Raw genomic sequence first — 57,671 nt, 5'->3', positions numbered from 1 at the left:
GGATGGGCCGGGGCCCTCACCCTCCCGCGCGCGCTGCACCTGCGCGGGGACGTGCTCGTCTCCTCCGTCCCCGAGGAGCTGCGCGCGCTGCGGGCGGGCGAGGTCCCCGTCCCGGGTGACGGGGCGGGCCTCGACCTCCCGGCCCCGGCCCGGGCCGAGGCCCGCGCGGCCGCGGGCCTGCGCCTCGAGCGGGTCCGCGCCGACGGCACCGCCGAGACGCTGCTCGGACCCGTGGAGGGGGACGCGACCCTCCTGGCCGATGCCGGCATCCTCGAGCTCCTCCCGGCCGATGCCCCGGCCTCGACCCTCCGGGTCCGCGTCGAGGACGGCGAGCACCTGCGCGTGCACGGCGAGGACCTGCAGGTCTGGGAGCTGGCGGTGCCGAGCGCGGACCGAGAGCGGCGGTCGATGCTCGCGTGAGTTCTGAGCCGGCTCAGATTTCCAGCCCTCGCCGGAAGCCGGCGGTGTACGCCGCCAGCAGGTCTTCGGCGGGGCAGCTGCGGCGACCGGTCAGATCGATCATCGCGCGATCCCGAAGAGGCTGGAGGCGATCTCCGCGAGTCGAGGATCGTCCTCGAGGAGCAGGTCCGCTCGAAGCAGCGGGCGCGGAGCCGTCCGGCGGTCGGCGAGGAGGTCCACGGACCATGGTGCCGTGCGCAGCCGGATCCATCCTCCGTCCTGCGGTCGCAGCCTTCCGAGGCGGATGACGTCGCTGCGCACCTCGTCGGGCACGTGGACGAGTGCAGAGCCGGCGCGGATCGGTGCGCCGCCCTCCTCCGCAGCGAGTTCGGATCCGAGGACCGCACCTCGAGGAAGGGGAGCATCGAGAAGGTCCTGCGGAGAATTCCAGACGGAGCTCGTGTACGACTCCTCGGCGGGTCGGGTCGACGCATACGCACGGATCCATGCGTCCTCGAGCTCACCGGGGAGCCGGAGCGTCCCGTCCACCTCGATCATCGGAGGCCTCTGCTCGCGCAGGGCGCGAATGACGCGATTCACCGTGCCCAGCGATGCGCCGCTCAGGTGCATGAGCTCGCGCTGGGTGGGATTCTTCTTCGTCTCCCCGTGGGTGACGAGCAGGGCGAACGTGACAGGCTGTCCGGCTCGGGTCAGCGCGGCCATCGACCTCGGCGGAGTCCGGCTCGGTGTGCTGCGTCTTCCGCTCACCTGGAGCAGGAGTCCCGGAGCGCGGACATGCGCGTTTCCCGCGGAATCCACGTAGCCGCCCCACCCGCGGGCCGCGATCTTCTCCGCTCGTGCAGGCGGCACATGCTCGGTGATGAGGATCGTCTGCTCGTCATGGGGCAGCAGGGTGAGGTCCGCAATGCTCGCTCCGGTGCTGGCCACCGCGGGAAAGGTATGTCGGACGTCTCCGGTCTCGATGGTCAAGGTGCCCGTGCTGACGCGAGGATCCTGTGCTTCCCTGCGCGGTCGCTCCCAGCGGGCCGTGACGCCCAGATCCTCAAGGCTCTTCCGGGCGCGGTCGACCAAGGCTTCCGCCGGATCTGGGTGTTCAAAACGAGCCATGTGTTCAACATACTGGAACACGGGCGGATTTTGAACAACCGGGCGCCGAGCGATCGACCGGGATCCAGTCGGTCCGGCCCGGCGGCGTGCGCGGCACTTCGCGGCGCGCGACGACGGGCGGGTCGGCGCCGCAGGGCGACAGGCGGGTCAGCGCCGCAGCGCCGACGGCCGGGGCAGCCCCAGGTCCTCGAGCAGGTCGCCGAGCGCGCGGTCCAGCTCGGCGCCGCCCTGGGTGATCTTGTTCGTCCCGAAGGAGCGCAGCTGGGCGCTCGGCACGTCGAGGGTGAGGACGGTGCCCGGCTGCGCGGTGGTGTGCGCCTGGATCCGCAAGTGGGTGTCGCGGATCGTGGCCGGTTCGATGCGGTGCAGGCGCGCGGCGATCGCGTGGTGCACGATCGTCCAGACCACGCTGCGGGACCGGCTGCCCGCGTGCTGCAGCAGGTCGCTGGGCCGCCACGTCGCCGTCCGCACGAAGCCGCTGGGCGACTCCCATTCCAGGCCGCGCACGAACGCCGCCCAGTCCGGGGTGAGCTGCGTGAGGGCCTCCTCGTCGCTCAGCGCCGGCACCGTGGTCTCGAACGTCGCGACCAGGGAGTCGAAGTGCGCGGTCGTGGCCAGGCGCAGGCGCAGCGCGCGATGCTCGGTGACGGTCTCTTCGACGTCGTAGCTCATGGGGCCATTGTCCCGGTCCGCGCCGGCGCCGGGGTGCTCGGCGCGGCGGGGGTCCCGGGGCCGTTGCGCGGCGGGGTGTAAGCGCTTATATTGGACGGAAGCTGTAAGCGCTTCCACTCCGGGGGCGCCCGCACCCGCCGGGGACCGGCGCTCGAGGACGAGAAGGGTGGTGCCGATGACGAGCAGCGGACCGCGGTCCTCCGGCGTCACGATCTACGAGGTCGCGCAGCGCGCCGGCGTCTCGATCGCGACGGTCAGCCGCGCCTTCTCCGACGGGGCGAAGGTCGCCCCCGCCACCCGCGACGCCGTGCATGCCGCGGCCCGCGAGCTCCGATACGTGCCCGCGGCGGCGGCCCGCGCGCTCGCCGTGCGCCGCAGCCGGGCGCTCGGCGTGGTGCTGCCCCACATCGACGGCCCGTACTTCGCCGAGCTCCTGGTCGGCTTCGAGCTCGCCGCCTCCGAGCTGGGGTTCTCCGTCGTGCTCGCCCTGGACACCCCGCACACCGGGCGCCCCAGCACGGTGCTCGACATGCTGGGGCGGGTCGACGGCATCGCCTTCATGGCCCGCAGCGCCGCCGAGGACGACACCGTCCGCGAGGTCGCCGCGCTGCGGCCCACGGTCAGCGTCGCCCGCGCGCACGTGGAGGGGGCCGATGCGTTCTACGCCGAGAACCGCGAGAGCGCCCGCCGCCTGACCGCGCACCTCATCGACCACGGCCGCACCCGCATCGGCTTCGCCGGGACGCCGGAGCCCGGCTCCGACATCGGCCGCCGCTACCGGGGCTACCTCGACGCGATGACCGCCGCGGGCCTGTGCCCGGGCCGCCACCACGAGATCACCCCCGTCGAGGCCTCGGGCACCGCCCTCGCCGAGCAGATCCTCGCCGAGCCCGGCGACCTCGACGCCCTGGTCTGCGGCAACGACGAGATCGCGCTCGCCGTCGTCGCCCGGCTCACCCGCGGCGGCATGTCCGTGCCCGAGGACCTGGCCGTCACCGGCTGGGACGACACCATCACCGCCCGCTACCTGACCCCCGGGCTGACGACCGTCCGCCAGGAGGTCGCGCAGCTCGGCGGCCTCGCGGCGCGGCGCCTCGCCGCCCGCATCGACGGGGAGCCGGCGCAGGAGCCGGTGACCGTCGCCTCCACCATCGTGCGCCGCCGCTCCTGCGGCTGCCCCGACCCGGCACCACCCACCGCATCACCGACGAAGGAGTCATCATGACCAGCACCCGCATCACCCGACGCTCCCTGGCCGGACTCGGCGCGCTCACCGCCGCCGGGGCGCTCGCCGCCTGCGGCCGGCCCGAGGGCGGGGACACCGGCTCCGCCGCCCCCGCGGAGCCGATCGCCGAAGGACCCGCGACGGGGAAGCTCACCGTCTGGGCGATGGGCGCCGAGGGCGAGGCCCTGCCCGAGCTCCTCGACGGCTTCCACGAGGAGAACCCCGACGCCACCGTCGACGTGACCCCCGTGCCGTGGGACTCCGCGCACGACAAGTTCACCTCGGCGATCGCCGCCGGGACCGCCCCCGACGTCGCCCAGGTCGGCTCGACCTGGATGTCCGAGTTCGTGAGCCTGAACGCCCTGGAGCCCACCCCCGACAGCTTCGACCTCCAGGACTTCTTCCCCGGCGCCGTCGAGAGCGTCACCGTGGACGGCGCCGTCTACGGGGTGCCGTGGTACGTCGAGACGCGCCTGGTGTTCTACCGCACCGACATCGCCGAGGCCGCCGGCATCACCGAGCCGCCGACGGACTGGGAGGGCCTGTTCTCCATGGCCCGCGCCATGCAGCAGCAGCCCGGCGGCAGCTGGGGCCTGGCCCTGCAGCCCGGCGGGCAGGGCTCCCACCAGAGCGTCCTGCCGTTCATCTGGTCCGCCGGCGGCGAGGTCGTGTCCGAGGACGGGAGCGAGTTCACCTTCTCCTCGCCGCAGAACGAGGAGGCGCTGGCCTACTACCAGTCCTACTTCACCGAGGGCGTCGCGAACCCCACGCCCGCCGAGGGCACCACCGAGCAGGACTTCGTCTCCGGGGCGGTGCCGATGTTCATCTCCGGGCCGTGGATGATGGCCGCCGTCGAAGGGCTCGGCGGGGACGGATTCGCCGACAAGTACGGGGTGTTCGTCATGCCCGAGAAGGAGATCAGCGCCAGCTACCTCGGCGGGGCGAACGTCGGCGTGTTCCAGGGCAGCGAGAACCGCGACTCCGCCTGGAAGCTCGTGGAGTACCTGACCCGGCCCGAGGTGCAGGTGCGCTGGTTCGAGATCGTCTCGGCCCTGCCCAGCCAGCAGAGCGCCTGGCAGGACGAGACCGTCGCGTCCAACGCGAAGTTCGAGGCCTTCCACACCCAGCTGGAGACGGCCCGCGCCGTCCCCACCATCGCGACCTGGGAGGAGGTCGCCGCCCGCTTCGACGCCCAGATCGAGCAGGTGTGCAAGCAGGACCTGGACCCGGCGCAGGCCCTGGCCACCACGCAGTCCGAGGCGCAGTCCATCGGCACCGGGGCCTGAGATGACCTCGACCACCACGCTCCCCGCAGGCGCCCCGCGGCCCCTCGGCCGCCGGGGCGCCGGCGGGACCTCCCGGCGCCGCCGGCGGCGCTCCGCCGCGGAGGCCCGGGCCGGGCTGCTGCTCTCGCTCCCGTTCGTCCTGCTGTTCTCCGTCTTCATCGCCTGGCCGGTGGTGCAGTCGATGTTCATGTCCTTCACCGACATGCGCATCAGCGACATCCGCTCGCCGTTCGCGGTGGACTTCGTCGGGCTGGACAACTACCTCACCGCCTTCCGCGACCCCGTCTTCCGGCGGGCCGCCGCGAACACCGGGGTGTTCGTGCTGATCGGCGTGCCGCTGACGATCACCGCCGGCCTCGCCGCCGCGGTGGCCCTGGACCGGGGCATCGGGCGCCTGCGCGGCGTGTTCCGCATGGGCTTCTACACCCCCGTCATCACCTCGATCGTCGCCGTCGCCGTGGTGTGGCGCTTCCTGCTGCAGGCCGAGAACGGGCTGGTGAACACCGCTCTGGGCTGGGTGGGGATCGACGGGCCGAACTGGCTGGGCGACGAGCGCACGGCGCTGCTCTCGCTGATCGTGATGGCGGTCTGGCGCAACTTCGGCACCTCCATGGTCATCTTCCTCGCCGGGCTGCAGGCCGTGGACCGCGGACTGCACGAGGCCGCCGCCCTCGACGGCGCCGGCCCGTGGCAGCGGTTCCGCCACATCACCATCCCCTCGATCCGCCCGACCATGCTGTTCGTCCTGGTCACCACCTCCATCGGATACCTGCAGTTCTTCGAGGAGCCGTTCGTGATGACCAGCGGCGGGCCGCTGAACGCGACCATCTCCGCGTCGATGTACACCTACAACCAGTTCGGGTTCGGCAACTACGGCGTCGCCGGGGCGATGGCCTACCTGACCTTCGTCGTCATCGGCATCGTCACCCTCGCGCAGTTCCGACTCATGAGGGAGAAGTGATGCTGGACCGTCGCCGCCCCGTCCTGACGTACATCGTCCTGACCGTCTTCCTGCTGCTGGTGATCACCCCGTTCGTGTGGATGATCCTCGGCAGCCTGAAGACCCAGGGCGAGCTGCTGCGCGTCCCGCCCACCTGGCTCCCCGAGGAGCCGACGTGGGACAACTTCCGCCGCCTGTTCGAGCGCCCCTTCGGCCTCTACTTCCGCAACTCGACGGTCGTGGCCCTCGCCGTGACCCTCGGGAACCTGTTCTTCAGCTCCATGTTCGGGTACGCGCTCGCCCACCTGGACTTCCCGCTGAAGCGGATCCTGTTCGTGCTGGTGCTGGTGTGCCTGATGATCCCGGGCCTGGTCACCTTCATCCCGCAGTATGTGCTGGTGGTGAACCTGGGGCTGGCCAACACCATCCCCGCCCTGATCCTGCCGTTCCTGGTGCAGCCGTTCAGCGTGTTCCTCATGCGGCAGTTCTTCCTGGGCCTGCCGCGGGAGCTGCTCGAGGCCGGCCGCATCGACGGGGTGGGGGAGATCGCGATCTTCTTCCGGATCTACCTGCCGCTGGCCGGCCCCGCCTTCGCGACCCTCGGGATCCTCACCTTCCTCGGATCCTGGAACAACTTCCTATGGCCCCTGGTCGTCTCCTCCGACGAATCGACCTACACCCTCCCGGTGGCCCTGGCGCTCATCTCCACCGGGCAGAACCAGACGGACTACGGGCTGCTGCTGGCGGGCGCCACCCTCATCGTCCTGCCGATCCTCGTGGTGTTCCTGTTCTTCCAGCGGCACTTCATCCAGGGCATCGCGACGTCCGGGATCAAGTGACCGCCGCGTGCCGCAGCGCCGCCGGCGAGGATGCGGCGCTGCGGCACGCGGTTCAGCGCTTGTCGTCCACCGCACGCCGCCAGCCCGTCTGCCGGACCCACCTCGCAGGCGGCTCGAACCGCGCATCCCACGGCATCGGCTCGTAGGAGCGGCAGGCCGCGCTGCCCGGGCCTGGCCAGGCGGTGCCGAAGGAACGCCGGCACGGGCAGACCTGCTCGGTGCCGGGGTTGCGCAGCACCCGGAACCGTGGCGGGCGGATCCGGGCCGAGAAGTCGAGGGTGGCGCCGGAAAGCACCTCCAGAGCATCCGGCGCGACGAGCAGCCACGCCCCCGGGCAGCCGAATCGGGAGCCTTCGACCGCCTCGGCGCGGTCCTCGAACGCGGAGAAGTCGTAGACGGTCCCACAGCAGCCCCCAGAGACCAGGTCGATGTGCACTGCCCCGCCGAGCTCCGCGATCTGCGCGATCGCGGCCGGGGTGACGGTGAACGGCGGGAGCACGGGATCAGTCATGGCCCTGGTCTATCGGCGTGAAGGGACCGATCGTGTCCGCGAACCGCAGATTCCCTCGTGTCGGGTCCCGCCCAGCATCTCCCCATCTCCTCCCCGACTCGCCCCCAGGACCTCCTCCCTGACCTGCATAGGCTCCAGGTCATGAGCCAGCAGCGCCCCGACTTCACCCCGCTCGAGGAGCGGATCGACGCCTGGGCGCATCGACGCTCCGCGGCGATCGCCGCCGATGCCGGGCCGCTGCGCCGCGGCCTCATCGAGCTGGTCGTGTTCACCCTCAAGCAGGCGTGGGCCTGCGTGTTCGGGGCGGCGATGCTCGCCCTGCTGGTCGCGGCGCGGCTGCTGTACCCGGACGACGCCCTGCTGGTGCGCAGCGACGCCCTGGTGATCGCGGCCGTCGCCCTGCAGGCGGCGATGGTCGCCTTCCGCCTCGAGAGCGGGAGGGAGCTGTGGGTGATCATCCTGTTCCACGTCGTCGGCACGATCATGGAGATCTTCAAGACCTCCGTCGGCTCCTGGAGCTACGAGACCGACGGCCTGCTGCGCCTCGGGGGAGTGCCGCTGTACACCGGGTTCATGTACGCGGCCGTCGGCTCGTACATGGTGCGCGTGTTCCGCCTGTTCGACCTGCGCTTCGCCCGGTACCCGCCGCTGTGGGCGACCGGCCTGCTGGCCGCGGCGATCTACGCCAACTTCTTCACCCACCACTACCTGCCCGATGCCCGCTGGGTGCTGCTCGCGCTGGTCGCCCTGCTGTACGGCCGATGCGTCATGTCCTTCCGCAACCAGCGCACCGGCCCCTGGCGGCGCATGCCCGTGCTGCTCGCCTTCGTGGGCGTCGCCTTCTTCCTGTGGGTCGCCGAGAACGTCGGCACCGGCGCGGGCGCCTGGATCTACCCCCACCAGCAGGCGGGCTGGGAGATGGTGCCGCTGAGCAAGATGGTCTCCTGGCTGCTGCTCATGATGATCTCGGTGGTGCTGGTGACGGTGGTGTACCGGCCGCGGGCGGTGGCGGGCGCTGGATAGTCGCGAAGCTCGCCGCGAGGTCCGCTGCGCCTCGTGCAGTCCGGATCCCGCGGTGATTGGGCGGTAGGGTGATCGCCGGGTGGGGGCCCGCACAGACAAGGGGGAAGAATGCAGATCGTGGTGCCGCACATGGACGAGGTGCTCTGGGCCGCCGTGTACGTCCTGGTGATCGGGGTGGTGATCTTCTGGCTCGCGAAGCGCTCCCAGAAGAACGGGAGGCGCTCTGACGACGGTGACCAGTCGCGAAGGTCGCGGCACCTGTGAACGAAGAGACGGATCTCGCCGGTACTGCAGCAGCCTTCCGTGCCCCGGACCGCCTGACCTCTCTCGCGGACGTCGGGGCTGTGCCGAATTCCCCGGGTGTGTACGGATGGTGGTTTCGCCGAGCTTCTCTCGACGTGCCCGCACGCGACTACCGCTCGGTCGATGGGTTTGACCTTCTCTATGTCGGGATCAGTCCGAGCCGGGAAGCGAGCTCGGGGAACCTCAGGAAGCGAGTCCGGCAGCACGTCGGCGGCGACGCGTCACGCAGCACGTTGCGCAGGACGTTGGGGACGCTTCTCGACGAGAGGCTAGGCCTGGTGCTGGCCCTCAATCATGGCCGCGCGACCTACGGGCGAGCTGGCGAAGCTGCCCTCACTGAGTGGATGCTGGAGAATGCCGCTCTGACCTGGGTCGAGAACTCCGCACCCTGGTTGGTGGAGCGCGAGCTGCTCCACACCGAGACGCTGGCACTGAACATCGACGGTCGAAACGATGAGTTCGTCCGTGCGCTGGCGGATCGTCGGCGCGAAGCGTTGCGACGCGCGCGGCTATCCGCGCTGGCCTGAGGCTGACACCTGCAACCTGGCGTGGCGACGAACTCCGAGCACGAGTCGCTGACTGTCTTACCGCCGCCGGAACAACTGGGCCGGTTTGCCCACGCTCCCTCGCTGCAGCTGTCCGGTGGGCTCGAGCCAGGGCAGCATCGCCCGGCGGAAGGTATCCGGCTGCAGGGCCTCGCCGCGCACCGCCTCGTGCACGCGCCGCAGGTCGCGCAGGGTGAGCTCGGCGCCCAGCAGGTGCTCCGGGTCCGGCTGTTCGGCGTAGCGGTCGCGCATCCACGCCACCGCCTGCTGCACGATCTGGTCGTGGTCGAAATCCAGCCCTCTCGCGGCCGATGTCGGGACCAGCTCGAGGGTGCCGGCGGCATCGGCCGGGACGACGACCACGTGCGCGACCGACACCACCCAGCCGCGGGAGTCGCGGTCCAGCGCATCGAACACATGCAGCTGCGCGGGCGCGACGCTCTCGAGCCCGGCCTTCTGCGCGAGGGAGCGGCGCACGGCATCGGCGAGCGTTTCGCCCTCGTGGAGGAAGGTGCCCGGCAGTCGGGGCCTGCCGGGGACCAGGCCCACGCACAGCTCCTCCCCGGGCACGGTGAGCACCGCCGTGTCCACGGCGAGCGAGGGGCGCGGGTAGTCGGTCAGCGGGCGGTCGATCGGAACCATGGGAACATTCAAGCAAGAACGCGCTAAGCTCGGAACCAGACTTATCGCAGATCTGCGCTAACAAGGGAGGGCTCATGCGCCCCAGCAGCATCCAGCAGGACCGGGCGATCGGCGCGATCCTCGGCTCCGCCGCCGGGGACGCCCTCGGTGCGCCCTACGAGTTCCATCCCTCCATCGGCCCCGACGCTCCCGTCCGCATGCATGCCGGCGGCCCCTGGGAGCTGGGCGAATGGACCGACGACACCTCGATGGCCCTGCCCATCCTGTGGGCGCTCGCCGAGGGCCGCAGCCTCGAGGACGAGCAGACCCTGGACCGCATCGTCACCACCTGGGCGGACTGGACGCGCGACGCCAAGGACGTCGGCATCCAGACCCGGCAGATCCTCGCGACCGCCCGCACCGCGGCCGATGCCCGCGCGGCGACCCGTGCCCTCCACGAGGCCACCGGCCGCACCGCCGGCAACGGCAGCCTCATGCGCACCGGGCCCGTGGCCCTCGGCTGCCTCGCTGCGAGCGACCAGGTCCTCGCCGATGCCGCCCGCCGCCTCAGCGACCTCACCCACGCCGACCCCGAGGCCGGCGACGCCTGCGTGCTGTGGTCCCTCGCGATCCGCCGCGCGATCCTCGACGGCCAGCTGGACCTGCGCGCAGGCCTGACGCAGCTGCCTGCCCGGCGCCTGGACCTGTGGGCCGGGCGCATCGCCGAGGCCGAGGCGCACTTGCCCTGGGAGTTCGCGAACAACGGCTGGGTGGTCGCCGCGATGCAGGCGGCGTGGTCCGCGATCGTGCACGCCGAAGGGCTCCAGCAGCGGCTGGAGATGGCCGTGCGGGCAGGGGACGACACGGACACGGTCGCGGCGATCGCGGGGTCGCTGGCCGGAGCCGTCGACGGCGCCTCGGCGGTGCCGGAGGAGTGGCGCCGGCACCTGCACGGGTGGGCGGGGGAGCGAGTCGGGACGGCAGTCGACGCGGTGCGATGGGCAGAGGGCGCGCTTGCGTGATCGATCAGGAGCGAACGCCGGCTGACGGGACGCTGTTCGACGTGACGTCGCGACGATCGTGACGACGCGCCAGCGCGGTTCCCTGCGAGTGCTGAGCCGCGCCGGTCGGCGCGACGTCATGAGGAATGCGCCCCGCGAGCACATTGCTCGCGGGGCGCATGAGGCCCTGGATCGTTCCTGGACTACCGACGTCGTCGAGACCGGATCGCGGCGATGGCCGCCCCGACAAGGCTGATCACGCCAGCCACCAGGGAGACGACCCCGAAGAAGCTGCTCTGATCGATCACGAGCGCCCCGAACGTCACCCCTCCCGTCAGGAGCCAGATCCCGACGATGATCATCACGATGCCCAGGAGGAATGCGCTCGGCGCGCCGTATGCCGACCCGCGTTCTCGATCAGTACGGGAGCTCATGCACGCCTCCAGCTTCGCTCGTTCGGGACCTGGGGGACGAGGCGGTCATCAGATCCCGCAGGCCGCGAGGGCGGCCACCCCCGACAGCTCCTTCGCCAGGTCGATGAGTTCCCGTTCCACGGTCCTCCCCGCGATACCGCGAGCGCCTCCGAAGATCCGGGCGACGAGCTTCGGGCCGTACTTCGCGGTCAGCTTCCCGAGCCTCCAGGCGAGCTTTGCCATGCGGGCCGCAGGGAAGACTGTCAGTGCGACGAAACCCGCGATCGCGGCAGCACATGCAGCGATGCTCGTGATCCCGCCAGCGGCTTGTGCCTGGACCTGCAGACTGCCATCGAGCGAGTCCTCCTTCGCCAGCGCAGAACTGGCCACGGACATCTCCCGGAGCTTCTCGTCTGCGAGCGTATAGCCGACGACCGTTCCCTCCGAGTCGAGCACCTCGTAGATCTCGGTGCCGTCGCTGTCCGTGTCCACGACGGCCCCGCGTCTCTTCCCTGCGGGAAGCGCCGACCCGATCGGATCCGCTGACGCGACGCCCCCGGTCACCGCCACAGCTGGCGCAGCCACGCACGCGGCGATCAGAGCTCGGCGTCCCAACAGATTCTTTCTCGTCATGATTTCCCCTCGTCATGTGTGGTGCGGACGCGTTCCCCCGCGCCCACAGCCACGGTATTTCCGGGGGATGGACGGATGCCACGTACGCAGGTCCCGGCTGTGAACCTCCAGCTGGCACGCTGAAACACACTGGCACCAGAGTCCTACGACCTTCGTCGAGGGGCGCAACCACGAACGAGGGATGCCCGGAGTCGGACGCGCAGTTATCGCGGCCGCCGCTCCTCCCGGGTGCCGATCTGCCCGTCCACCCCGATGGGCCGGTCGAGGTACCAGTACGCCACGCCGGCCAGGTCGTCGTTGCGCTCGAAGAGCCCGTTGTCCCAGTCGCCGATCATCTGCTGGGTGACGCGCAGGTCCTCGGCGAAGTGGATCGGATCCAGCATGAAGGGCGATCGGGTGGTCAGCGCTGGCCCGGAGCGCCCCGTTCGAGTCGATGCAGCAGCTGATCCTCGAGACCGACCAATTGCGCCGGATTGTCGACGTGGCAATGGGGAATCGATGGATGGCGGTGGTGAGCTGATCAGGGCTGGACCAGTGTCTGTGGCCGAGCGTCGGGAATCAGCGACGAAGGCCGACGGGCTGCGGCGTGCCAGGACAGCCTCGAGGTGTCGACGGCAATCGTCGGAGCATGCTTCGAGTCGGTGCGTGCAGGTCGCTGACCTCCCGTCGGGTGCGGCGGGAGGGCAGTGCATCTGGTCACGGCGTCGTTCGCGCGTGGCGGGATTTGTCGAGGTTCCGCCGCAGCACCCCCACCATCTCCTCGTGGTGGGCGCGGATGTCCTGATCACTCCACCCGCTGGCCTTGGCGCGCCGCGCCATGAGCTCGAGCTTCAGACTCTGGCGACGTGCGGCAGCGTTGTTCGCCTTCTCCTGCGGTTGGTAGTTGGAGAACTTCGAGTTCGCGCTCACCGTCACCAGCGCGAGGTTCCCGAGCGTGTCGAGGAGCTCGCGGTCCTCGACGCGGTACGCGCTCGAGGCGTGCTCGGAGTCCTCCGTGCGCGGGGAGAAGTGCTCGATCGACGTCCGGTAGCTGAACGTGAAGTCCCAGCTGTTCATCGTCTCCACGAGCAGGTAGTCGAGGTAGGTGAAGACGATGCGTGGCACTCCGAACCCGAGCGGCGTGCCGTCCGCTGCGACCTCATCTGGTGCCGACACGGGGAAGAGCGCCTGCGCGACCCGCTCACGGGTGAACGCCTCGAGGTGCTCGAGCAGGCCCGCCCCGTCGACGCGGGCGCCGCGAGCCGCACAGTCGGTGGCGTATCGCAGCACCTCGGTCATCCAGTGCATCGATCGTGGGGACGTGTAGGTGACCCGCAGCGCTGACTGCAGCAGCAGTAGCCTGCGGTGCACGCTGCGGGGGCCGGCACCGAACTCATCGGAGGCGAACGCCGGCTGGTAACGCGGTGAGGTCTTGCCATTGGACGTGCCCCGTACGACGCGTGACAGCGACCAGCTTCCTGGCTCCTCGTCGCTCGAGGACTCGTGGGTGCTGGTCAGCGTCGCATCGCGTTTGAGGACGCACCGGTCGAACAGGAAGCGGGTCCGCAGGAGGTCGGTCGTGAACGAGCGGACCCACGCCTCCTGGGCGCCGGCGTCCTTGCCTCCCAGCTCGTCAGTGAATCGACGGATCAGCAGCTTGTCGTCGAGATCCCGTTCGTTCGTGACGGTGCCTGTATCGGGGCGCCGGACGGCCAGCACATGGAGCAACAATGTGGCGAAGGAGATCTGCGAGCTGAACCGTTCGCTGTCGTCGGATCCCGTCTCGGTCCGTGCCTCAGGAGCCTGGGCGTAGGCGGTGATCGCGTCCTCGAAGGCAAGAGAGCCCGTGACGAGGGCCGATGCGGTCCCGACGGCCTTGTCGGCGCCTGGGGAACGGTCTACCAGCTGCGTTCGCAGCATGGTGAAGTCGGCGGTCGGTGCGTCGTCCCAGTCCGGTCCGAACACCTGGCCGCGCCACTCGGTGCTGTCCGAGGTGACGGTCATAGAGACGTAGTGGTCCATGTCGGAGCAGGCGGTCCACACCTTGTTCAGCAGCGCCCTGTCGGCGTCCCCTGTGAGGCAGCGCAGCAGTCGAGCTTTGACGATGTCGACGGGGCTGAGCTGTAGCCCGCGCGTGTTCATGACCTCGAAGTACCGGTTGAGGTCCTTGGAGTGGACGGGCATGCGGATCAGCTTCACCCGGGTGAGCAGGTAGTCCACGAAGTCGGACTCCTCGAGCCGACGCGTCAGCTCGTTGTCGTGGAGCCGCAGCTCGATCCGTCGCCGCGCGCGGAGGATGCCCGCGTCCTCATGCTCGCGGTCCTCGTTCTCGTGCTGCGGGGCGAGAATCCCGCGGAGCGCGAGTGTCGACTTCTCCCGGGACTCGTAGGTCAGCGGATGCAGCTCGCCGATCGGATGCTGGTGCTCGCTCAGCTTCATCAGCAGGATGTACAGGGTGGTCAGGCGCTGCTGACCGTCGATGACGTCGAAGGGGTCGTCCACACGCACCGGCGGCGCGACGACGAGGTTCCCGAGGAAGTAGTCCTTCCAGACCGGGCGCTCGGCCTCGTCGAGGACGTCGTCGATCAGCCGGTCGATCTGCTCCTCGCCCCAGGTGTAGTTTCGCTGGTACAGGGGGATCTGGTACTTCACGGAGCTCGAGCTGAAGAGCTCGCCGATGGGCACGGCGATCGCGGCGTCGGCCGCGGCGGTCGTGGACATGTCAGATCCCCTCGTTCAGCAGGCGACGGAGCGTGACGTCGTCCTTGTGGTCGTTCCTGGTGGACAGCGGGACCTCGAGGTCCGTGAGCCCCAGGTCCGAGGGATCCAGCGCATCGCGCATCTTGGCGAAGAGGTTCACGTGGACGAGACCGTCGAGGTCGGGTGCCTTGCCGAGGGCGTACTTGTCGGTGGACCGCCAGGTGAGCCGGTCGTAGCTGAGACGCGGAGCGTAGGCCCAGCGGAAGAGCTGCCGGCGGACGAGCGGAAAGTTCTGCTCCCCGTACTTGTTCGTGTAGTACAGCGCCGCGGCGAGGAACAGCTCGCGCGAGAACCGGTAGCGGCGCCCGTCGCGGAGATTCTCGAGGGCGGGATCCTGCTCGGCGCCGGGCAGGTCTCGCCGGTAGAGAAGGGTCGAGAGCCGCCGGGACTCCTCGAGCATGAACGCCGCATAGTCGAAGAACGGGCGCCCGGCGGCGACGGGCGTGTCAAGCTGGTGCCTGGCTCGCTTCAGATCGCGGGCCTGATCGGGTGCGGCGTCGAGATGCGACCACTGCTGAAGGCCCGGGAGGATCGCCTTTGCCGCACGGTGGTACTCGGCGCCGGGAAGCCGGCGGGTGGAGCGGCTGACTCCCTTGAACAGGCCGATGTCCTCCGCCGTGAAGGCATGAGCGGAGCGATTCCGACTCCACCAGTGGATGCGAGCCAGGTAAGTGCTGAATAGCTGGTCCAGCTCGTTCTCGTCGGCGGCCTCCCATTGCTCGACGACGGCGCGCTGCTCGGCGGCGCTCGAACCGGACATCTCGCGAAGGTGGTAGGCCTTCAGCAGGTCGTGCGGTCGCAGCGCCTTGCCGCGGAAGTTCTGCGAGTCGAAGAACTGGAACGCCTCGTCCTCGTCGTCCGTGACGATCCGCAGCACCGTGGCACCGTGCTCGACGAAGTCGCGGAAGCAGTCGCGCTTCACCTGGTCCTCGAACTGTTGGGTGAGCCGCTCAAGCTCCCGGTACACCCGGTGCAGCGCAGTCTCCCCGCTGCGCAGCGCCGGGATCTCGCCGCCGCGGAGCAGGGTGCGCAGCAGGTGGAGGGTGATCAGCCGCTGCTGACCATCGACCACGTCGTCGTGCCCGTAGTCGTCGCGCCGAAGGAGGATGACGGTGCCCATGATGTAGGGGTGCCCGGAGTGCTCGTCGCGGGAGTGGCCCTCGGGTAGCTCTCGGTGCGCATGCAGGAGGTCGTTGACGAGGTCGGCGGCGTTGCTGGGCGTCCACGAGTACGGCCGCTGGAAGTCCGGGATTCGCAGGGGCTGGGCCCCGGCTCCGAACAGGTCGTCGACCGTCAGGAACCCGAGTTCGTCGGCGAGGATCGTCATGAAACCGGACGATACCGAAGGGGAGCGACATCGTGGGCGGGGCGCCGGTGAGTCGATGAGTCACGAGGGCACGGCATCCACGTCTGTCAGAGGCCTGCCGTACGGTGCCTACAGGACGAAGCGGAAATAGTTGGAGCAGCACATCGCGGTGTCGAGCGGGAACTGATACGCAAAGCTCGCCCTCGTCGGTCCAGTGCTCGGAGATATCGGTCAGCCACAGCTCGTTGACGTCATCGGCAGCGAAGTCCCGTTCCACGAGGTCGTCATCTACGGGCCGACCCGGGCGCTTTCCGTTCTTGACGAGCTTCTTCCCGAACACTGACCACCGCTGATGGTCTCGCGGGCGCGCCGCGTCACCGCAGGGGACGGGAAGACCTTCAACCCAGGGTTCTACCGGGACGGCGACACGAGATTCGAGGTGAGTGCGCGCATCGACACGCTGCGCGCCACCGGGCCGGACGTCGTGGCTCAGCTCGGGCATGCCCTGCGCCATCTTGTGGGTGCGGCCCAGTCAGCCACCACGACGCCGGGTTGACTGCAGGCGGCCACGGCGGGGCGGCGCCACGCGACCTGAGGCTGGGCTCGTGCGCTCTGCGGTTGGACCGAAACCGCCGGGAAGGTCCATGAACTCGAGGCATCAGAACCTCTGGCAGTTGACCGCGGGAAAGCAGGGATCTCGCGGGGTCGAGACGATGACGTGGCATCGGTGGCCGACGGCGATGTACGTCGGCGGAAGCGCCTATCCTGCCCGCAGGCCCGGCAACACCTGGCGGGCACAGGGGCGAAGAGGGGAAGGCCATGCCAGAGGACGACATGCTCCAGTCAGGGACGGACGACGTGGAGCTCCGGGAAGACCAGTTCTCGGTCGAGGTCGAGGAACTCCCCGAGTCGCAGCGGATGGAGGCAGAGAAGTTCGCGCTCGAGTTCCTCGGCAAAGTCATCCGCCTGAGGGGCGTCCGGATCGATCGCGAGCACTTCCTGGCAGCCGAACTCCATCGTCGGGGCCTCGGAACGACGGCCATCGAGCGGGCGCTTGCGGAAAGTCCTGCTGCTGCCGGGATCCCCCTGGAGGAGCTCGACCGCATCGCCGCTTCCGTCGTGGAGTTCGAGACCCGGAAATCCACGGCGATGTCGTTCGCGGCGGGGATACCCGGAGGGTTCGCGATGATCGGCACCATCCCCGGTGACGTCACGCAGTTCTACGTCCACGCCTTCCGCATCATGCAGAAGGTCGCGTACGTGTACGGGTGGAAGGACCTTCTCACCGACGTCGACGCCGTCGACGACGAGACCTTGGGCAAGCTGGCGGCCTTCCTCGGCGTGATGATGGGAGTCGGTGGTGCGTCGGCCACGGTCACCAACTTCGCTTCGAGCGTGGCCCGCCCCGCCGTGCAGAAGCAGATCGCCGGGGTCGCCCTCACGAAGACGACCTGGTTTGGCCCGATGAAGAACGTGCTGCGAGTCATCGGGGTGAAGCTCACGAAAGACAGCTTCGCGAAGGCCACCTCGAAAGTGGTGCCCGTCGCCGGAGGGGTGATCTCCGGAGGTCTCACCTACACCACGCTGCGCCTGCAATCTCGACGGCTCATCAAGCACCTGCGGCAGTTGCCGCCGCCAGGCGTCGATGCCGAACAGTACTTGGCACTGCTCCACGCCGTCGACGAAACAGAGGCCGAGCGAGCCGGAGCGTCCTTGCAGGGCAGGATCACCACGGCGGCGGGTGCTCTGAGAGACCGCCTGCCCTCACCGCGAGCCGAGGAGAACGCGGGTGGCCGTGCCCGCGCGGCGGCGAAGGAGGCCGGCGCGAGAGCGGAACGAGCCGTCGGCTCGGTGAAGGGACGCGTTGACGCGTTGTTCACCAGGAAGACGCGGGGCGGGGAAGCCGGAGCTGACGAAGTCGAGTAGGACGAGGAGCCAGCCTCGCTCAGTCTTCCGTTCCCGAGCCCCGCCTGGTCCGATCCCTCTGCTCATCCACCAGTTTCCGGTACTCGTTCTTCAGTGCGTTGAGCCGCTGGCCGTCGGGCAGCTGCCAGAAGGTCCAGCCGTTCGCGGAGCCGCCGCGCACATGTGCGGCGGAGCCCGATGGCGAGTCGAAGGGGACGCCGTCGACCTCGATCCGGCCGTCGGCCAGGACTACGGCGACCACGTCCCGGTCGCCCCGCGGTCGCAACCGCGTGCCCGGGGCGACGAGGCCGGCGGCGACGATGCGACGAAAATCGATCCAGGCCGCATCGCTCTGGCCCTTGCGTGCCTCGGGCACGATGGAGTGCCCGTCGGGAGCCGGCCAGGTACGGATGAGGGCGTCGATGCTCGCACCGGTCCGTCGATCGATGCTCTCCTCGTCCCAGCCATCGGCGTCGCGCAGCGGGCGGTTGACCAGGAGCACGTCGTGCCGGGTGAGGACCTCTCGCTTCCCGCCGGCTCCGGACCACGCTCGGTTCGAGAGCGACGAGTTCAGCGGTGTGGTCAGCAGCGTGAGGTTCCCGAGCCGGTGGATGCGCGAGTCGCGCTCGATCTCCTCCTGCTCCGAGGCGACCGGCCAATTCTGCCGCCACCGTCGCGGAAGGATGTGCTCGATGTTCATCGTGTCCCGGGGGACGCGGCTTCCGCTCCACGCGCCCTGCCCCGAGGTGTAGCCCCGGGCATCGTCCTCGATCGCCTCGAGGACCATCCGCAGTCGCGAACGGGACAGCTTGCGGTAGATCGGCACCTCGTGCAGCTCCCTGCGCAGCTCATCGTCGGACGGCCAATAGGTGGCGGGGCTGTCCAGGCGCTGCAGATGGTCTCTCACCGTCAGTGCGACGGCGTCCGGGGCCGAACGCTTGAGCTCTGTGATCAGGTGCGCGACGGTGCGGGAGACGTCTGCGGAGGGGAGCCCGAGGATGGCGCGTCGGATCACCCAGCTCTCGAACCAGGTGAGCGCTGCTTCGGCCTCGCGAGGGGGAACGCTGTTGGCCGGATCGAACAGCCATAGAGCGAACGGGGCGACTGTGCGCATATCGGCCGCAAGGGTGCGGTAGAAGAAGAGCTCGACAGTGCTGACGGGCCCCTCTTTCGCCTGCGCCGCGCGGATCCACCGCTGATACTCGACCGCGCGATCGTGAAGGTCCTGGACGATGTCGAGGACCGTTCCCGTGTTCTCGTACGTCAGCCAGTGCTTGAACCGGGTGAAGGTCGCCGGGGTGCGCACCTCCTCGCCGGTGCGGGCGACGAGCCAGTGGTTGAGGAACAGGGAGACGTGCGAGATGGTGAACCGGCCGAGGCGGACCTCCGAGGTCCAGAAGGTCTCGTCGAACAGGCTCCAGTTCTGCTCATAGGCTCGGCGGATGTCGGAACCTTCCGCCTCGAGCCTCTGGAAGACCAGGTTCTTGGCGAGGTCGGCCTGCGTCAGGGGCGTGCCCCGCGCGTTGAGGGTCTCGAAGATGGACTGGGAGTCCTCCGTCGCGTCGAGGCTGATGACGACGATCTCCAAGCCCTGCATGAGAGTGGTGGCGAGTGCCCAGGAGCGCTGAAAGGAGTCCTCCGGGGTGCCCTCCGCCAGCCACGCGGAGGCTCTGCCGTAGAAGAACAGGTAGGCCGACGTGATCAGGTGCGGCGAATCGGAGGCGTCGATCTCGGCCGGGGAGCTGGCGAGCATGACCTCTTGGAAGGGCACCCCATCGCTGTTGGTGTGGCGCACCTTGAGCCGGTCCACTCCCTCTATTCCGAGGCCCTCGTCGTGGAGCGTCAGCTTGCGGAGGTTGTTCGCGGGCGCGGCGTGCCCCAGGTCGCGCATCGCTGCGCTGCACGCATTCAGCAACAGCTGGAGAGTCGTCAAGCGCTGCTGCCCGTCGATCAGGGCGTACTCGCTGACGAAACCCATCGCTCGGAGGTGCCTTTGCATCACTACGGCACCCAGGAAGTGGGTTGCCGAGGGAGCCTGAGTCATCCGCAGGTCGACGAGGCGCTCGACGTCCTCCCACAGCGGTGTCCACTGCCGCTCCTCGGTCCACACGTACGGGCGCTGGAAGAGGGGGATGACGAGCGTCTGCGGCAGATGGAACAGCTTGCCCGGATCCTGTACGTGCGTCTCCATGGTCCGACTCTATGCAGAGCGGCGACATTCAGGGGCGAGTCCCGAGAGCCGGCACCCGTCGTGCTCGCAGGCGGGACGTGCTCGACACCGTCTAAGAAGAGCGATCGCGCGTCGCAACGGTGCTGAGCGGATGCCGTTCGGCCGGAGCTGCAGAACGCTCGCTTGGAACGTTCAGTCCCATCGGGGCCGAGAAGCGACGTGCTCTTGAACGTTGAACGTCCAACGAACTTCGATCTTCCCTGGACCCTCACGATCCTCTTCCGTGCTCTCGTCGTAGGAGATGAGCCAAGGTTTGAAAAATTCTTCGGGTGGCGCCGAGTACCTTCGAGCGTCTCTCTCGTCGTGCTCCCAGATCATTGGGGTCCCGGATCCTGCGGGGGTAATGCGAAGCGGACCATCGCCCGGCCAGTCCATCGCCTGCAGCCACACGGAAACGCTCCCACCAGATATCAAAAGTGAGCTGAAATCGACCCATAGGTCGGCCCCGTTCGGCCGGTATGTGTGCTCTAGGTAGTCGGGCTCCAGTGTCGAGGCAATAAACTTGCAGAAGTCCACAAATCGGTTGGATGGATTGTGGAGTGCATATACCGCATCCCACTCGCTCGAGTCGCGCTCGACTGCCGCAGAACGTCTCTCGGCGAGAATCAAATGGATCGCGGGGTTTCGCTCCAGGTAGTTCGAGACTCCGATCGGGTGCACCGTCGAAGCTCCTACAGGGGTGCGAGGCACTTGGAAGGGGCCGATGGTCCGAGCGAGGCCGAGTCGGCTCATCCCGGATTCGAGTCGGCGGAACCACGGTGGGCGCTGGATGGATTCAGCGAGATAGATGGCGATGAGCGGTTCCGGTGGGATGCTCAGCTCGAGGCATTGAGCCTCGATCCTGGACAGGTCTTCCCGCGAACGTCGCAACGCCTTCTTCACCACCTCGTCCATCTGGTTGCTGTTGAGCTCCAGCGAGCGTCCGATAAGTGCCAGGGCGGCGACGAACAGTGCAGTGATGATCGCTTCAGAGATACTCGACGCGTCGGGGAGGACCTTGTCGGCGAGTGGAATCAGCAGTACTCCCGCGGGCACCGATAGTGTCACGATGAGGGCAGAGGCTGTGAGCCATCCGAGATCAGACGGTGAGAGCTTGCGGTTATATGTTCGTCGGTTGCCGATCTTGAGTGCTGAAGATATAGCAATGTAACTGAGGGTCAGTACGACTGCAAATGTCCAGATATTCGATCCCGGCCAGCGGGACGCATAGGTTCCGAAGAAGACGGTCGTCACGATGACGGGTATCGCCCTGAACGTGACATAGAACCAGATCGAGCTTGAGATGAGGGCGCCGAAGGCGTCTTCGGGTCCGAAGTATAGTCGTGGCCACGAAGTTCGAATCAGCTGGTACAGTCCCACGACCGCAAGGGCGGCAACGAATCCGATAATCGCGCTCGACATGGCCACTTCCTTCTTGGTCGCGCCGCGACCCGGTCTGGTGAGGCAACGGGCGGGATGGCACGGACGGATCCCCAGGTCCGTGCCGCCGTAGTCCTTGGAAGATACCCCTGAGCTGCGCAGCTGTCAGCCGTATCGCCGGCGTCTCGCTGGGTCCGTCCCTTGCCCTGACCAGCACCTGTCCCCGCCGTGCCTTAAGGTCAGAGGGACGACGAAGCCAGGGGAAGGGGCGCAGTGGACGCACAGGTTGTCGAGAGCGGGGTGGGCGTGATCTCGCCGGGATCCCTGGTCGTGGTGCGTGACGAGACCTGGTTGGTCACCGCTGTGGAGGACACGGCGGATGGTCCCCTGTACTCCGTCCGCGGCGTCAGCGACTTCGTGAAGGATCAGTCGGCCGCGTTCTACGCCAGTATCGACACGGTTCGTGCGCTGAACCCGGAGGACGCCCGCGTCGTCGCCGACACCTCCCCGCGCTACCGCCGCACTCGCCTGTGGATCGAGGCGACGCTGCGCAAGAGCCCTGTCCCGGTGGACCACCCGGGTCTGACGGTCGCCGCCGACATGCTCGCCGATGACCTCCCGTACCAGTGCGAAGCCGTGGAGCTGGCACTGGACCCCGAGCGTGTGCGCCCCCGTGTGCTGATCGCCGATGCAGTGGGCCTCGGAAAGACTCTCGAGATCGGCATGATCCTGGCGGAGCTGATCCGCCGCGGGAAGGGGCGGCGCATCCTCATCGTGTGCCCGCGTCACGTGCTCGAGCAGATGCAGCACGAGCTGTGGACCCGCTTCGCGATCCCCTTCGTCCGCCTGGACTCCGAGGGCGTGCAGCAGGTCAAGCAGAAGCTGCCGGCCTCCCGGAACCCGTTCACCTTCTTCGAGAAGGTGATCATCTCGATGGACACCCTGAAGCAGGACCGGTTCGTCCACGACCTGCGCCACCACCGCTGGGATGCGGTGGTCATCGACGAGTCCCACAACGTCACCAACCAGTCGACGCAGAACAACCAGCTGGCCCATGTCCTCGCCCCGAACACGGACGCGCTGATCCTCGCCTCGGCCACCCCGCATAACGGCAGCAACGACTCCTTCGCGCAGCTGATCAGCCTGCTGGAGCCCACGGCGGTCTCCCCGAAGCGGGAGATCGCCGAAGGCGCCACCCAGCGCCTCATGATCCGCCGCCACCGCTACTCCGAGTCGGTCAAGGACGTGGTGGGGGACAACTGGGCCGAGCGCCGCCCGCCGGAGATGCTGCCCGTCGAACCCTCCCCGGAGGAGCTCGCCGTCGCTCAGGAGATCTCGGAGATTTGGACCCACCCTGCCGCCGGCTCGGGGCCGATGTCCGGCCGCGGCAGCCAGCTGTTCCCGTGGACCCTCGCGAAGTCCTTCCTCTCCTCCCCGGTTGCGCTCGCGGAGACCCTGACGAACCGCACCCGCGAGCTGCTCGCGAAGGCCGAGTCAGAATCCCTCGACCTGATTCCGGCCACCAGCGAGTACGCCGCGGAGGCCGCGGCTCTCGCCCGGCTCGCGGCCCTGAACAAGGCCTGCATCCCTGACGGAACCGAGCCCCGCTCCGGCAAGTACCGGGCCCTCGTCGACCTGCTGCGCAACAAGGGCGTCTCCCGGACGTCGCCGGAACGCGTGGTCGTCTTCGCCGAGCGCGTCGCGACCCTCAGATGGCTGCGCGCCCACCTTCTCGAAGACCTGCGGCTGAAGGACGACCAGATCGCCGTCCTCCACGGCGGCCTCACCGACGTCGAGCAGCAGCGGGTGGTGGAGTCCTTCAAGCAGTCCTCCTCGCCCATCCGCGTCCTCATCACCGGGGACATCGCCTCCGAGGGCGTGAACCTGCATGCCCAGTGCCACGAGCTGGTCCACTTCGACGTGCCGTGGTCGCTGATCCGCATCGAGCAGCGCAACGGCCGCATCGACCGCTACGGCCAGCGCACACCCCCGCAGATCACCGCGCTGCTGCTGGACCTCTCGCGGATCGACGGCTTCGACGGCGACATCTACGTGCTGCGCCGCCTGCTGGAGCGGGAGAAGGAAGCGCACGAGCAGCTGGGCGACGCCGCTTCCCTCATGCAGAAGTACGACGCCGCCGCGGAAGAGCGCGCCCTCATCGACGTGCTGCGCAACGCCGCCCCCGTCGACGAGGTGCTGCCGGAGGTCTCCTCCCTCAGCCCCATCGGCGACTTCCTCGCGGCATTGCTCGCGGAGGACCAGACCGCACCGCGGCGCCGTGACGGCCACCGCGCCCGGCGCGAAGCGTCCTTCGCCACGGGCCTGTTCCGCAGCGACGCCGACTTCCTGCTGAACGGCCTCACCGAACTGCACCCCGAGCCCGGCCGGCCCGTCGCCCAGGGTGGCGTGGACTTGATCCTCGACCAGGCCACGGGGCTCATCCAGTTCACCCCGCGGGAGGACCTGACTCGCCGCCTCGAGCACCTGCCGCAGTCCTATCTGAAGGACCGGCGCGTGCTGGAGACCGTCCGGCTCACCTCCCGGCGGGACGTCGCCTCCCAGCGCCTGCGCGCCGCCCTCACCGACGACACCGGCACCAACTGGCCCGACGTCCACTTCCTGGGCCCCCTGCACCCGGTCCTCGACTGGATCAGCGACCGCACCCTGGCCGGCCTGCCCAGCGGCGAGGTCTTCGCCATCCACGGCGAGGTGGACCGCCCCTGGGTGATCTTCCAGGGCACACTCACCACCGAGCGCGGTCAGATCGTCTCCGCGACTGTCCTGGGCATCGCTGACGACGACGGCACCCCGCGTGCCCTCCAGCACACCGCGCCCTCGGCCCTCTTCGAGGAGATCGGGCTGGGACCGGGGTCCATCGGCACCGCAGTCGAGGAACCTGGCCGGTACCAGGCGCTGCTGCGCGCCGCCGTCCCCGTCGCCCGCACGTTCATGGAGGAGCAGATCGCCCCTGAGCTCAAGGCCCGCGCCCGAGCCCGCGTCGACCGCTGGCACCAGGAGCAGCTGCGCTGGGAGGCCGATGCCGCACACACCCGCGGCCAGTCGGCCCTGCTGCTGGCCACCCGTGACGCCATCGAGGTGGAGAAGAAGCTCGTCACCGAGATGCTGCCGGACCGCACCTTCGTGCGCCCGCTGCTCGTCGTCGTCCCCCGCACGGAAGCCTGAGGAGGATCCCTGTGGCCATCAGCGATGCCCTGTACGTCGTCGAGGACTGGATCAGCGAGCACTACTTCATCTCCGAGGATCGGGCCGGCTCCTTCGCGGCCCGCACCCGCGGCCTGATGGACCGCTGGCGCGAGACCTCCGAGGAGACCCCCTCATGGCGCAACCCCCGTGAGCGCTTCACCAGCTCCCGCACCGCCCTGCTCTCCCGCCTGCTGGACCTGCAGGCCGATGCCGCCGCGCTGCCCGAGCAGGCCGCGAGCGCCGAACGCCGAGAGCTGCTCGCCGAGCGTTCGAACGCCGCGGCCGATTCCCTCCGCGCGATCCTCGGCTACACCGACGACCCGGCCGACGGCTCCGCACCTGCTCCCGAGCGCTGGGACGTGCACGTCACCGGTCCGCTGCGCCGCTACGCGACCCGCGGCGTGGACGAGGCGCCGCTGGCGATGCTCGACGCGCTCGCCGCCGAGGATGTCGGGGACGTGCTGTCCAAGCACGCCGGCCACCTCCCGGCCGATGTGGTCCTGCACGAGGGCACGGAGCAGGAGCAGGTCCTCACCACCGTCCCGCAGGTGCTCTCCGCCCTGTCCGTGGACCGCGACGCCCCCGAGTTCCTGCTGGTCCTCGCCGGCCGCTACGCGGTGCTGACCTCCGCCCGACTGTGGCCGCAGGGCCGCTACCTGGTGGCCGACGTCCAGACCATCGCCGAGCGGAACGACCTCAAGCGCGGGGGAGAGGTCGAGCGGATGCTCGCCGCCCTCAGCGCCGACTCCCTGGCACCGGATGCGAATTCGCAGATCTGGTGGAGCGAGACCGTGGCCGAGTCGATCAGCAATGCCGTGGGCGTCTCCGCGGACCTGCGCGACGGGGTCCGCGAGAGCATCGAGATCATCGCCAACGAGGTCCTCGAGCGGCGCCGCGCCCAGGGCCTCGCGCCGCTGCCGAACGAGCAGGCGCAGAACCTCGCCCTGCAGGCGCTGCGGTACCTCTACCGGATCCTGTTCCTGCTGTACGCGGAGGCGAGCCCCGAGCTGGGGGTCCTCCCCATCGGCACGCCCGAGTACCAGGCCGGCTACTCGGTGGACCGCCTGCGCGACCTCACCCAGCGGGAGGTCCCGCTCTCCGCGGCGGACGGCACCTATCTGTACGAGTCCCTCGAGCTGCTGTTCCGCCTGGTCAACACGGGCCACGGAGCCCCGCAGGAGGAGCTGGAGGACGGGAAGGCAGCCCAGCACGGCAGCGGCACCCTCGTCTTCGAGAATCTCGAGGCGGATCTCTTCGCCCCGGAGCGCACCTGGCTCATCGACGAGGTGCAGCTGGGCAACGCCGCCCTGCAGAAGGTGCTCGAGAACCTCCTGCTGTCCAAGGAGAAGAAGGGCAAGGCCCGCGGCTTCATCAGCTACGTGGCGCTGGGAATCAACCAGCTTGGCGCCGTGTACGAGTCGCTCATGAGCTACACCGGTTCCTTCGCGGACCAGGACCTCGTGGAGGTCGCCCGCAACGGCGACCCGAAGGGCGGTTCCTGGGTGGTGCCGGTGGATCGCGTGGACGAGTCCATGCGCCCCCACCTGGTGATGGTCGAGGACGAGTACGGCCAGAAGACGCCGCGCACCTACCGCCACGGCGAGTTCGTCTTCCGCCTCTCCGGTCGCGCCCGCCAGCAGTCCGCCTCCTACTACTCACCGGAGGTGATCACGAAGTTCACCGTCTCCCAGGGCCTCGCGGAGCTGCTGGACCCCGTGGTCACCGAGGAGACGGAACTTCCCCGGGGCGCCGAGATCTTCGATGACAAGGACTTCGACGGCAACCCCATCCGCCGACGCCGTACCACCGCCGCGGAGATCCTCGAGATGTCGATCTGCGAGCCGGCCCTCGGCTCCGGCGCGTTCGCCATCGAAGCCGTCCGGCAGCTGGCAGAGGAGTACCTGACTCGCCGCCAGGCTGAGCTGGACACCCGCATCGCCCCGGACGCGTACGCGCAGGAGCTGCAGCGAGTCAAGGCGTACATTGCCCTGCACAACGTGTACGGGGTGGACCTGAACCCGACCGCGGTGGAGCTGGCGGAGGTGTCGCTGTGGTTGGACACCATGGCCCCCGGGCTGAAGGCACCGTGGTTCGGCCTGCGGCTGCGCGCCGGCAACTCCCTGATCGGTGCCCGGCACAGCATCTATTCGCGCGCCTCACTGGACAAGCAGCGCCTAAAGGACGTCGTCCAGACGTCGCCGCAGCCGCTGCCGGTGACGACGGCGCGGGAGGACTCGGCCGAGGACGGCAAGCGGCCCAGCGTCTCCGGCGGGATCTTCCACTTCCTCCTGCCGGGGGAGGGGTGGCTCGCCGCCGCCTCCGACACAGAGATCAAGAAGCTCACCCCGGTGCAGGCCAAGGATCTGCGGGACCACGCGAAGGGCTTGGGGAAGAAGCTTACGAAAGCCCAGCTGGACCGCCTGGAGGTGCTGTCGCAGCGGGTGGAGGAACTGTGGAACCTGGCGCTGCGCCGTGTCGTCGCGGCGGAGGCCAACGCCCGCCGCGCCATCCTCGTGTGGGGAGCGGAGACCACCGAGGGCGGGGAGGTGACCCGCGCCCAGATCGAGCTGAGCCTGAACGACCCGAACTCCTCCTACCAGCGACTGCGCCTAGTGATGGACGCCTGGTGCGCCCTGTGGTTCTGGCCCGTCCTGCCCGACGACGAGGTCTCACCGCCGACGTTTGAGGAGTGGCTGGACACGCTCGAGAAGATTCTGGGCCGCTCCCTTGCGATCGTTGCCCACAAGGGGAAGGACAAGGGCCCCGGCTCCGCGCAGATCGCCGTGGACGATGTGCGGACCTGGCAGGGTCTCGACTCCATCGAGATGATGTTTCTCGTCGGCGGGGCTGCCGACATCGACGTGCTTGTGACCGAGACGCCGTGGCTGCAGCGCGTGCGGGACATCGCTCGGGAACAGCGCTTCTTCCACTGGGAGCTGGACTTTGCCGCCGCCTTCGACCGTGGCGGGTTCGACCTGCAGGTGGGAAACCCGCCGTGGGTGCGGCCGGACCTCGATGTCGCCTCGCTGCTCGCCGAGTACGACCCGTGGTGGGTGCTCGCGAACAAGCCCAGTGAAGCGGCGAAGAGAGAGCGCCGAGAATCCACGCTCGCGCGTGACGGTGCTGCAAGGTCGCTGCTGCTCGGCACCAGAGACGTGGCCGCGACGGCTGAGTTCGTGGGAAGTAACGCTGTGTTCCCTGAGATGGAGGGGACGCGTCCCGACCTCTACCGGAACTTCATGGCACGCACCTGGGCCAGTATGGCCGACGGCGGAGTCGTCGCAATCATCCATCCCGCCTCGCACCTCTCCGACGCGAAGGCCTACGTGCTGCGCGGAGCGACGTACTCGCGTTTGCGGCGGCACTGGCGCTTCATCAACGAACTTCAACTGTTCCGCGAGATCCATCACCTGGTCATCTACTCGATCAACGTCTATTCGAATGCGGGTGACATCGACTTCCTTAGTGCAACGGCTATCTTCCATCCCGCAGTAGTCGAAGGGGCATTGCGACATGATGGTTCCGGACCGCAGCCTGGGTTCAAGGACGCAGAGGGTAGATGGGACATCACTCCGCACCTTGCGCGCGTTCAGCGGATCGGGCGGCGGCAGCTCGAGCTGTGGCATACACTTATGGAAGGTGGCGACTCCGAAGTACCGGTCAGGCAGAGTCGAATGCTCTCGATCGTCAATGCCGCTTCGGCTCAGACGCTCGAATTGCTATCCCGCTCCCGCCCGATGGGATCGCTTGAACCGAAATTTTCCACTGGATGGAATGAAACCACGGATCGAGCCAAGGGGTACTTTGAAAGCCGCTGGGGAGCCCCCGAGTCTTGGGGGGACGTGATCATGCAGGGCGGGATGTTCGGTGTTGCTACGCCTTTTCTTGCTGCGCGCAACAAGACCATGGCTCACCAGCAGGACTATTCGCGGGTCGACCTCGAGGAGCTTGGGTCCGACGTGGTTCCAATCACGGAGTACAAGCCGATCTACAGAGCATGCAACGATGATGCGTTCTCTAGTGTGCCCGACATTGGCTTCTATGATGCGAATTACGGCGAGTGGGTGCTCTCATATGACCACACAGGTAAGGCCGACGAGACGGTCAGGGTGCGGGACCATTACCGGGTGATGTGGCGGGCGATGGCGGCAACAACAGGGGAGAGGACTTTGATTCCGGCAGTTTTTCCGCCTGGGGCCGCTGCTGTGCATTCTGTTGCTGCATATGGGTTTCCCCGACGCCCAGCAAACAACTTGGCGCTCGCAACGGCCGCAATGTCGTCGCTTCTTGCCGACTTCATGGTCCGAACTTCCGTGGGCTCAACTATCTCTCCGTCGGCCATCGACCGTCTTCCCTTAATTACCGCAACCCACTCCCTCGCCCCCGCCGCAATCCTGCGCACCCTCCGCCTGAACTGCCTCACCAACGCCTACGCGAACCTCTGGAGGGACTGCTACGACCCGTCCTTCACCGCCGACTCCTGGACCGGAGGCCTGGACCGACCGAATCGTCCGGCGCTCGACGCCGTCGACCCCGAGTGGACCGCCGCGACGCCGCTGCGCATCGACGAGGACCGCCGCCAGGCGCTGGTGGAGATCGACGCGATCATGGCGATCGTTACCGGGATCTCCATCGACGACCTGGTCACGATCTACCGCACCCAATTCGGGGTTCTCAACGACTACGACCGCGGCGAGGGCAAGAAGGCATACATCTTCGACGCCAACGGCCGGCAGATCCCCAGCGCGGTGCGCATCGCCTGGAACAAGGCGGGCCGTCCCGAGACGGGCCTGCCGCTCGAGGACCGCACAGCCGTGCACCCCAGCGCCACAGGAAATGGCCGCACCATCGTGTACGAGCAGCCGTTCCGGATCCTCGACCGCGAGGCGGACATGCGCACCGCCTACGCCGAGTTCCAGCGACGCATGGAGGAGAGCTCATGACGGAGCTGCTGCCCACCCGGCAGGCCGCCGACCTGCGCCGGGCCGTACTCGATTACGTGACCACGGCGATCTCCCTCGCCGACCCGTCCGTAGGCACGGCCCTGGACGCCTTCCTCGAGCACGAGGACGCGGGCATCTTCAAAGGGCCCTACATCCGCACCCGCCTGCCCTTCGCCGCCGGGGTCAGCGCGCAGGAAGCCCGCACCCTCGTCCCGACCCTGCCGGAATGGTTCGCGCCCTACGCCCACCAGGCGACCGCATTCTCCCGCCTCACCACGAATCCGGTCGTGCCGGGGGAGCAGGACGAGCACGGGCTGCGCCTGCCGCAGCCCACCATCGTCACCACCGGCACCGGATCCGGGAAGACCGAGTCCTTCCTCTATCCGGTGCTGGACCACGTGTCGAGGGCGCGCAGCGCCGGGATCGGGGGGATCAAGGCGCTGATCCTCTACCCGATGAACGCGCTGGCCAACGATCAGGCGGGGCGTCTCGCCGAGGCCATCACCGGCACCCCCGCTTACCGGGGCATCACCGCCGCCCTCTACACCGGAGAGGCTTCCGCTCAACCCTCCACGGTCGTCACCGAGAAGAGCCTGATCACCGACCGGGAGATGATCCGCGGCAGCGTCCCGGACATCCTGTTGACGAACTACAAGATGCTGGACCAGCTGCTGCTGCGCCGCGCCGATCGCCCCCTGTGGGAGGCCTCCGCGGCCTCGCTGCGCTACCTGATCCTCGACGAGTTCCACACCTACGACGGCGCCCAGGGCACGGACGTCGGCATGCTGCTGCGACGCCTGCGGCTGGTGCTGGACACCGTCGCCCCTGGTCGCGTGCACATCACCCCGGTCGCTACCAGCGCCACCCTGGGTGACGGCGACGATGCCGCCGGGGAGATGCTCGAGTTCGCCCAGACGGTGTTCGGCAGTCCGATCGGCTCCGACGCGGTCATCACCGAGACCCGCGTCGGGCTGGGCGACTTTCTGACCCCCGCGACCGCCGCGATCACCATGGTCCACGGGACCCGCGCGCCCCTCACGCCCGCAACGCTGACGGCCGAGGACATGCGCACCGTGAGCGATCGGCATCTGGAGCCCGGCACTGCGGTCGATGCCGACACTCTCACCCGGGACCTGCTGGACGTGCTGTGGCGCAGCGATGACCCCGATGTTCCCGCGACCCGGACCGCCGCCGTCCACGGCATCTCCGTGCGGGACCTGCTGCTCGGGCACGAGACCATTGGCACGCTGCTCGCCCGGACGACGACGGCCACGGCGCTCGACGAACTCGCCCGAGGCATCTTCTCGACCATCACCGATGACAGTGTCGCCCGCGAGTTCACCACGGTTCTGCTCGCCGCGCTCTCGCACGAGCGGGCCCGCAAGGACGCCCCCCGCAACTCCTTCCCCTCGCTCGAGGCGCATCTCTGGCTGCGGGAGATCACCCGCGTGGACCGTCTTGTCGACACCGCGCCTGCGTTCCAGTGGTCGGATGCGGCCGATGAGGAGAGCGGCCGGGCACTCCCTGCCATCTACTGCCGCCACTGCGGCCGGTCCGGCTGGGGCGCGACCACGCGGGCCGTCGGAGACGACCTCGAGCTCACCCCCGACAAGATCCGCCAGGACGCCTTCCACAACAAGCAGCGGTTCCGCGCGCTGATCCTCGACATCACCACCCGCGAGGAGGCCGCGGACCGCACCACCGAGGAATCCTCCCGCCGCCGCTTTCTCAACCTCAACTCCGCCACTCTCGACGTGCACAGCCCCCTTGAAGGCGATCCGGATGCGAACGCCATCCAGGTTCTCGTTTTCGCGGGCCTCGACGCCGGGGAGAAGGCGCTCGAGGACACCTGCCCTGCCTGCGGGGAGAAGGACGGCATCCGCTTCCTCGGCACCAGCCTCGCGACGCTCCTCTCGGTCGCGCTGACCAGCCTGTTCGGCACGCCCGGACTCGACATGCGCGAGAAGAAGGCGCTCGTCTTCACCGACTCCGTGCAGGACGCGGCCCATCGGGCGGGCTTCGTCGAGGCCCGCTCCCACAGCCTCACCCTGCGTTCGGCGATCCACAGCGCGCTGTGGGCGGAGCCCGCCACGATCGACCAGATCGTCGACCGGATGATCGCCGCTGCCCAGGACGACGAGCAGCGCTACCGGCTGCTGCACCCCACCATCACCGACTCCGAACGGCTCGCCCCGTTCTGGCACCAGGACCCCGTCCGCCGCCGCGGCATCCGCTCCGAGAAGCGGCGCCGCGCCGAGGAACTGGTCCGGTCCCGCCTCCGCTTCGACGTGGGCCTCGAACTGGGCCTGACAGGTCAGGTGGGCCGCACGCTCCTGCTCACCGGATCGGCTCAGGCCCAGGTCCGCGCCACATACGGCGAACTCGACCAGGCCGCTGACCGCGCCCTCGGCGCGAGCGCGCCCCTGCTGGACGGGGACAGCGCCGCCCAGCGGCGCCGCTGGGTCCGCGGGATCCTCGAACGACTGCGCACCCACGGCGCGATCAGCCACCCCTGGCTGAAGAAGTTCCGCGAGGACGGCGGGCCGCTGTACCGGCTGTGGGGCGGCCGCCCCGAGCGGGACGTCATGCCCGCCTTCCCGCCCGGGCGGGCCATCCCGCAGCTGCCCAGTATCGGCCCCCGCGGCAAGAGCTGCGAGTTCGAGGATGCCGCCTCCCGCGGCAGCTGGTACGCCGACTGGACCGCCCGCGCCCTGGGCCGAGACCGCAGCACCGCCGCGACCTTCCTGCGCCCCCTGCTGGACGGCCTTGTCGAGCTGGGGATCCTCGACGTGGTCACGGCGGGGACCGGAGGGCAGTTGCGCAGCTTCGCCGTGCTTCCTGACCGGCTCGAGGGCTGCCTGCCCAGCACCGCCACTGCCGATGCCGACGCTCTCACGCCCTCGCTCACCTGCTCCGAGTGCCGCGAGACCGTCACGGGCACCACGCACAGCCTCGCGCAGCTGGACGGCGGTCCCTGCCTGCGCTTCCGCTGCCCAGGACGGCTGCACCTGCATGGGATCCGCTCCACCTACTACCGCTCCCTCTACCAGGGGGACATGCGGCGCGTCGTCGCCCGTGAGCACACCTCCCTGCTCACCACCGAGGACCGCCTCGCCCACGAGACCCAGTTCAAGAACAGCTCCGAGGATCCGGGCGCCCCCAACGTCCTGGTCGCCACTCCTACCCTCGAGATGGGTATCGACATCGGCGATCTGTCCACCGTGCTGCTCGCCTCGGTCCCGAGGACCGTCGCCAGCTACTTGCAGCGTGTGGGCCGCGCGGGCCGCCTCACCGGCAACTCGCTGGACGTCACGCTGGTCGCAGGCCGCGGCCGCACCGCAGGCCTCTTCTACGACCCGCTCGACCTGCTCAACGGCACTGTCCGCGCCCCCGGTGCGTACCTCTCGGCCGAGGAGATCCTGCGCCGGCAATTCCTGGCCTCCGTCATGGACGCCCTCGCCGGAGACGAGCGCATCACCCCGCCCGCCCGCACCACGCCGATCCTCGCCGACGTCGGCCCCGGCACCTACCTGGGGCAGGTCGTCGAGGAGTTGCAGCAGCGCGGCCCCGCGTACGTCGACCGGTTCCTCGCACAGTTCACCATCGGCGCCCACGCCTGGGACGGCCTGACCGAGCAGGCGCGCGACGCACTGCGGGCCTGGGCGCTGCCCGACGCGGAGGGCCGCAGCGGCCTCGTCACGACCATCGAGCGCGCCGCCGGTGCCTGGCGGGACAAGCGGGACGAGCTGCGCCGCCGGCGCGCCCGGATCCAGGACAACCTCGACGAGCTCGAGGCTGTGCCCGATCCGGAAGCGCGCGAGGAAACCCGTCGCGTGCTCGAGGCGGAGAACCTCCTCATCTCCGCCGAGCAGGAGATCCTCGGCGACGAGACCGTGCTCACCGAGGAGGAGCGCGAGGCGGAGCGCCGTCGCCTGCGCGGCACCGCCGGGCGCCTCAGCGCCGAGGCCGCCGCCGTCGACACCGCCCACTGGATCGGCGTGCTCGAGATGCACGGCCTGCTGCCCAACTTCACCCTGGTCGACGACGCCGTCGCCCTCGAAGCGACCGTCATCTGGCAGGACGACGACGGCACCTGGCAGCACGTCGCCGCGACCTACGGCCGCTCCGGCATGGCGGCCCTGACGGAGCTCGCCCCCGGGGCGCACTTCTACGCCCACGGCCGCGAGCTCGTGATCGACGCCGTGGACATCGGCGTGGGCGGCAGCGGACTGCACCGCACCGCCTTCTGCCCCCGCTGCGGCTTCGTTCAGCAGTTCGAACACGATGCCCCGCCCCGCTCCTGCCCGAAGTGCCGGTCACAGGAGATCGCCGATGCCGGCCAGCACCGCGACGTCATCGACCTGACCCGCGTCTACTCGACCATGAACCGCAGCCGCACGCGGATCGGCGACTCCCGCGACGACCGCGAACGCGTCCGCTTCGAGACGGCCCTGTCCGCCTCCTTCCACGAGGCGACGCCCCTGCAGCGGTGGAGCGTGCCCGGCACCGGGTTCGGGATGGCCCTGGACCGCGGCACCACCCTGACCCGTCTGAACCTCGGCCGCCCCCACCAGGTCGCCGAGACGATCCGCATCTCCGGGCAGGACCGCACCGCCCCTGGGTTCCTCATCTGCCAGGAGTGCGGGCACCACGACACCGACACGGACGGCAACAAGCCCCAGGACCATCAGGCCTGGTGCTCGCTGCGCTACGAGCGCGAGGGGCGGAACGTTCCCGTGCTCCTGTCCCGCACCGTGCAGACCGAGACCGTGCTCATCACGCTTCCCGGCGAGGTCCTCGAGGACCCCTCCGGTGCGCTGCTGATCAACCTCAGCGCGGCCCTCCAGCTGGGCATCGAGACCCGCTTCGGCGGCAGCATCGGCAACGTAGAGCTCGACGTCATCGCACACCCCCAGCACAGCGGGAGCTCCGCGGTGCTGCTGTCCGACTCGATCCCCGGCGGCACCGGCTACCTCATGGAGCTCGCGTCCCCGCAGAGCGCCTGGGACATCCTCGTCGAGGCCCTCGACGCTCTCGAGGCGTGTCTCTGCCAGGACGAGGGCCTCGCGGCCTGCCACCGATGCCTGCTGCCCTACGTCCGTCCGGACGAGTACCCGCAGATGCGTCGGCTGGATGCGATCGAGGCGCTGCAGATCCTCCTGCGCGCCGATCGGCCGCAGAAGGGCGAGATGACCTGGGCCGTGGAGGAGAAGCAGCCCGAGTCCGTCTCCCCGTCCGAGTCGGCACTCGAAGCGCGCTTCCGGCGTGCGTTCATGGCCGCCGCCGGCGAGATCGAGGGGGCCAGCGTGAGCACCCACGGCAGCTCCGTGAGCGTGCGCACCGCCAGCCGCACCTACACGCTGAGCGCGCAGGTCGATATCGTCGGGACGCGCCCCGATTTCGTGCTCACCTGGTCCGGGGCCGATGTGGAGGGCATCGCGATCTACACCGACGGCCGCGCCTTCCACGCCACCACCGGAAACAACCGGGTGGGCGACGACGCCGTCAAGCGCATGCGCCTTCGCCGCGCCGGCTACGTCGTCCTCACCGTCACCCACGCCGACCTCGAAGAGGATTCGGCCCGGCGCACGGACCCGAAGCGGGCCTACACCACGCCCCTGCCGAGTCCGCTGGTCGAGGCGACGGTCCAGAGGTGGGCCGAGCGCACCATCACCACGCGCCGACTGGCGCCGATGTTGCGGGCCACACCGATGGAGGTCCTCCTGGACGTTCTGCAGCACGGGACAACCGAGCGGCTCCAGCAGCTCGGCGACGAGCTGCCGCAGCTGCTCGTCTCAGGACTGGACCACTCCTCCTTAACCGTCGCCGACCTTGACGCGCTCGAGACCATCGCCGCTGATCTCCTGCGCGGGAAGCCGATGGAGGCGAAGAAGTACAGCACACACCTCGTCGTGGGCCGCCGCTGCGACGAGCTGGCGGCCGTGGGCTACATCGACCTCGGCCTGCGCCACCTCACCCTGGTCCTCGACGACCGCGAGGCGGCGATGCATCGGCCCACCTTCGAGGACTCCTGGCGCACCTGGGCGCAGATGGCGAACCTCGCCCAGGGGGACCCGCACGGCGGCACGCTGCGCCTGACCACGATGAGCCTCGTCGAGTCCGGCATCGACGTCACCGTCGATGCGCAGCTCCCCGCAGCTGCGCCGAACGCCCCCGCGCAGGAGCCCTCGAGACAGGTCGCGGACGCGTCAGGCAAGCCGACCGTCGCACCGTCTGCTCCTGTCGATGCCGATGCACTCCCGGGTGGAGCTCCGGTCGCGGACGCCGAGAACACCCGACACAGGCAGCAGGCCGACTACATGGTCCTCGCCGAGCCCACGGCAGTCGATGCCAGCGGCCTTCCGCCCCAGTGGCAGGAACCGTACGAGGAGGTCATCACCGACACCGAGCGCGCGATCATCGTGGCTGCCGCCCGGCTCGGCATGGACGTACCGGTGATCGGCGAAGAGTTCGGGCCCGGCATCCCCCTGGACATCGCCTGGCCGGACCTGCAGCGAGCCTACGTGGTGGAAGCACTCCCGCAGCGGGATCTGGCCGCCCTCGAGAAGGACGGCTGGAGGATCGTCGGACCCGGTGCCGACAATGTCCTCGAGGCCTTGGGACTGACGGAAGGATCTGTCCGATGAGCGACGGCATCATCTCCATCTCCGATACATTCCTCGAATCGATACCGCGCTCCCTCCTGGGGCAGGTCACCTCGACCCTCAACCTGCTGCGCACCACCCCTGAGTCCCCGGGCCTGCATGTCGAGCCCATACACCAGGCGGCCGATGACCGGATCCGCTCGATCCGCGTCAACAAGCAGTACCGGATTCTTGCGTTCCGTCTGAACTCTTCGGGCCAGGATCTGTGGCTCGCCGAGGGCGTCTACGACCACGACGACGCCTACCGCCGGGCCCGGAAGCTGTACCTGCGCATGAACCCGGTCTCCGGCACCACGGAGATCCGTACCGACGCGGACGCGCTGCGCGCCGGAGGCCTGTCCGAGTCCGAAGTCCAGGCGCGTGCCGCCGCGCTCGCCGCCGAGCAGCTCGCCGAGTTCCAGCTGCAGGAAGCCGAGCGTCTCGAGCAGGAGCGTCGAGCCGCCGAGATGGCGGAGCCCGACGAGAAGCCGACGGGGGCCCCTGACGCGGGGGAGCAGCAGCCGGGGTCATCACCGGCCCCTGTGGAACAGGCGTCGAGCGCCCAAGCGGGACCGATCGACCAGTCATCGGACGAAGACGGCGGGGCAACGGTGCCGGCCGGGGACGGCAGGACCGGGAGTGTCGGCCGGTCCGGACCGGTCCTCACCGTGACCGCGCAAGAACTCATCGACGTCCTCGGCATCGACCCCGTCCTCGCGGCCGCGGCGGTCGAGGCCGATGAGGCCGTCCTCCTGGACCTCGCGGACGATGCCCGCTCGTGGCAGGGCTCCGCCCTGCTCGACCTCGCGACCGGCAAGACCCTCGACGAGGTGCGCCAGGCGTACTTCACCGGAGTCAGCGGCGGAAGCGATGTCGGGACCCCGTCCTCGACCGACGACATCGTCGAGTCGCTGACCGCGGAGAAGTCCCAGGCCAGCTACCACCTCATCGAGGACGACGACGCTCTCGCCAAGGTGCTCGCCTCCGGGAGCTTCGCCCAGTGGCGCATCTTCCTGCACCCTGAGCAGCGCACCTACGTCTACGTTCGCACCCGCGGTCCCTACCGGCTCACCGGCGGCGCCGGGACCGGCAAGACGGTGGTCCTCGTGCACCGAGCGGTGCGCCTGGCCCAGGAGGCGCAGGCGGAAGGACGCGAGGCCCGGATCGTTCTGACCACCTACACGCGCAACCTCGCCGACGCGCTCGAGGAGCAGGTACGCACCCTTGAGCCCGGGGCGCCGCGCACCGACGTGCTGGGCCGTCCCGGGATCCACGTCACCGGCGTGGACCGCATCGCACATGGGGTGATCTCCGGTTCCCGCGCCCTCGCCGCGCCGATGCGCGCGGTCGTCGGCTGGGACACGCGCAGTCCCAAGTACTCGCGCAGCGCCCACGACTGGGAGATCGCGATCGCTGCGGCCGTCGCCGCTGGCGCGGTGCGCGACCGCACCCAGGCGCACACCAGCGCCGCGTTCCTCGCGGACGAGTACCGCGAGGTGATCCTCCCGCACCGGATCCACGACGAGACCTGGTACCTCCGGGTGCCGCGCGGTGGTCGCGGGACTCGCCTGGGTCGCAACCAGCGCCGCGAGGTGTGGGCAATCGTCGCCGCGTACCGGGAGGGCGGACGACGCTCCGCGAGCATCGACTGGGACGAGACCTCGGCCATCGCCGCTGCGGTGCTCGATGCGCAGGCCGAGGCGACGGGGGAGAGGCCCGCCGATCACGTCCTCGTGGACGAGGGGCAGGACCTGCGGCCCACGCAGTGGCAGCTGCTGCGAGCGTTGGTCGCTGAGGGCGATGACGACATGTTCATCGCCGAGGACTCCCACCAGCGCATCTACTCCAATCCCGTGAAGCTGGGCCGGTACGGCATCGGGATCCGCGGTCGCTCGCGGCGCCTCAAGCTCAACTACCGCACCACCGCACAGAACCTGGCTTTCGCGGTGAACGTGCTGAAGGGCGGCGATTTCGACATCGCCGCCATGGAGGACGATGCGGACGAGACCGGCACCCCGCTCGAGCACAGCGGGGACCACGGCGCCTACCGGTCCGCCCGCAGCGGCCCCGAGGTGCTGCTGCTGCCGGCCCGTGACCTCGCCGATGAGCTCGAGCAGGTCGCCGCGCTGTTGCGCGACTGGGCCGAGGAGATGGGCCCGGACGAGGATCTCTCCACCATCGGACTGCTGACCCGGTGGGCCTCGACCCGCGACCTTCTCGTGCGCGGGCTCGACGACCGCGGCATCCCTGTCGCCTCGGTGGACCGGAACGTCGCATATCGCAAGGGCGCGCCGCTGGCGATGACCTTCCACCGGGCCAAGGGCATGGAGTTCACCCGAGTGGTCCTGTTCGGTATCGATGCCGACTCGCTCGACGACCGCCCGGACCGCAGCTATGACGAGCAGACCCACGAGGCGGCGGAACTACAGGAGAGGTCGCTGCTGTACGTGGGGGCGTCGCGGGCCAGGGACCGACTTGCGGTGACTTGGGGAGGGGCTCCCAGTCGAATGCTAGAGGTCGGCGATCTCCGTGGGTGAACGAGGCGGGAGTCGAGGTGGAGACTTCATGATCCTTCGACCGCGCCAGCGCAAGGGGATCGACAAGAAGCTCGAGGCTCTGAACACGCGACCTATATGCTCAAGAGTGGAAGAGCGGGTGGCGAAGGCGGCCTATGTGGCCGAGGATTCCAAGGGGGCGCTTGCGTTGATTCCGATCGGCATTGCTGTTTTCGGATTGCTTGCATCAGGCAAAGGTGTCGTGGAAGGGGTTCTAGGTCTGAACTGGGCCGTGCTTACCCTTTTGTCAGGGGCGCTTATTCCGATCTCCTATATCGTTCTGGTCGACCATCAGAAAAATGTGGCGGCGAGGGAGGTGTTGAAGTTCAGGCTGGACAACATTCCGGATCGCGTCGAGGGAATCCGCCGCGTACACACTAGACGCAGCTGATTCGCCTCAGCTTCTCGGCCGCTGCCATGCGAATTCGAGCTCTCGGATGGGGGCCAGGTTGTAGTGCGCCTCGCACCCTACTGGCGCTGAGGACGCGAGCGGGCCGTGGGTGGAGCGGTTGTTGCACCAATCGACCCTGGTGCGCGGGAGCACGCGGAGTGAGACGAGCAGACGATCTGCGGCCCCGAAACCGTCATCGAACTGTGTCCTCGGAGGTCAGCTCCACCCCCCTGAGACGTCCTACCACACCCATACGATGCTCGGCGGGGCCCTCGGACGGACACGAGCGGCTCGCAGGGACGGTACAGAGGGGACAGGTGGTAGGACCGTGGCGACCGATGCGTTCATGGGGGCCGCGCTCGACGGTTGGCGGAAGAAGCTCATCGATCTGACGAAGAGCAACCGTCTCATCTCGCTGAAGCCGGCGCGCAACCTCGAGCTCGCCGCTCCGGAGCCTGAGACGCTCCTCGCCGGGATCCGGTCCGGGACGAGCTACCTGGCTCGCGGCACGGATACGGATCCGGACGAGCTCCCGGCACATCGGCAAACGGTTCTCGTGCATCGCACCCACGCGGAGACGAAGAAGGCCCTCACCCAGCTGCGGCGCACCGCCGCCGAGCATTTCCTCGAGCGAGGCCTGTCCGTCCTTCACCTGGCCTTCGGACAGCTGCACTGGACCACCCTCGACGGCGACCCGATCCTGAGCCCGCTTCTGCTGGTGCCGGTTTCGTTGACCAGCAGCGGTGCCCGTGCCCCTCTCGAACTGGAGATGGGGGAGGACGAGGCCGTCCTCAACCCCGCGCTCAAGCTCATGCTCGAGGAGCGAGGCGTGGACGTATCCGCCCTGCCGGATGCCGAGGAGGCCTCGATCGACGAGATCATCGGCCGCTTCCGCGAGGCCCTCCAGGCGACCCAGGGCCTGGGAACCTGGCAGATCACGAGCACCGTGTACCTGGGCCTGTTCGACTTCAAGAAGGAGGCGATGTACCGCGATCTCCTCGACAACGAGGAGCGCATCGCAGCCCATCCCATCGTTCGCGCGCTCGCGACCACTGACCCCGCGCAGCAGACACCACAGTTCCACTTCGACCCCGTGCCTTTGGACGCGATCGACGACGCCGCGCCCCCGGAGGAGGTTCCGCTGGTCCTCAGTGCGGACTCCTCACAGCGCGTCGCGATCGCCGCCGCCCGCGCCGGGCGCAGTTTCGTCATGGACGGACCGCCCGGCACCGGCAAGTCTCAGACCATCGCGAACATGATCGCGGCGCTGATGCACGACGGGAAGTCTGTCCTCTTCGTCTCCGAGAAGATCGCCGCCCTGGACGTGGTCCGGAATCGACTCGCACAGCACCACCTCGACTCCTTCGTGCTGGAGATCCACTCCTCGAAGACCGGCCGCAAGGCGGTCTCGGACGAACTCGCCCGTACTCTCTCCAACCGGGTCGTCCCTCGCACGGAGATCGACGACGTTTCCCGCAGCGGCCTGGTCGAGCATCGGAAGAAGCTCAACGCCTATGCCGCGGCCACCAACGAGGTGCGAGAACCGCTCCACCGGACTCTCCACGACGTGCTGGGCAGGCTGTCCTTGCTCGCCGAGGTCCCGCAGGCCCCTGACCCCGAACGCGGCACGCGCAGCCTCAGCCAGCACGACCTGGCCCGCATCCTCGAGGCTGCCCGACAGTTGTCCCGCAACTGGCGTCCCGTCAGCGACGCGGACAGTTTCGTCTGGAAAGGTGTCACCACCACTCGGCCTCTGGACCGAGAGATCGAGGAATGCCTGCGCTCCCTGGCCCGCCTCGAGCGCGCGACGGAGCAGCATCGAACAGTGCTGGAAGCCCTGGAGCTCACGAGCATCCCCGGCATCGGACGGTTCCTGGACACCGCCGCCATCGTCACCGAGATCGAGGACAGGTCGATCCTCGCCCGGTGGCTGTCCACCGAGGACGCCTGGGAGCTCACAGATGCCCGCGCACGACTGGAAGAGGAGCTCGAGGCCGTTCGCACGGCCGATGCCGCCGTCACCCGCATCGCCGGTGTCGCCTGGAATCAGTTCCCCGACCCTGCCACGGCTCCCGTACCTCCGGTGCCGATGAGTCCCGAGCAGCTGCCGGTGGCGACGGACCCCCACACCCCGGAGGACCTTCTCGCTGCTGCGCGGTCGATGTCGGAAAAGGCCGACGCTCTCGAGCTGCGACTTGGCGGGTTGCAGGAGCTGGTGCGGTCGTGGGACCTTCCGCCGCTGACGCTGTTCAGCCAGACCGAACTGGTGCGGCGCGTCGTCGAGATCAAGGACCGCAATCTGCGCCCAGATCGACGTTGGTTCACGCCGCAGGGATACCAAGAAGCGCGCCAGGCGACAATGGACCTCGAGCGGCAGATCAGCCATGTCCACCAGGTCGCCGGCAGCGCCTCTCGCTTCTTCCGTCCTGACGCTCTGCACGCGCCGCTCACCGAGCTGCAGCGGCGCTTCGAGACGCTCCACACCGGCCTTTTCCGCCAGCTCAGTTCCGCGTACCAGGCGGACAAGAAGGTCGTGGAGTCCCTCCTCCAGAACGCGACGAGGGTGAAGGACGGCATCGACCACCTGGGGGAGGCGATCGCCTGGTCCCAGGCCCTGCAGCAGATGGAGCAGCTCGAGCGCGCTCGAGCCGGGATCCTCGGCATCCACTGGCGGCGTCACGAGACCGACTACCGGGTTCTCTATGCGGCCCTCGACGAAGTTCAGGAGCTCCAGGCACTCTTCCAAGGGAACGTGCCCCCAGGAGTGGTCGAGTACATTGTCGGCGAACAGTCGAACGAGGCCGCACGCCGACTTGTCGGCTCCGCGCACGTCGCGTTCGCCCAATGGCAGCACGATGCCGCAACCGGCGGCCCACTCGTGGGAAGACCGGAACTCGCCTCCCGGCCGATCCCGGACTCGATCTCCTGGTTGCGCGCGAACGCTCGGGTTATGACCGCTGCGGCGCATCGCGCCCAGTGGGTCGACAGAGTTACAGGCCGCAGCGGATCGTGTGCCGAGGCGGAAGAAATCATCACGACCGTGAGCGGCGCGTACACCGCGCACGGTGAGCTCGCCACCACTCTTGAGGCCGCTGCCACCACCTTCGGAAACTACGTGCGCGGGATAGAAGTATCGGAGAAGGAGCTCGACGCGGCTCTCGAAGGCGCCTCGAAGATTCGTGATCTCCTGGGAGGTCCGCTCCGAGCCGAGGCGGCAGAGCTATTCGTCTCCGGCAGCGAGTCCCAGGAGCTGTCGGCCGCCCTCGATGAGTGGAAGCGGACGTCGTCCACCCTGGACCGCCATTTCGATGACGAGCGCCGAACAGAGCTCGACGGACTGCTCGGGACGATCCCCTCTGCACGGTCCTTCCTGGAGAGCTTGCGAAGCGACGAGCTGGGGATGCAGGAATGGATGGACTTCTCGAAGAACCGGCAGATCCTTCATGAAGCGGGCCTGGCCCGGGCCTTCGCGTTCGGCACGGAGCGGAGCCGCTCGGCGGAGGAGTTCCCGCAGATCATCGAGCGCTCCGTTCTCGCTGCCTGGGTCGAGGACATCCTCGAGAACGACGAGAGGCTCTCGCCACTGGCCGCTGCCGACAAGCAGCGCCTGGTGGAGGAGTATCGCGAGCTCGACCAGAGGCTCGTCGGACTTACCGCATCGCGCATCATCAAAGCCGCCAACGCCCGTCGGCCGGTCGACAACGGCATCGGCGAGCCGGGTCTCATCCGCCAGCAGGGGAATCGCAAGCGCAAGCACCTGGCAGTGCGTGACCTCATCGCGGGTGCACGCCATGCGGTGCTCGGCCTGAAGCCCGTCTTCATGATGTCGCCGCTGTCGGTCTCGCAGTACCTTCCTGCGGACATCACCTTCGATGTCGTGATCTTCGACGAGGCCTCGCAGGTCACCCCTGAAGACGCCATCAACTGCATCTACCGCGGCCGGTCCGTCATCCTTGCGGGAGACGAGAAGCAGCTCCCGCCTACGGCCTTCTTCGCTCGCTCCGTCGAGACGAACCCGGATGACGACGGAGAGTTCGCTGACCTCGAGGACTTCGAGTCGGTTCTCGAACTCGCCTCCGGATCCGGCGCGTTCCGCAACCTCGGCCTGAACTGGCACTACCGGTCGCGGCACGAATCTCTGATCACTTACTCCAACCAGGCCTTCTACGACAACCGGCTGATCACCTTCCCCTCGGCGCAGGCGTACGGGGACGGCATCGGAGTCCGCTTCCACCACGTCTCGGATGGCGTGTACGAGCGCGGCGGTTCCGCCGCCAATCCCGTCGAGGCGGAGGCCGTTGCTCGTCGCATCATCGATCACTATTCCACCGCGCCCGATGGGACCCTCGGCGTCGTCACATTCTCGGTGGCGCAGCGCGACGCCATCCTCAGCGCTGTCCGTGCCTTGCTAGAGCAGCGTCCGGATTTGGAGCATCTGATCGAGGGAGGGGACCGCCTCGGCGGCTTCTTCGTCCGTTCTCTCGAGTCCGTCCAGGGCGACGAACGCGACATCATCCTGCTGTCCGTCGGATACGGACCAGATGCGACAGGGAAGATCTCTGCGAACTTCGGGCCTCTGAACCGCAAGGGTGGTGAGCGGCGACTCAACGTCGCGGTCACCCGTGCCCGCCGGGCCGTCGAACTTTTCGCCTCGATGACCGCTGACCGCATTCCGGTCTCGCAGTCCGAAGGTGTTGCGCGCCTGCGCCAGTACCTCGACTTCGCCGCCCGGGGGTACGAAGCGCTCACGCTGCCGGAAGGCCCCACCGGTCAGGATCCGGAGGCGCCCTTCGAATCTTCAGTGATCGAGCGCATCCGCCTCTGGGGCTACGAGGTGGAGACGCAGGTCGGCGCCGCCGGCTATCGCATCGACATCGGTCTGCTCGACCCGTCGCGGCCCGGCCGTTATGCGCTCGGAATCGAGTGCGACGGTTTCCACTACCACTCCGCTCGCGCCGCCCGTGACCGCGACCAGCTGCGCGAACGCGTACTCACGGGGCTCGGTTGGCGAATGCATCGCGTCTGGGGGACCGCCTGGTACCGTCACCGCGCCTCGGAAGAAGCCCGTCTGAAGGCTGCCATCGACGCCGCCCTGAGCGGCGAGACGCCCAGCGCGCCGCCCGTCCTCTCGTCGCCCGTGGAGACGCTGTCCGTCGACATCACACCGGAGCCCGATCAGGAGTTCGGAATGCCGTCCTGGGCGATCGTGTACCGAGAGGCCCCGGAGGTGCCGCTGCCTCGCGCCACGAGTCCCGGCGACGTGGACAGCGCACCCGTCATCGCCCACGGGCTCAAGACGCTCGTGAGGATCGAGGGGCCGATCCACATGGACATCGTGCGAGAGCGCGTGCGCGGCTGGTGGGGCCTCACCAGCATCGGCAGCCGGGTCGCCCGGAACATCGACGACGCGATCGTCCTGCATTCTCGAATCAAGCGGGACGGCGACTTCCTGTTCGCGACGAGTACGAAGACGGACACGGTTCGCGTGCCTTCTGCCGAGACCTCACGCAGCGTGGAGCAGGTCCACCTGGACGAGCTTGCGTTCGCGGTCGCCCGCACCGTCCGGGACTCCGGCTCCGCCGAATGGGATGAGGTCATCCAGCACGTCCGGGCGCTGTTCGGATGGCGCCGCACCGGCGACCAGATCGCGCGTCGCTTGCGGGACGCGATCGGGCACGCCCTCGACCAGGGGCTCGTCGCGAAGCGCGGGATGCGGCTGGTACCGGGAGAGGCGTCGGTCGATGCGGCGGCGGGGCAGTGACCACATGCGGTCAGCGGTCTCTCGAGGCGTATCCGTGAGCGACGCCGGAAGGGGGCATCTCCGTGGCGAAGAATGACGGCGGCCTCGAGAGCGCGGTCTGCGGGATCGGCTGCATGCTCATCGTCATCGTGGCGATCATCGGGGCGATCGCCACCTTCGTGAAGAATCATCCTGTCATCTCCTCGCTCATCATCATCGCCATTCTCGCGATCGTGATCATCAGTGTGGTGCAGGACAAGAAAAAGGCAGGCGAGAGCGAGGGTGCAGTTCCTGCGGGGCTGGCTGACCCTGCGCTGCGTGCCGACTCGCCGGGGGCTTCCTCGGCCCCTACGACGCCCGGATCTCCCGCGCCGCTCGGCTACGGAGCGCCGCTGCATCTGATGCCTCCGCACGCGGGCAATGGACCGGGGGTCGTCCCGCACGCTCACCCGAGCCCGGTGGTACCTCTCGGTGAGACAGCTCCGGACGTGACGCCTCGCGCCGAGACACGGCAGCTTCCGGAGGCAATGGTCTGGAGCCTCGATGGCTCGCGCAGCCCTTCGCCAGCGAGACCGACTGCAGCGTCGTTAGGGAACTCCAGCGCGGTGAGCGGCGACAGAACGGAACGGTCAGCACTTCGCCCGGTGAAGCCTGCCTCCGCCCCGGTCCCCGTCAGACGTCCGAACCCCTGGGAACAGATGACGGAGATGGACCTCCGGATCCTGGTCGCCGGCCTCCTCGAGGCAGACGGTTGGCGCGTCGATCACGAGCACCCGAAGACTTGGCGGGAGTTCGTCGTCGAGGACCCCGATAGCGGCAGGAAGCTCGTCGTGAAGTGCGTGGCGAACGCACGCTTCGACGACGAAGGCCTCGTGGATCCCGAGCGCGTCCAAGCGGTGAGCTGGCGAGATACAGAGAACGAGCGACTCCTCGTCTTCAGCGGCCGGTCTCCTCGGAGCACGGGGCGGAACGAGGCTGCCGCAGAGTCCGTGATGTCCATCGTCGACTCCGATGCACTCACGCGATGGAACGACGGGGAAGCAGAGTTCCGGAGCGGCGCGGGTTTGATCCCGGTGAAGGCCTAGTGCCGCGTAGATGTCCGGACCCGTGGCTCCAGCTCCTCCATGACCACCCGGACTCCTACGCAGCTGCCCTCGGAGCTCGACATCGACCCCGCCACCTCGGAGCGGACGCTGCTCCGGAACCGCCGCCCCGAGCACACAGACGGAGCCTTGATCGTGCGATGCTCGAGCACTTCGACGATCAGGAGGCCTCGGGTCCTGCGCCAGGGCGGGATCGTTACTCGAGTGTCAGACTCGGCGCTTAGGGTCGGCGCCATGGAGAACTCCCCGCATGCCGCCGCCAGCACGCTCGACTTCACCGCCATCGACTTCGAGACGGCCAATCCGAGGCGAGCGTCGGTGTGCTCGGTCGGGCTCGCGAAGGTACGCGGCGGCGAGGTCGTCGACACCCTGTCCCTGCTCGTCTCTCCGCCGGAGTGGTGCGACGAGTTCGCGGCGATGAACGTCCGCATCCACGGGATCACAGCAGGCACGGTGGCCGGCGCCCCGAGCTGGGAGCGGGCCTTCGGCCAGGTCATGGCCTTCATCGGGGACGACGATCTGCTGGCTCACAACGCTGCGTTCGACCGATCCGTGATGGAACAGGCATGCAGTGCCTACGACCTGGACTGGCCCGAGCTCGCTTGGTTCGACAGTCTTGCGTTCGCCCGCGGCCTGCTCACGCTCGGCTCCTACTCGCTCCCCTTCGTCGCGAAGGCCCTCGAGCTCGAGGAGTTCGACCATCACGACGCCGGGGCCGATGCCCTCCAGGCGGCGCGCGTGGCCATCGCGCTGGCCGCACGTGTCGGGGCGGGGAGCCTCGCAGATCTCGCGAGCCGTGCATCTGTCCACGCGCGGCCGCAGCGCGCGACCGGGGGATCGGGGCGCGCCCACGCCACGGAGGTCGGGGAGACGGAACCTCGAGATCTCGACAGCCTCTCGTCGGCCAGCCTCCTGGAGGGCGAGACCATCGTCTTCACCGGCACGCTCAGCCTGTCCACCCGGGCGGAGGCCACCGCGCTGGTGGAGCGGTTCGGGGCCACGACGCAGACGAGCGTGACCAAGAAGACCACCATCCTGGTCACCGGTGACTTCACCCCGCAGTCCCTGCGCCCAGGGGCCACGATGAGCTCGAAGCTCATCAAAGCCCTCGCCCTCGCGGAGAAGGGGCAGCGCCTCGAGCTCCTCACCGAGGACGACCTCCATGCGCGGCTCGACCTCGACCGGGCAGCGCTGGAAGCCGCGACACGGGCGCAGCGAGCCTCGGCTCGTGGAGGCTGGCTGCCAAGCTACGTCGTCGACCAGGCGCGCTCCCAGAGCGGCGAGACGGAGAACTACACCGCCTGGCTGCGGGCGGCGCTGCGCCATCCCGAAGGCAGGGCCACTGCGACGGACTCCTGCATCCGATGCGATGGTCCCTTCGCCGACGACGTCTACTGGATGTTCCTCGAGCGCCGCGTCTGCTCCCCGGACTGCAACGAAGCACTCAAGCGCGCGGCGAAGCGTGCTTGGGCCGGCAGCGGGATCGTCCGGCCGGCGGCGCCGTCGTACGCCGAGTCATACGGACGTCGCTCGGAGACGCCCGGTCTTCCCTGACAAGCATGCGGTGGAGCGCCGTGGCCGGGTGGTCGCCGAGTGGGCCGGCGGTCGACGCGTCTCGTCCTCGTGCGACCACGACCGCTGTGTGGATCCGTACCCTCGCGAACTCCTGCCCTGTTCGGCCCTGTTCGAGCTCGGCGTACTCCCACGGTGGCGATGCCGGCGGCAGCGTCTTCCACGGCGTCTGCTGACACCTGCCCTGCTTCCGAAGGTATTGCCCTACGGCGAGGCGTGCTGGCTCGTCGTCTGTCCGACCCCCTTCGCACACTCGGTGTATCGCAACCAGCAGGGGAAGGGAAGGTGCGTGCATCATGACGGTCACCGACATCGGCCGGGGGAGCATCGGCCAGCAGCAGGAGGGCGAGCGGGCCCGGCACGACGGGGCTGACTCTCCTCACGGAGCGACGCCGACTCGCGAGGAGGCACCGCACCGGGAGGCTGAGGCGCAGGCCGGTCCTGCCGTGGTCCCGGATGCCGATGTCGTGGTCGACCTCGCGCAGCAGGGCTACACGACCGGGGAGATCGCCGAGTTCTTCGGTGCGGACACCGCCCAGGTGGAGCAGGTGCTCGACGGCGCGATCCCCGGCGGTGCGGCCGCGGTGCGCGTCGCCCTGCGGGGCCGGCTGCGGGCCTGGGCCTCGCGCAGCGACGGCGACAGCTGGCAGGGAGCCGAGCCGGTCTTCGGGATCCCGCATGCCAACATCACCCGCCTCGTCCGCTCCCCGGAGCAGGACGCCGAGCTCGCCGAGGGGGAAGGGCCGGAGGCACATCGGCCGGGGTATCTCGATGCCGCCCTGTCCGGCACCGTGCTCGCGGATGAGCGGGCTCGCATCTGCGTGCGCTGCTACGCGATGGGCGCGACGCTGCAGGAGCTCGGGGATCGCTTCGGCGTGACTCGTGAGCGGATCCGTCAGATCATCACGAAGCACACCCCGTGGAGCACGAAGGACATCGGCCGCACCCTTCGCGGACTGCGCGAGGCACGGGAGCAGGAGCATCGTGAGGCCGTGCGGGCCTGGTCCCAGGCGCACTCCGGTGACACCCTCGAGAGCGGTGCGCGTCTCCTCGGCATGACCGAGGGCCAGGTACGGGACCTGCTGGGCGTCCGGCGCAAGAACCACCTCGCCCCGAAGGTCCGCCCGACCTCGACCGCTCGGCGAAGCGACGAGCAGATCCTCGACGACCTGCGCGCCTTCCACCGTGAGACGGGCGAGCGCACATCCAGCGCCTTCGCCGCCTGGGCGAAGCAGCATGGTGTGCCCGGGAATCAGACCGCCGCCATTCGCTTCGGCACCTGGAACGAGGCGCTGCGTGCTGCGGGCCTCACCGCGGAGCGCGGTCGGCCGCGCTCCGCGCACAGCGAGGACGACCTGTGGGCCGCGCTCATCGCAGCGGTCGCCGCCCCGGATGGGGGCACCTCCCACACCAAGGTCGATGCCTGGCTGCAGCGGCACGATGGGGCGCCGTCCTTCGCCCTGATCCGCCAGCGTCTGCCGTATCGCTGGGCCGAGATCGCTGAGATTGCCCTGGCCGTGCTGCGCGGCGAGCCCGTGGGCCAGGGCGACGAGTTCGACGAGTCCTGGCGCGCCCGCGTCACCGCACCGCGGGACTGGAACGCGGCGGCGCCCGAGCCCACACCCACCCAGCACCTCCGCGACGCGATGGCGGAACTGGGAGGCAACCTCACCATGGCCACCTATCGCTCCTGGGCGAGCGCGCAGCGCCGGCCCACGGCGCAGACCCTCATGCGCCGCTCCAACCTGAGCTGGGGCGAGCTGGTCCGCGAGGCCGGAGGGATCGCCGGCGGCACGAAGCCGGAATGGACGGACGCGCACTGCCGGGACGCCGTACAGGATTTCCGTGCCGCGCAGCCGGGCGGAGGGACCGACGCATACACGCAGTGGGCACGGGAGTACGCGAGGCCTTCACTCGCCACGGTGATCAAGCGGCTCGGGTCGTGGCGCGAGGCGGTGGAGGACAGTGCGTCGGGGGAGTAGTCCGCTCGCGAACCGCTCGGTGACGGGCCTGCGTCCGTTCGCCGGTCCGGGGGCTGCCGGCGGACAGGTGAAGCGCGCGAGCTGTGGCCCACAGGGTCTTGGGAAAATCCCAACTCGCGAGTACTGTCGAGGCATGACGACCATCGGCAGTCGCGTCCGCGGCGCGATGCACGGCGCCGGGATGCGGCAGAACCAGCTCGCGGAGCGCGTGGGGATGACTCCCGATGCGCTATCGCGCGCGCTCAACGACCGGCGAGGGTTCGCCGCCGCGGAGCTTGCCGAGATCGCCTCCGCGCTCCAGGCAGATATCCACATGCTCATCACGGGCGAGCCCGACCCGCATCGTCTCGTCCTGTCCGCGCGCCACACCTTCGACCACGACACCGGTGAGCGACGGGTCGATGGACTCGACCGTGACCGCCTGGTCCTCGAGGACATCCGCCTCGCCTACGCGCAGGCGGGTGACCCCCGCCCGGCATCTGAACTTCCTCCCGACGTCGGTTCGATGCGGAGGCTGCTGCACCCGGCTTTCGTGCGGAGGTTCATCGACCATCTCGCAGAGATCGAGGTCGATGTCGTGCGCGTGGCGGGGATGAGTACGGCGTACTCGCTCACCATCGAGGGCCGGCCCGTCATCGTTCTGCCGGCGAGCGGTAACTGGTTCTTCGAGAACTGGTCCCTGGCGCACGAACTCGGTCATCTCGCGCTCGGTCACCAGGGAGTGATTCCCGGGAATGACGGCTACGACGGGAAGGAGTGGGCGGCGAACTCCTTCGCCGCCGAGCTCCTGCTTCCGGAGAACCAGGTGAGGGAGCTGAACTGGGAGAGCCTCAGCAGTGCTGCGGTCGCCGAGCTCATCTGGACCTGGGGGATCTCTGCAGACGCGCTGCGTCGTCGACTGAACGCTCTCTCGCAGTCGACATCGCCCGAGGTCGCAGAAGCACTGACGTGGAGCACCCAGAAGCTCCTGCGGCGCTGCTGGACCGGGGCGAAGATCGGAGACCCCATCACCGGGCGAATGCGGGACGCCGGTGAGCGCCGCTTCCCGGACTGGCTCCAGGAGGCGCACCTCGAGAGGATCGCCGAAGGCAAGGTCGGCAAAGCGACCCTCGCCTGGATGCTCGGCGTGCCCGCAGAGTCTTTGGAGGTCGACGAGCCCGTCAAGGGCACGGAGCTCTCCGATGACGCACTCGACGCACTGCTCGGGTAGGGGAGATGACTGTCGCGCCCCTGCTGTTCTTCCATGACACGTCGGTGCTGGTCAACTTCCATCGGCCTGGTCTGATCCCGGTGCTGCGACCGCTTCTGCGGGGCAATGTGCGCTGGACAGGGACGATCCGCACCGAATGCATACGGCAGGAGGCTGTTCTGGGCCTGGAGGGGCTTGTGGAAGCGGCCGAGGAACTGCTCGGCGAGCCGCTCTTCCCGGAGCCGAATGAGCACGTGGCGATCCGGCAGCTACGCCGACAGATGTCGTCTCCCGGTGATCATCCGCAACAGCATCTCGGAGAAGCAGAGGCGATCACGCTCATACAGAAGCGTCGACTCCGAGCAGTCTTCGTGACGGACGATCGAGCCGCGATCAGGTGGGCGGACCCCATCGAATGCGTCGGGACGTGGAAGCTCATTCGCTCCGCACGGCGCCGGGACCTTGTGACACGGGACGAGGCGCGCGGACTCTGGCGGTCGTTCATGGACGCGGGTGGAGTGCCCCCTCGGGAGCTCTGCACGGAGGACGCCTTCGTGCGCAGCCTCGATTCGTAGCGGGGCGCGCCAGACGACTCCCGGCCCGATGCCGAGAGCCGTCCGCGGCGGCCCCCTCAGCCCCCGGACCCCTCCACGATCCGCGCCGGCTCGGCCTCGTCGTCCCCGGCGCCGTCGAGGGCGACGCCGCGGCGGATCGAGATGGTCACGGGCACGGCGATCGCGACGATCGCGACGGCGGCGATGAGGTAGCGCAGCGGGTTCGGGTCCCCGCTCAGCGCGCTCATGCCCACCACAGCAGGGGCGATCAGCACGGCGACCAGGTTCATCACCTTGATCAGCGGGTTGATGGCGGGGCCGGCGGTGTCCTTGAACGGGTCGCCCACCGTGTCGCCGATGACGGTGGCGGCGTGCGCCTCGGAGCCCTTGCCGCCGTGGTGGCCGTCCTCGACGATCTTCTTCGCGTTGTCCCAGGCGCCGCCGGAGTTCGCGAGCAGGATCGCCATGAGCACGCCCGCGGCGATCGCTCCCGCCAGGTAGCCGGCCAGCGCCGGCGCGCCCAGGCCGAAGCCGACGGCGATCGGCGCGGCCACGGCCAGCAGCCCCGGGGTGGCGAGCTCGCGCAGCGAGTCGCGGGTGACGATGTCGACGACCTTGCCGTACTCGGGCTTCGCAGTGCCCTCCATGATCCCGGCGATCTCCCGGAACTGGCGGCGCACCTCGAAGACGACGGCGCCGGCCGCGCGGCCCACCGCGTTGATCGCGAGCCCGGAGAACAGGAACACGACGGCGGAGCCGATGATCACGCCCACCAGGGTCTGCGGGGCGAACACGACGGCCTGCGCGAGGAAGTCGTCGTAGCGATCGCCCAGGACCTCGTGGATCGCGTCGGTGTAGGAGCCGAACAGGGCGGTCGCGGCGAGCACCGCGGTGGCGATCGCGATGCCCTTGGTGATCGCCTTGGTGGTGTTGCCGACGGCGTCGAGCTCGGTGAGGACCTGTGCGCCCTCGCCGTCGACGTCCCCGGACATCTCGGCGATGCCCTGCGCGTTGTCGGCGACGGGGCCGAAGGTGTCCATCGCGACGATCACGCCGACGGTGGTCAGCAGCCCGCAGCCGGCGAGGGCGATGGCGAACAGGCCGGTCACCCCGGCGCCGCCCAGCAGGAACGCGCCGAACACGGCGCCGGCGATGACGAGGGCGGTGAACACCGCGGATTCCAGGCCCAGGCCGAAGCCGGACAGCACCACGGTCGCCGCGCCGGTGCGGGAGGTCGCGGCGACCTGCTGCACGGGACGGTCCTCGGTGCCGGTGTAGTAGCCGGTCAGGTACAGGATCAGCACGCCGAGGGCGATGCCGATCGCGACGGATCCGGCGGCCACCAGGCGCGGGTCGTCGACGGCGGCCTGCGCATCGGCCATGCCCAGCTCCGCGAAGCTGCCGGGCAGGTACACGAACGCGGCCACCGCGCACAGCACGGCGGAGATGATCGCGGCCAGGAGGAAGGAGCGGCGGATCGTCACGAGCGCGCTCACCCCCGACTTGGGCCGGATCAGGTACAGGCCGATGAGCGCGGTGAGCACGCCGATCGCCGGGACGATCAGCGGGAACACCATGCCGCTCTCGCCGAAGGCGGCGCGGCCCAGGATCAGCGCCGCGACCAGGGTCACCGCGTAGGACTCGAAGAGGTCCGCGGCCATGCCGGCGCAGTCGCCGACGTTGTCGCCCACGTTGTCGGCGATGGTCGCGGCGTTGCGGGGATCATCCTCGGGGATGTTCTGCTCGACCTTGCCGACGAGGTCGGCGCCCACATCGGCCGCCTTGGTGAAGATGCCGCCGCCGACGCGCATGAACATCGCGACCATCGCGGCGCCGAAGCCGAAGCCCTCCAGCACGAGCGCCGCGTTCCCGCGGAACAGCAGCACCACCGCGCCCGCGCCCAGCAGGCCGAAGCCGATGGTCGCCATGCCCACGCAGGCGCCCGTGCGCACCGCGATCATCATCGCGGGGTCGCGTCCGGTGGTGTGCGCCGCGGCGGCCACGCGCACGTTGGCGCGGACGGCGAGCCACATGCCCAGGTAGCCGATGAGCCCGGAGAAGCTCGCCCCCACCAGGAACGCGACCGATCGGGCGATCCGCAGCACGACCGCGCCGCTGCCGTCGGTGCCGTGCACCGGCAGCAGGAGCAGCAGCACGAAGGCGATCGCCGCGAACACGCCCAGGGTGCGCAGCTGGCGGCGCAGGTACGCGGCCGCGCCCTCCTGGACGGCGCCGGCGACCTCGTCCATGGCGGGGGTGCCGGTGGCGGCGCGCAGCACCTCGGCGCGGAATCGCAGGGCCATGGCCACGGCGATCAGGGCGATCACCACGATCACGGCGACCGTGGTCAGGCTTCCGGCGGAAAGGGTGATGGTGTCCGGGTTCATGGGTCCTCCACACGTCTTCGTGCACTCGGGTCCCGAGGCCGGACCGCACGTCCGCGGCCGACGGTCCTCGTGCGGGCACTCTACTCAGAGGCGACGAGCCGGGGAGGGCTTTCCGGCCGATCGGCCGTGGCCGAGAGCGCGCCGACCACGGCGGTCAGCCCCAGAAGGCCGCGATCTCCTCGGCGAGCAGCGTTCCCTGGCGGTGTCCTTCCCGGGCGGCGTCGGGGCGCAGCGCCGCGGTCATCGCGGCGGCGCCGAAGAGGTGCTGGGCCTCCTGCCGCGGGACGACCATGCGGACCGCCGAGCCCTGGGCTCGCAGCTGTGCGACCTGGTCCTCGAGGTGCGTGCCCCAGGCGCGCGCATGGAGGGATCTCCCGCCCAAGGGGGCGAGGACCAGGACCCGTCCGTGTCCGGCGGCGAGGTCGGCGTTCTCCGCGCCGCAGCGGAAGCCGCCGTCGATGAACCGCTTCTCGCCGACCTGGTACGCCGGGCCGCTGGAACAGCTCGCGGCGACCGCGTCGACCAGGTCGAGTCCGCTGTCGCGGTCCAGCAGCGCCTCCTCGCCGGTGCGGGCATCGATCGCGGTGAGGAGGATGCGCCGCTGCGGCCACCGGGTGCAGGGCAGCCTCCGGGCGACGATGCTGCGCCATCGGGCGGAGCGCTCGGCGCCGAGCTCCGCATCGTGCTCCATCGCCGCCGCGGACATCCGGCGGCGCATGTCCGGGAGGTCGGTGGAGGCCTCGACGACGGCGAGGATGCGGTCCAGGGCGGAGGGGGCACCGCCGGGAGCTGGGGCGGAGTCCGAGGTAACGGCCGCCGGGGGAGCGGCCGAACTGGGTGCGACCGCCGGGAGGCCGGGCGGCACCTGCAGCGCCCCGAGGTACAGCTCTGCGGGAGTCGCCCCGGCGCACTGCGCCGCGGCGGTCGCTCCGGCGGAGGTGCCGATGGTCAGATCGGCGCCGGTCACCTCGGCGCCCGCCTCCGCGAGGCCGGCGAGGACGCCGATCAGCCAGGCGTTGCCGGTGGAGCCGCCTCCGCCGAGGACCAGGGCGCGGCGGTCAGGGGCGGGGTGCTCTCCCGGGAGGATCTGCGGCGGCGGTGCGGGCGCGGGATCAGGGCGGGAGGGGGTGGGGGAGTTCGTGTGCATGGGAGTCGCCTTTCGCGCGATGCGTGGACGGGGCTCCCGGCGGCGGGTGCGTCAGCCGCGCGATCGTGGACGTCGGGGAGCGCCCATGGGTGCTGCGGTCATGGGTCTCACCTCCTGCGTCGTGGTCACGATCGCCCTGAGGCTAGCACCGTGGCGGCAGGCGCGGCGCCGGGATCGTCTCGCCCTACGCCCAGCAGCTCCCGCAGTCGCGGCGTGAAGCCGTCGACGACCAGCGTCTGCGCAGGCCGCCGCAGATCATCCGGCTCCAGCACGAAGCGCTGGACCTGCACCGTCCGCCCTCCCTGGACGTCCACCTCCGTGCCGTTGTCGCGGTAGCCGACGGCGCGGGATACGCCGCAGGAGGGGCCGTTGCCGGCCACCGCGGAGGTCTCCGCGCGCAGCGCCCCCAGGTGGTCGAAGGCGAACAGGAGGACGGCCCGGCGCATCGTCGTCCCGATGCCGCGTCCCTGCTCGTCGCGGGTCAGCCAGGAGTCGCTCTCGACCGTGCGCCGCAGCTGCCATCCGTGGGCGCGCAGGCACTGCATCCCCACGAGGCGGTCCTCCGTGAAGATGCCGAAGTCGAGGATCCAGTCCTCGGGGGAGACCTTCGTCCGCAGCAGCCACTGGAAGGTGATCGCGCCGGCCACGCGCTGCTCCTCGGGCACGTCGTACCAGGGGAAGACGAGCTCCGGGTGATCGGGGCCGAAGATCGGGCGTCGGATCAGCTCCGCGTACTCGGGCAGGTCCTCGTCGCGCAGGGGGCGCAGGGTCAGATCGGCCAGTCGGAGGCTCAGGCCGAGCGGCGGGAAGAGCTGCGACAGCGCAGAGGCGGACATGTCCCCACGGTAGGTGCGGCCCTCTCGGCCCGTCCATCCTCGCGGCGTGACGGGGCGGGCGGGAGGCGCCGGCCTCAGCCGCCGGCGCGCAGCCCGGCGATCAGCGCCGCCACCCCGAAGCGGAAGTCCTCCGCGTCCGAGCCCTCTGGCCGTGCTGCCGCCGGCTGCTCGCCCTGCGCCGCCCGCACGCCCAGGCGCTCGTACTGCACCCGCTGCTGCTCGAGCGACACCTGCCCCAGCACCAGGTGCAGCATGGTCGAGGCCGCGCGGTCGGCCGTGACCTCGTCGAACGGGCCGCCAGTGAGGGCCCGGCGCAGCCGCGAGAGCGCGGGGTTCGCGCCCAGGCCCAGGGCGATGGTGCTGGAGACGACCTCGGCGCTGTCGCGATGGGCCAGCAGCGCCGCGCGCAGCGCATCGGCCTCCGCGTGCAGGCGGGCGGCCCAGTCCTCGCCGGCGGCGGGCGCATCGCCCTCGGCCGGGGCGAGGGGGAGGATGCGGTCCGCGACCGCGGCCAGCAGCGTCTGCTTGTCGGGGAAGTGCCAGTACAGGGCGCTGGGCTGGACGCCGAGCTCGGTGGCCAGGCGGCGCATGGTGAGGTCCGGCAGGCCCAGCTTGTCCAGGACGCGCAGGGCCGTGCGGGCGACGTCGTCCGGGGTGAGCTTGCGGGGGTGCACCCGCACGAGTCTAGGGGCTGGGCGGGGGCGCTCCCGATGCTCAGGCGCCCATGACGATGACGCGGTTGCCGTCCGGATCGGTCAGCGGCAGGATCCGCGCCCCGCCGCCGGGCTGGGGGCCCTCGTGCGGGATGCCGATGTCGGTCGCGTGCGAGGCCGCGGTGTCGATGTCGGTCTCGCCGAGCACCACGGTGGACCTCCCGGCGCGCTCGGGCTCGGACCACACCTGCAGCCCGAAGTCCTCGCCGAGGTGCCATTCGAGCAGGCCCGGCATGGGGCGCGCGTCGGGCCCGCGCCCCAGCAGGCGGGTGTACCAGTCCTCGGCGCGGTCGAGGTCGGTGACGGTGCAGTGGGCCAGCAGGCGGTCGATCATGACGTCTCCTTCGACGTGAGCGACGAGGAGCGGCCTGCGCGGCGCGCATCCTCTGCGCGCCCGGGTCGGGGCGGGTCGGCCCCACGGCTCCCGGGCACGGCATCCCCTGCGAACCTAGGCAGGTCCCGGGCGGGCGTCAAGGGCGGGGCCGCGCCGGGCGGGACCGCTCTGCTACTCTCCTGAACGCCGTTCAGTGAACAACGTTCAGGAGATGTCATGTCCCAGCACGCCCTCGCCCGCCCCGCCCTCGCGCGGCCCGGCGTCCACCTCGCCGATGCCCTCCCCGGAGGCCTGGCCCGGGACGTCCTGCTGGTCCTCGCCGGCACCGCGCTGATCGTCCTCGCCGCGCCGCTGACCATCCCGCTGCCGTTCACCCCCGTGCCGATCGCGCTGTCGACCTTCGCCGTCTTCGCCGTCGGCGCCTCGCTCGGCCCGCTGCGCGGCGTGCTCAGCGCCGCGCTCTACCTGGCGATCGGCGTCGCCGGGGCGCCGGTGTTCTCCGGCGGGCAGAGCGGCGTCGGGATCCCGACCTTCGGATACATCATCGGCTTCGTCATCGCCGCGGCCGTGGTGGGGCGCCTCGCCTCCCACCGGGCGGACCGCCACGTGCCCGGCACCCTCGCGCTCGGCGCCCTGGGCACCCTGGCGATGTACGCGTGCGGGGTGCCGTGGCTGGCGGTGAGCCTGGGCATCGGCCTGCGCGAGGCGATCGTGCTCGGCGTCGTTCCCTTCCTCCTCGGTGACGCGCTGAAGGTGCTCGCGCTCGCGGGCCTGCTGCCCACGGCCTGGAAGCTCGTCGGCGCCCTCCGCCCCGAGACCGCGCCGGAGCGGCGCTGATGCGCTGGGACGACCTCGTCGCCCGGATCCGCGCGGGGCACCGCCTGGAGGCCGAGGAGGCGCTCGCCGTCCTCGCCTGCCCCGAGGAGGAGACCCTGGACCTGGTCGCCGCGGCCTCCCGCCTGCGCCGCGACGCCTTCGGCATGCGGGTGAAGCTGAACTACCTCGTCAGCCTCAAGACGGGGCTGTGCCCCGAGGACTGCGGCTACTGCTCCCAGGCCCTCGGCTCCGCCGCGCCGATCCTGAAGTACAGCTGGCTGGACCCGGCCGAGGCCGTGCGCCAGGCCCGTGCCGGCATCGACGGCGGCGCCGCCCGCGTGTGCCTGGTCGCCAGCGGCCGCGGGCCGATGGACCGCGACGTCGACCGCGTCGCGGGCATCGCCTCCGCGCTCAAGCAGGAGCATCCCGGCGTCGAGGTGTGCGCCTGCCTCGGTCTGTTGAAGGACGGCCAGGCCGAGGCGC

At 69.5% G+C, this 57,671-nt stretch carries 39 protein-coding genes and 1 pseudogene (2 of these 40 running past the window's edge); 23 read left to right on the top strand and 17 right to left on the bottom strand.

Going from position 1 to position 57,671, the window contains the following annotated elements; translation table 11 throughout:
- Window positions 1-420: the end of a glycoside hydrolase family 32 protein gene (locus ABD234_RS14730; RefSeq protein WP_344357719.1), read on the top strand. It extends 957 nt beyond the left edge of the window; only the last 420 of its 1,377 coding nucleotides appear in the window; its start codon lies beyond the left edge, outside the window; the stop codon is at window positions 418-420.
- A 99-nt stretch (window positions 421-519) separates the two neighbouring features.
- Here the strand turns inward: ABD234_RS14730 and ABD234_RS14725 are convergent, their stop codons facing one another.
- Window positions 520-1,548, bottom strand: coding sequence for a type IV toxin-antitoxin system AbiEi family antitoxin (locus ABD234_RS14725; protein WP_344357716.1), 1,029 nt, complete (start codon window positions 1,546-1,548; stop codon window positions 520-522).
- Window positions 1,549-1,674: 126 nt separating this feature from the next.
- On the bottom strand, window positions 1,675-2,199 hold the full coding sequence (locus tag ABD234_RS14720) for a hypothetical protein (RefSeq protein ID WP_344357713.1): 525 nt from the start codon (window positions 2,197-2,199) through the stop codon (window positions 1,675-1,677).
- 175 nt (window positions 2,200-2,374) lie between these two features.
- Between ABD234_RS14720 and ABD234_RS14715 the strand changes: the two genes are divergently transcribed.
- From ABD234_RS14715 to ABD234_RS14700, 4 genes are read left to right on the top strand one after another with little or no spacing between them, the layout of a single operon-like run.
- Window positions 2,375-3,424, top strand: a complete 1,050-nt coding sequence (locus tag ABD234_RS14715; RefSeq protein WP_344357710.1) for a LacI family DNA-binding transcriptional regulator — start codon at window positions 2,375-2,377, stop codon at window positions 3,422-3,424.
- On the top strand, window positions 3,421-4,710 hold the full coding sequence (locus tag ABD234_RS14710) for a sugar ABC transporter substrate-binding protein (protein WP_344357707.1): 1,290 nt from the start codon (window positions 3,421-3,423) through the stop codon (window positions 4,708-4,710). The genes ABD234_RS14715 and ABD234_RS14710 overlap by 4 nt, the downstream gene beginning before the upstream one ends.
- A gap of 1 nt (window position 4,711) precedes the next feature.
- A complete protein-coding gene (locus ABD234_RS14705) occupies window positions 4,712-5,671 on the top strand; it encodes a carbohydrate ABC transporter permease (protein WP_344357704.1) in 960 nt (319 codons plus the stop codon).
- On the top strand, window positions 5,671-6,489 hold the full coding sequence (locus ABD234_RS14700) for a carbohydrate ABC transporter permease (protein ID WP_344357701.1): 819 nt from the start codon (window positions 5,671-5,673) through the stop codon (window positions 6,487-6,489). Before ABD234_RS14705 ends, ABD234_RS14700 begins: the two co-directional genes overlap by 1 nt.
- 52 nt (window positions 6,490-6,541) lie before the next feature.
- On the opposite strand, the gene ABD234_RS14695 is transcribed toward ABD234_RS14700, so the two are convergent.
- Entirely contained in the window at window positions 6,542-7,000 is a 459-nt protein-coding gene (locus ABD234_RS14695) for a HesB/IscA family protein (protein ID WP_344357698.1), read from the bottom strand.
- 141 nt (window positions 7,001-7,141) lie between these two features.
- On the opposite strand from ABD234_RS14695, the gene ABD234_RS14690 reads away from it, so the two are divergent.
- The 3 genes from ABD234_RS14690 (at window position 7,142) to ABD234_RS14680 (ending at window position 8,853) form a co-directional block, all read left to right on the top strand.
- On the top strand, window positions 7,142-8,023 hold the full coding sequence (locus ABD234_RS14690) for a DUF817 domain-containing protein (RefSeq protein WP_344357695.1): 882 nt from the start codon (window positions 7,142-7,144) through the stop codon (window positions 8,021-8,023).
- Window positions 8,024-8,131: 108 nt separating this feature from the next.
- Window positions 8,132-8,287 (top strand): hypothetical protein, encoded by a 156-nt coding sequence (locus ABD234_RS14685; RefSeq protein WP_344357692.1) that lies wholly within the window; start codon window positions 8,132-8,134, stop codon window positions 8,285-8,287.
- Complete coding sequence (locus ABD234_RS14680; protein ID WP_344357689.1) at window positions 8,284-8,853, top strand: GIY-YIG nuclease family protein; 570 nt, start codon at window positions 8,284-8,286, stop codon at window positions 8,851-8,853. Before ABD234_RS14685 ends, ABD234_RS14680 begins: the two co-directional genes overlap by 4 nt.
- Before the next feature lie 57 nt (window positions 8,854-8,910).
- Here the strand turns inward: ABD234_RS14680 and ABD234_RS14675 are convergent, their stop codons facing one another.
- Entirely contained in the window at window positions 8,911-9,513 is a 603-nt protein-coding gene (locus ABD234_RS14675) for an NUDIX hydrolase (protein WP_344357686.1), read from the bottom strand.
- A 74-nt stretch (window positions 9,514-9,587) separates the two neighbouring features.
- Here ABD234_RS14675 and ABD234_RS14670 point away from each other — a divergent pair, with 74 nt between their 5' ends.
- The gene (locus ABD234_RS14670; protein ID WP_344357683.1) at window positions 9,588-10,514 is read left to right on the top strand and encodes an ADP-ribosylglycohydrolase family protein; all 927 of its coding nucleotides are present in this window, start codon (window positions 9,588-9,590) and stop codon (window positions 10,512-10,514) included.
- A gap of 182 nt (window positions 10,515-10,696) precedes the next feature.
- Here ABD234_RS14670 and ABD234_RS14665 read toward each other — a convergent pair whose 3' ends face one another.
- The 6 genes and pseudogenes from ABD234_RS14665 to ABD234_RS19195 all read right to left on the bottom strand — a co-directional run.
- On the bottom strand, window positions 10,697-10,927 hold the full coding sequence (locus tag ABD234_RS14665) for a hypothetical protein (RefSeq protein WP_344357680.1): 231 nt from the start codon (window positions 10,925-10,927) through the stop codon (window positions 10,697-10,699).
- Window positions 10,928-10,975: 48 nt separating this feature from the next.
- Window positions 10,976-11,539, bottom strand: a complete 564-nt coding sequence (locus ABD234_RS14660; protein ID WP_344357677.1) for a hypothetical protein — start codon at window positions 11,537-11,539, stop codon at window positions 10,976-10,978.
- 203 nt (window positions 11,540-11,742) lie between these two features.
- The gene (locus tag ABD234_RS14655) at window positions 11,743-11,922 is read right to left on the bottom strand and encodes a hypothetical protein (protein WP_344357674.1); all 180 of its coding nucleotides are present in this window, start codon (window positions 11,920-11,922) and stop codon (window positions 11,743-11,745) included.
- 313 nt (window positions 11,923-12,235) lie between these two features.
- Complete coding sequence (locus ABD234_RS14650) at window positions 12,236-14,239, bottom strand: DUF262 domain-containing protein (protein WP_344357671.1); 2,004 nt, start codon at window positions 14,237-14,239, stop codon at window positions 12,236-12,238.
- Window position 14,240: 1 nt separating this feature from the next.
- On the bottom strand, window positions 14,241-15,605 hold the full coding sequence (locus ABD234_RS14645) for a DUF262 domain-containing protein (RefSeq protein WP_344357668.1): 1,365 nt from the start codon (window positions 15,603-15,605) through the stop codon (window positions 14,241-14,243).
- A gap of 172 nt (window positions 15,606-15,777) precedes the next feature.
- Window positions 15,778-15,945, bottom strand: a pseudogene (locus tag ABD234_RS19195) (IS3 family transposase); the annotation flags it as partial.
- A 458-nt stretch (window positions 15,946-16,403) separates the two neighbouring features.
- Here ABD234_RS19195 and ABD234_RS14640 point away from each other — a divergent pair.
- Window positions 16,404-17,510: a hypothetical protein gene (locus ABD234_RS14640; RefSeq protein WP_344357665.1), complete on the top strand. Its 1,107-nt coding sequence runs from the start codon at window positions 16,404-16,406 to the stop codon at window positions 17,508-17,510.
- A 19-nt stretch (window positions 17,511-17,529) separates the two neighbouring features.
- Here the strand turns inward: ABD234_RS14640 and ABD234_RS14635 are convergent, their stop codons facing one another.
- Together ABD234_RS14635 and ABD234_RS14630 are read right to left on the bottom strand one after the other, a co-directional pair.
- A complete protein-coding gene (locus ABD234_RS14635; protein ID WP_344357662.1) occupies window positions 17,530-19,680 on the bottom strand; it encodes a GmrSD restriction endonuclease domain-containing protein in 2,151 nt (716 codons plus the stop codon).
- Window positions 19,681-19,851: 171 nt separating this feature from the next.
- On the bottom strand, window positions 19,852-21,120 hold the full coding sequence (locus tag ABD234_RS14630) for a hypothetical protein (protein ID WP_344357659.1): 1,269 nt from the start codon (window positions 21,118-21,120) through the stop codon (window positions 19,852-19,854).
- A gap of 231 nt (window positions 21,121-21,351) precedes the next feature.
- Here ABD234_RS14630 and ABD234_RS14625 point away from each other — a divergent pair, with 231 nt between their 5' ends.
- The 11 genes from ABD234_RS14625 (at window position 21,352) to ABD234_RS14575 (ending at window position 50,976) form a co-directional block, all read left to right on the top strand.
- Entirely contained in the window at window positions 21,352-24,261 is a 2,910-nt protein-coding gene (locus tag ABD234_RS14625) for a DEAD/DEAH box helicase (RefSeq protein WP_344357656.1), read from the top strand.
- A gap of 11 nt (window positions 24,262-24,272) precedes the next feature.
- Window positions 24,273-29,225 carry a restriction endonuclease gene (locus ABD234_RS14620; protein WP_344357653.1) on the top strand — a complete coding sequence of 1,651 codons (4,953 nt, stop codon included), beginning with the start codon at window positions 24,273-24,275 and terminating at the stop codon, window positions 29,223-29,225.
- Complete coding sequence (locus ABD234_RS14615; protein WP_344357649.1) at window positions 29,222-35,872, top strand: DEAD/DEAH box helicase; 6,651 nt, start codon at window positions 29,222-29,224, stop codon at window positions 35,870-35,872. Before ABD234_RS14620 ends, ABD234_RS14615 begins: the two co-directional genes overlap by 4 nt.
- Entirely contained in the window at window positions 35,869-38,406 is a 2,538-nt protein-coding gene (locus ABD234_RS14610) for a UvrD-helicase domain-containing protein (RefSeq protein ID WP_344357646.1), read from the top strand. Before ABD234_RS14615 ends, ABD234_RS14610 begins: the two co-directional genes overlap by 4 nt.
- Before the next feature lie 28 nt (window positions 38,407-38,434).
- Entirely contained in the window at window positions 38,435-38,815 is a 381-nt protein-coding gene (locus ABD234_RS14605; protein WP_344357643.1) for a hypothetical protein, read from the top strand.
- Window positions 38,816-39,143: 328 nt separating this feature from the next.
- Entirely contained in the window at window positions 39,144-44,576 is a 5,433-nt protein-coding gene (locus ABD234_RS14600) for a DUF3320 domain-containing protein (RefSeq protein WP_344357640.1), read from the top strand.
- Between the two features lie 62 nt (window positions 44,577-44,638).
- Window positions 44,639-45,640, top strand: a complete 1,002-nt coding sequence (locus ABD234_RS14595) for a hypothetical protein (protein ID WP_344357637.1) — start codon at window positions 44,639-44,641, stop codon at window positions 45,638-45,640.
- Window positions 45,641-45,892: 252 nt separating this feature from the next.
- Window positions 45,893-47,212, top strand: coding sequence for an exonuclease domain-containing protein (locus ABD234_RS14590; RefSeq protein WP_344357634.1), 1,320 nt, complete (start codon window positions 45,893-45,895; stop codon window positions 47,210-47,212).
- A 314-nt stretch (window positions 47,213-47,526) separates the two neighbouring features.
- Window positions 47,527-49,212, top strand: a complete 1,686-nt coding sequence (locus tag ABD234_RS14585) for a homing endonuclease associated repeat-containing protein (protein WP_344357631.1) — start codon at window positions 47,527-47,529, stop codon at window positions 49,210-49,212.
- Window positions 49,213-49,345: 133 nt separating this feature from the next.
- Window positions 49,346-50,422: a helix-turn-helix domain-containing protein gene (locus ABD234_RS14580; protein ID WP_344357628.1), complete on the top strand. Its 1,077-nt coding sequence runs from the start codon at window positions 49,346-49,348 to the stop codon at window positions 50,420-50,422.
- 5 nt (window positions 50,423-50,427) lie between these two features.
- The gene (locus ABD234_RS14575) at window positions 50,428-50,976 is read left to right on the top strand and encodes a hypothetical protein (protein WP_344357625.1); all 549 of its coding nucleotides are present in this window, start codon (window positions 50,428-50,430) and stop codon (window positions 50,974-50,976) included.
- 56 nt (window positions 50,977-51,032) lie between these two features.
- Here ABD234_RS14575 and ABD234_RS14570 read toward each other — a convergent pair whose 3' ends face one another.
- The 5 genes from ABD234_RS14570 to ABD234_RS14550 all read right to left on the bottom strand — a co-directional run bounded on the left by ABD234_RS14570 (window position 51,033) and on the right by ABD234_RS14550 (window position 56,372).
- On the bottom strand, window positions 51,033-53,342 hold the full coding sequence (locus ABD234_RS14570; protein WP_344357622.1) for a sodium-translocating pyrophosphatase: 2,310 nt from the start codon (window positions 53,340-53,342) through the stop codon (window positions 51,033-51,035).
- A 154-nt stretch (window positions 53,343-53,496) separates the two neighbouring features.
- A complete protein-coding gene (locus tag ABD234_RS14565; RefSeq protein WP_344357619.1) occupies window positions 53,497-54,489 on the bottom strand; it encodes a patatin-like phospholipase family protein in 993 nt (330 codons plus the stop codon).
- 125 nt (window positions 54,490-54,614) lie between these two features.
- Entirely contained in the window at window positions 54,615-55,325 is a 711-nt protein-coding gene (locus ABD234_RS14560) for a GNAT family N-acetyltransferase (protein ID WP_344357616.1), read from the bottom strand.
- 74 nt (window positions 55,326-55,399) lie between these two features.
- On the bottom strand, window positions 55,400-55,999 hold the full coding sequence (locus ABD234_RS14555) for a TetR family transcriptional regulator (RefSeq protein WP_344357615.1): 600 nt from the start codon (window positions 55,997-55,999) through the stop codon (window positions 55,400-55,402).
- A 40-nt stretch (window positions 56,000-56,039) separates the two neighbouring features.
- On the bottom strand, window positions 56,040-56,372 hold the full coding sequence (locus tag ABD234_RS14550; RefSeq protein WP_344357613.1) for a VOC family protein: 333 nt from the start codon (window positions 56,370-56,372) through the stop codon (window positions 56,040-56,042).
- 216 nt (window positions 56,373-56,588) lie between these two features.
- Between ABD234_RS14550 and ABD234_RS14545 the strand changes: the two genes are divergently transcribed.
- Window positions 56,589-57,209 carry a biotin transporter BioY gene (locus tag ABD234_RS14545; protein WP_344357611.1) on the top strand — a complete coding sequence of 207 codons (621 nt, stop codon included), beginning with the start codon at window positions 56,589-56,591 and terminating at the stop codon, window positions 57,207-57,209.
- Window positions 57,209-57,671: the 5' portion of a biotin synthase BioB gene (gene bioB / locus ABD234_RS14540; RefSeq protein WP_344357608.1), read on the top strand. The gene runs 620 nt beyond the window's last position; only the first 463 of its 1,083 coding nucleotides appear in the window; it begins with the start codon at window positions 57,209-57,211; its stop codon lies beyond the right edge, outside the window. Before ABD234_RS14545 ends, bioB begins: the two co-directional genes overlap by 1 nt.

The organism is Brachybacterium phenoliresistens (genome assembly GCF_039530785.1).
GTDB lineage: Bacteria > Actinomycetota > Actinomycetes > Actinomycetales > Dermabacteraceae > Brachybacterium > Brachybacterium phenoliresistens.
The sequence above is the reverse complement of the archived record's forward strand: the minus strand, read 5'-3'. Positions and strand labels throughout refer to the sequence as shown.

What these genes read in the sequence shown, in the direction of transcription:
- ABD234_RS14720 (WP_344357713.1), bottom strand. Translation starts at nt 2,199, where the DNA reads ATGAGCTACGACGTCGAAGAGACCGTCACCGAGCATCGCGCGCTGCGC.
- ABD234_RS14715 (WP_344357710.1), top strand. Translation starts at nt 2,375, where the DNA reads ATGACGAGCAGCGGACCGCGGTCCTCCGGCGTCACGATCTACGAGGTC.
- ABD234_RS14710 (WP_344357707.1), top strand. Translation starts at nt 3,421, where the DNA reads ATGACCAGCACCCGCATCACCCGACGCTCCCTGGCCGGACTCGGCGCG.
- ABD234_RS14705 (WP_344357704.1), top strand. Translation starts at nt 4,712, where the DNA reads ATGACCTCGACCACCACGCTCCCCGCAGGCGCCCCGCGGCCCCTCGGC.
- ABD234_RS14700 (WP_344357701.1), top strand. Translation starts at nt 5,671, where the DNA reads ATGCTGGACCGTCGCCGCCCCGTCCTGACGTACATCGTCCTGACCGTC.
- ABD234_RS14695 (WP_344357698.1), bottom strand. Translation starts at nt 7,000, where the DNA reads ATGACTGATCCCGTGCTCCCGCCGTTCACCGTCACCCCGGCCGCGATC.
- ABD234_RS14690 (WP_344357695.1), top strand. Translation starts at nt 7,142, where the DNA reads ATGAGCCAGCAGCGCCCCGACTTCACCCCGCTCGAGGAGCGGATCGAC.
- ABD234_RS14685 (WP_344357692.1), top strand. Translation starts at nt 8,132, where the DNA reads ATGCAGATCGTGGTGCCGCACATGGACGAGGTGCTCTGGGCCGCCGTG.
- ABD234_RS14675 (WP_344357686.1), bottom strand. Translation starts at nt 9,513, where the DNA reads ATGGTTCCGATCGACCGCCCGCTGACCGACTACCCGCGCCCCTCGCTC.
- ABD234_RS14670 (WP_344357683.1), top strand. Translation starts at nt 9,588, where the DNA reads ATGCGCCCCAGCAGCATCCAGCAGGACCGGGCGATCGGCGCGATCCTC.
- ABD234_RS14665 (WP_344357680.1), bottom strand. Translation starts at nt 10,927, where the DNA reads ATGAGCTCCCGTACTGATCGAGAACGCGGGTCGGCATACGGCGCGCCG.
- ABD234_RS14660 (WP_344357677.1), bottom strand. Translation starts at nt 11,539, where the DNA reads ATGACGAGAAAGAATCTGTTGGGACGCCGAGCTCTGATCGCCGCGTGC.
- ABD234_RS14655 (WP_344357674.1), bottom strand. Translation starts at nt 11,922, where the DNA reads ATGCTGGATCCGATCCACTTCGCCGAGGACCTGCGCGTCACCCAGCAG.
- ABD234_RS14650 (WP_344357671.1), bottom strand. Translation starts at nt 14,239, where the DNA reads ATGTCCACGACCGCCGCGGCCGACGCCGCGATCGCCGTGCCCATCGGC.
- ABD234_RS14645 (WP_344357668.1), bottom strand. Translation starts at nt 15,605, where the DNA reads ATGACGATCCTCGCCGACGAACTCGGGTTCCTGACGGTCGACGACCTG.
- ABD234_RS14640 (WP_344357665.1), top strand. Translation starts at nt 16,404, where the DNA reads ATGCCAGAGGACGACATGCTCCAGTCAGGGACGGACGACGTGGAGCTC.
- ABD234_RS14635 (WP_344357662.1), bottom strand. Translation starts at nt 19,680, where the DNA reads ATGGAGACGCACGTACAGGATCCGGGCAAGCTGTTCCATCTGCCGCAG.
- ABD234_RS14630 (WP_344357659.1), bottom strand. Translation starts at nt 21,120, where the DNA reads ATGTCGAGCGCGATTATCGGATTCGTTGCCGCCCTTGCGGTCGTGGGA.
- ABD234_RS14615 (WP_344357649.1), top strand. Translation starts at nt 29,222, where the DNA reads ATGACGGAGCTGCTGCCCACCCGGCAGGCCGCCGACCTGCGCCGGGCC.
- ABD234_RS14610 (WP_344357646.1), top strand. Translation starts at nt 35,869, where the DNA reads ATGAGCGACGGCATCATCTCCATCTCCGATACATTCCTCGAATCGATA.
- ABD234_RS14605 (WP_344357643.1), top strand. Translation starts at nt 38,435, where the DNA reads ATGATCCTTCGACCGCGCCAGCGCAAGGGGATCGACAAGAAGCTCGAG.
- ABD234_RS14590 (WP_344357634.1), top strand. Translation starts at nt 45,893, where the DNA reads ATGGAGAACTCCCCGCATGCCGCCGCCAGCACGCTCGACTTCACCGCC.
- ABD234_RS14585 (WP_344357631.1), top strand. Translation starts at nt 47,527, where the DNA reads ATGACGGTCACCGACATCGGCCGGGGGAGCATCGGCCAGCAGCAGGAG.
- ABD234_RS14580 (WP_344357628.1), top strand. Translation starts at nt 49,346, where the DNA reads ATGACGACCATCGGCAGTCGCGTCCGCGGCGCGATGCACGGCGCCGGG.
- ABD234_RS14575 (WP_344357625.1), top strand. Translation starts at nt 50,428, where the DNA reads ATGACTGTCGCGCCCCTGCTGTTCTTCCATGACACGTCGGTGCTGGTC.
- ABD234_RS14570 (WP_344357622.1), bottom strand. Translation starts at nt 53,342, where the DNA reads ATGAACCCGGACACCATCACCCTTTCCGCCGGAAGCCTGACCACGGTC.
- ABD234_RS14565 (WP_344357619.1), bottom strand. Translation starts at nt 54,489, where the DNA reads ATGCACACGAACTCCCCCACCCCCTCCCGCCCTGATCCCGCGCCCGCA.
- ABD234_RS14560 (WP_344357616.1), bottom strand. Translation starts at nt 55,325, where the DNA reads ATGTCCGCCTCTGCGCTGTCGCAGCTCTTCCCGCCGCTCGGCCTGAGC.
- ABD234_RS14550 (WP_344357613.1), bottom strand. Translation starts at nt 56,372, where the DNA reads ATGATCGACCGCCTGCTGGCCCACTGCACCGTCACCGACCTCGACCGC.
- ABD234_RS14545 (WP_344357611.1), top strand. Translation starts at nt 56,589, where the DNA reads ATGTCCCAGCACGCCCTCGCCCGCCCCGCCCTCGCGCGGCCCGGCGTC.